Consider the following 54,274-nt stretch of genomic DNA (forward strand, 5'->3'; position numbering starts at 1 on the left):
TCGCCGCTGTCGCCGCAGGGGCCCCCGCTGGGGGTGCGGCCCTGGCGGATCGCCGCCGGGATCTGCCTCGGCGCGGCGATGGGGGTCAAGTGGTCCGGCCTGGCGTTCGCGGTCGCCTTCGCCCTCTTGTCGCTGCTGTGGGACTTCGGCGCGCGCCGCGCCGCCGGCGTGCGGCACCCGTACCTGGGCGCCATGTCCAAGGACGTGCCCCACGGGCTGATCGCCTTCGCCCTCGTGCCGTTCGTCACCTACATGGCAACCTGGACCGGCTGGTTCGCCACCGCGCTCGGCTACGGCCGCAACTGGGACCAGGCCACCTCCTCCGGCCCGTTCTACTTCGTGCTCGACTCGGCGCGCTCCTGGGTGCAGTACCAATGGCAGGTCTTCACCTTCCACAACGGCCTGGAGACCTCCCACCCCTACATGTCGGAGCCGTGGTCCTGGCCGCTGCTGCTGCGCCCGGTCGCCTTCCACTACGAGAGCAGGAAGGGCGCCTGCCCAGGCGCCACGGACTGCTCCGAGGCCGTGCTCGGCGTCGGCACGCCGGTCATCTGGTTCGGCGCGCTGGCCGCGCTGGTGGCGCTGGTCGTCTGGTACGTCGCCACCCGTGACTGGCGGGCGGGCGCGGTGCTGCTGGCCTACGGCGTGGGCTGGCTGCCCTGGTTCTACTTCGCCTTCGCCGCCAACCGCACCATGTTCCTGTTCTACGCGATCCCCATGGTGCCGTTCATGGTGCTGGCCATCACCTTGTGCGCCGGATGGCTGATCGGCCCGGCGGTCAAGACCGCCGACGGCAGGCTCCCGGCGCGGCGGACCTTCGGGGCCGCCATCGTCGGCGCCTACGCCCTGCTGGCATTGATCAACTTCTGGTGGCTGCATCCTGTACTGTCGGCCGAACTGATTCCCTACGCTGAGTGGAAGGCCAGAATGTTGTTCGACACACGATGGATCTAACCCGGTCACAGTCCGCCAAATAGTGGTTTCGTAGGGTAGTCGCTGTGCAAGACCCAATACGCACCGGATTCGGTCATCGTCAGGCCTGGGGTCCATACGGCAAACTTCGTGGCATGAGTGCACCAGACGTCACCGCGCTTCTCGCCGAGTTGGAGCGGTCCGCCCCGGACCTCGCCGACGACGCCAGGACCGCTGTCGAATGGCTGACCGGCGGCGAGCCGCTGGAAACGGTGACCCAGCTCGATGTCTGCGAGTTCCTCTGGTACACGCTGCCGCTCAAGGTCGGCGGCGACCACGAGCGGCTGGCCCACTCGCTCGGCCGCCTGCTGAAGCTCGGCGGCCTCGACCGCTACGCCGCGCTCTGCACGTCGCCGCTCACCACGCGGATCCTGCACGCCTACGCCCACGAGGGCGAGGAGGCGGGCACCGGCGCCTACCAGGAGGCGCTCCAGGCCACGGGCGTCCTCCCGCCTGACGTGCCCGAGCTGCAGTGGAGCATGATCATGGGCCCCGAGGAGCTCGGCGCGCACGTCGCCTGCTCGGCCGCGCTGGAGCTGGCCATCGTCGCCGGCGAGACCGTCGACCGGGTCGCGCTGACCCAGCGCTGGCTCACCGAGCCCCGCACCGACCTCGGCGGCGACAGCTGGCTGCATCGCGTGCACGGCGAGCGGCTCAATCGCTGGGTGCTCGGCCGCGGCCCCGCCAGGCGCGAGCTCGCCCAGCCCTTCGAGGTGCGGCTGTACGCGCCCGTCACCCCGCAACCGCTGCCGGCCCTGCACGGGCTGCTCTCGCTGGCCGAAGGCAGCCTGCCGCTGCGGCTGGCCCCGTCGCCCGAGGCGCTCAGGCTGCGCGAGCTGGCCGAGCATGAGCTCGGCGCGCTCAGCCGCGACGGCTCCCGGCTGGCCCTCACCGACCACGGCCGGTTCCTGCTCAGCTCGCCCGAGGCCATGTGGGAGTCGGTCACCAGGCTGCTGCTGGCCAGGGGCGAGCACGAGTTCGAGGTGTCGGCCCGCGAGGCCGCGCTCATGCTGCTCGCCGACGGCGTGCTGATGTCGCCGGCCCAGCTGCGTGAGCGCGTCGCGGAGGTGGTCGGCGGCGAGGGCTGGCACCCGGCGACGGGCCTGGAGGACGTGTCCGCCCCGATCACGGCGCTGATCGGCCAGCTCACCGCCCTGGAGCTCGCCTTCGGCGACGACCTGGCCATCCGGATGACGCGTCCCGGCCAGTTCGCGGCCCTGGCCGCGCTGCGGGCGCACGCGCTCCGGCCCAGGAAGTACGTCAACTCCACCTGACGGCGCTGACCCCTCAGTCGCGGACGGCGTGCTCGGCGCGCCGATCCGCCCGGGCGACCGGCGCCGGATCGGGCACCGTGGAGCGGGCCGCCCACAGGGCGATGGCGATGTAGAGCACCTGCTCGGGGATCCGCAGCCACAGCGGCGTGGCCGTCCCGCCGTCGAATGGGGCGTCGGAGAGTGCGGCGTGGACGTTGGCCGGGAGCAGCAGCACGAAGAGCACGGCCAGGCTGATCCCGGCGGCTCGCCGGGCGCCGGTCAGGACGAGCCCGGCTGCGCCCAGCAACTCCAGCACGCCGCTCGCGTACACCATGAAGCTCGGGAACGGGACGAACGGCGGCACCATGCGCGCCATGTCGGCGTGGTTGGGCATGAAGGTGACGTCCGCGGGGACGAAGTGCGCGCTGGCGGTGAGCACGAGCATGGCGGCCAGCGCGTGCGCGGCACTGACCCGCCAGGTGGCGAACCGGCGGACGCCCAGCGCCCCCAGCAGCCGGAAGACCAGCAGGCTGACCACGAGTACGCCGATGACGACGAACATGACCCCTCCTCTAGATAGGGAAGCTATCCAATAATTGGATAGTAGCACTATCTATAAGGGGCGCACGCCTCCTTCACCGCTGTCGCATACACCGTCACACCGCGACCCGCCCCAGCCCGAGCGACGCCCAGCTCCGCTCGTCCCCCCACGCCGACGCCAGATCCACATACGGCCGCAGCAGCTGGACCAGCTCCGTGTCGCCCCGGCCGTTGAGCTCCTCCTCCGCGATCTTCCTGGCCACCCCCGCCAGGAAGTCGGCCACCTGGACGCGCGGCTCGTAGAACGAGTCCGCCAGCCGCAGCCCGGCCAGCGGCGCCACCCGCCGGATGTGCGCGATCCGCTCCTCCGTCAACCCGTTGTGCTGGTCATGCATGATCGAAACGGGCCGTGTCCCCTCACCCCAGTGCGCCACAGCCTGGACGATGGCCGGAATCAGCGGGTCGAGCAGCGGAATCGCCCCCCGCCGCGCCGGCAGCCCGCCGAGCGACCCGACGAGCTCCCCGGCGCGTCCCCCCATCCCGGCCAGGCTCGCCACGACGAGATCGAACGCCTCTGGGTCCACCCTGCCGCGCATCACCTCGTTGAACGCCTCCAGGAACGCCGTCCACCGCTCCCGCCCGAACGCAGCGGGACCGATGCGGTAGAGCTCGACGGCCGACGCCTGTCCGCGCGGACCGTCGTACGCGATCTCGAAGATCTTCTGTACGGCGAAGAACGCCTTGTCGGCGAGGTAGACGCGCGCCCGCCCGTAGATCGGCCCCGTCGGCGCGAGCAGCCACACCAGGACCGCGCGGTGCTTGCTGCGCAGGAGATGGTTGGCTTTGTACTCCGTGGCGGGGGAACGGATCCGATCGCGCGTCTCCCTGATGCACTCGGCCGCCGCCTCCTCGCTCAGCAGCACGCCGGCATGCGCGAAGACCTCCGTGTTGCCCCCGATGAGCTTCTCCCCCTCGGAACCGGACTCGTCGCAGGCGATCTCAAGGGTTCCCATCTCACGAAAGCTACGCCCGCCCTCCGCGATGCGCCAACGAGTAAACCCGCGATCTTCTATCCGAGAGCGACCGGCGGCAACATTTCTCACATCGAGCTAAGTGGACCACCTCGTCCGTTTTGTCGGCTAGCTTGGCAGTCATGGCGCCCGTGACCTCGGGATACGCCTCGATGGACGGGATGACGATGAGCGAGATGCGTGCGGCGATGTTCGCCGAATACGGCCCACCCGAGGTGCTCTACGTGAGCACGCTGCCGAGGCCGGTCGCCGGTCCCGGCGAGGTGCTGGTGCGGGTCCATGCCACCAGCGTCAACGGCGGCGAGGTCGCGGGCCGGGCCGGCAAGCTGAAGCTGGTGACGGGCCGGAAGTTCCCGCAGCGGGCGGGTATCGACTTCTCCGGCGAGGTCGCCGCCCTCGGTTCCCCTCACCCCGGGCTCAAGGTGGGCGACCGCGTGTGGGGAGCGTTGCCGCGCGGGGCCTTCGGCAGCGCCGCCGAGTTCGTGGTGGTCCGTCCCCGGCAGGTCGCCCTCGTCCCGTCCGGCCTCGACCTGGTGGAGGCCGCCGCGTTGCCCGCCGGCACGACCGCGATCACCGCGCTGCGCGACAAGGCCCGTCTGAAGGCGGGCGAGCGTCTGCTCGTACGGGGTGCGAGCGGCGGAATCGGCTACGTCGCCGTCCAGCTCGGCCGGGCCTGGGGCGCGCACGTCACCGCGCTGGCCGGGGCCAAGAACCTCGACCTGGTACGGGACCTCGGCGCCGACGAGGCGCTGGACTACGCCACCACCGGCCCTGCCGACCTGCTTCGGGATGGCCCGTTCGATGTCATCTTCGACTCCGCGGGCACCGACATGAGCGCCTACCGCCGCCTGCTGGCGCCGGGCGGGCGGATGGTGTCGATCACGTTCGACACCCGCCGGATGGCCGCGTCGATCGCCTACATCCTGGCGTCCACGGTGTACGGCTCCCGCCGCGTGCGGTTCTTCAGCGGCAACCCCACCCACCGGCTCTTCGCCGACCTGGCCGGCCTGGTGGAGAGCGGGGCGCTGCGCCCGGTCGTGGACACGGTGCGCCCCCTCGACGACATCGCCGGCGCGCACCGCGCACTGGAGGCCGGCGGCGTCCGCGGGAAGCACCTGGTCCAGGTGGTGTGACCGCTCACCCCGCGCCGCGGCTTGTTTCCGATGGCGGCGGGTCATCGCATCACGGAATGGAGGAGCCCGATGATGGCGATCGTCGTCGTGAGCCCCCAGGGGAGGGCCCCGGCGGCGTTTCCCACCATCGCTCCGCCCAGGGCGGACGTGACGAGGATGACGACCCATCGCTGTGGGATCGGCTCCTTCTCCGCTGCGTACTTCGCTTCCGGCTCGGGGCGTTGTCCTAGTAGTCTCTTCATGCGGTTTTCCTTCGTTGAATTCGTGGCTAACCGTGCGAGCGGCCTTTCTGCCTCCAACAGAAGGGCCGCTCATTCACTGAGCAGCCCACGCCGCATGCGCGCGATTTGAGAATCGCACAAGATCAGCATTCCTCGGCGCTCAATGTCCCGCCTTAGGATCATAAAAACCGCCCAGAGGTAGAAATCTCTGTGCGGGTAGAGGATTCATCCACCCCAGAGGTAGCTACTTCCTCTCACGACGCCCGCTCAAATTTGCACTTTCCGCACTCTTCGGTGAAAGCTCTTCCCCATGGAAGAGATCGCAAGGGAGCTGGCCAAGATCCTGATCCCCACGCCCATCCGCAGCTGGGACGAGGGAGAGGAGCAGTTCGCGGAGCGTTTCAAGATGGCGCACGAGCAACGCCGCACTCTGGTCGGCGAGCTGTTACTGGCCGCGCGAGCCTCGGTGCTGGACGACCCGGTTCTGGCCAGGCTGAGCGAATTGGCCACGCAGAAGCAGGACATACAACGCCAAATACGATTAATCATCGCATATGGCAGAGAATTCATCCGCCCCGAACCGTACCGACTGAGAACACTGGCAGCCGCCGCAGGGCTCTCCATTTCCGGTACGCGTACCCTGTATTCCCCCGAAGACCTTGCCGCGATAGCCACGCAAATAGGGCGCACGGATAACAAGGGGAGCATCTTTCCCCAGTCTCCTGGAAAGCCGACGACCACCCGGGCATCGACGTTCGACGGCGAGCAGTGGTGGGTTCCCGGCGGCCAGGGCGCGGCCGATCAGCCGGGTTGACCTCAAGTCGACTTGGGGTTCTACCGTCATCTCCATGACGACGACACAGCCGGCCTCCGCGCCCGACCTCGACCACGACCTCGCAGCGATCAAGCAGGTGGTCGCCACGGTCGAGCACGCGCAGAACCACGAGCTCCCCGACGAGTTCCTTGCCCTCTTCCACGCCGACGCGATCTGGACGACGGGCCACGGCAAGCGTCTCTTCGGCCGCGACGCGATCTCGGCCTTCACCCATCAGGTGCTTCCCGGCGGGATGCAGGGGTCGACGGTCACGTTCGAGATGGAGCACGTGCTGTTCATCCGGCCCGACGTCGCCGCCGTGAAGGTCCGTCAGGTGTACCGGACGTCCGACGGGACGAACGCGGGCTCACCGCTGTTCGTCATGGCGAAGGAGGACGGGCGGTGGCTGCTGACCGCCTGCCAGAACACCTTGGTGGTCGAGCCCTCGGACGGATGACCGCTCGGCGGTGACGACGACGTCGAGCAAGCCGGGGAACACCTCGTCCAGTTCGGCCCCGCGCAGCGTCCATTCGCGCAGCGTCCATTCGCGAGGCGCCGACGTGGTCTCCCGCTGAATCGACGTGTCACCGGCTGTGGGTCGCCTCAGTGACGTCCCATTCGAGCTCACCGCCGACCGCCCGGGGCCGCCAACGGCCGACGGAGCCGCCGTTCTCCATGGCGTCGGCGGTGCTCTTCAGCAGGGCGTAGTACGAGCGGATCCGGACCTCTCCGGGCGTGAAACTCATGGTGCCCTCATGATCGGTCTCCCCGACATCGCGCATCAGCGAGTCGGCCACCAGGTCGTTACCCACTCCGTCAGCGGCGAACGGAATCATTCTCCCGTCCCACCATTCCGCTCGCGGATCGGAGAAAACCTCGTCCTCCCCGTCGATCTGGCAGAGAGATGCCCATTCGTCACGGATCTGCCGGACGCTCAAGTTCGAGTGGCCCAGGAAGCCGAAGGCCCGGGTGTTCTCCGAAGAGTCGGCCCCGTCGTGGCGCAGCAGTGAGGCCCGCAGAGGGTCAGGGAACCGCAGGCCCATGTGCGCCTCCGCCGCGGCGATGGCCTCGGCGTCTCCCGGTTCGCCGAGCGTGCGATACGTCGCGGGTGCGTTGGTCTTCAGCCAGGTCTCGATCCGCCGCCATTGCCGGTTGACCGCTTTCGTCACCTTCGTGCTGATCTTGCGTACGCGCGGACTGGTGCTCTTGGGGTTGCAGTCCTCGTCGGCGTCCGGCGGTTCCTCATTCGTGACGGGTTGAGGAAGGCGATCGCCATTCGGAACGTCCGAGTAAGGCTCTTCGCGGACGACCGTCGCCGTTTCTTTGGAGAAGACCACGGATTCCAGCATCTGAGTGCCGGCAACGAGCAGGACCAGCGCGAACCCGGCCACGCCCCAGCGGATCAGGCGGCGTCGGACGGGCTCCTCAAGCGGCTCTCTCGGCTCACGGGGCTCGAAGAACTTGATGAACCCGGGACGGTCTAGAACGGACGGCCTGGCGGCGAAGCGGCTGAGGTCCTCTGCGGTGGGGGCACCGAGAATGGGCGTGGGAGGCCACTGTTCCACCGGTGCCGGAGTTTCGCTGGGCCGGACCGGACCGGTCGAGTGCCGGCGGGAACGTACGAACACAACAATCGCCGCCGCCACCAAGGCAGCCAAAAGCCCGAGCCATACCCCACGAGACCTGATCAATTGCCGCACGTCCGGCAGAGTACCCTTATTTGATCTCCACAGAGATCCGGATTCAGGGCCACAAGCGCCTGGGCATTTTCTGTCGGCCGCGTGCGCAAGGATCAGTGGTCGTATCTTCTCGGACACCGCCCAGAGCCGGCCCAAAGGAGTGCTCGTGCGTCGCTATCGCTTCGGCCTCCTCGCCGCGTCCGTCGCGGCGGTCTACCTCGTCGCCATCGCCGTGCTCACCGTCGTCACGCTGGTCACCGGCGAGGAGGACCTCCTCTGGCAGGTCGTCACGCACGAGCCCGCGGCCGACGGGCTCACCGCCGTGTGGTGGGTCGTGCTCGCGCTGGTCCTGATCGGCGCGGTGCAGGGCGTGGCCTGCTGGCAGGTGCTGCGCGGCCGCCTGCGCGGCACCCCTGCCGACGGAGGCGGCCAGGTCGCCTGGCTCCGCGGCACGCTGTACGCCACCGTCGTGCTCGCCCTGCTGCCCTCGTCGTCATGGCCGACGGGTCTGCCGGCCGCTCTCGCCCAGATGCTCATCGTCTGGCTGTTCTTCCGGGTGCTGGACGGCGCCATCCCCACCTGGGCGCGGATCCTCATGCTCGTCACCGGGACGATCGAGGCGGTGGCCGAATTCGGTCTCACCCTCTCCCACACCCTCGGGCTCGAAGCCTTCGCGCAGGTTCTCAGCATGGTCAGGCTGGACGGCCTGCTCGAGGTGGCGTGGGTGGTGCCGATCCTGGTGGCCCAGGCAAGAGATCCCCGCTGGACCCGTGCCACCGTGTGGATGGGCATCCTCTCCCTGGTCACGTCGTTACTGCACCCCTCGTCGTATGTGACGTTCGCCTACGGCGAGGTGTCGTACACCGTCGTGGCCCTGTCGCTGCTCCGGGCGCTCAGCGTCTTCGGGCTGGTCTGGGCGGCCCGTTCCGCGCACGAGCTGACCGGGCCGCGCCCGTGGCCGGCCAAGCCGCCACCCGTCAGCGCGCCGTCCCGACGGTGGCCGCTGCCCGCGCTGGCGATCGCCCTCCCGCTGATCCCCGCGGCCGTCAACCTCGCGCACGGCATGCCGTTCTGGATCGGCCCCAGCGGCCCGATCCAGAGCTACCTCCTCGGCATCGCCGGCGACACGGCGGCCCTGTCCTGGCTCGCCCTCGACCTGCTCGTCGGGGTCGGCGCCCCCGCGCTGCTCATCCTGGCCGCCGTCCTACACCGCACCAGGCGCCTCGTCCACGCCACAATCCTGACCCTGACCTTGATCGCCGTGGCCGGCGCGCTCCCCGCCGAGCCTCATCAGGCCTGGGGCTTCGGCCTCCCCCTGTACCCGGACGGCCTGTTCGGCACCGGCCCGCAGGGCGAGCTCGCCTTCGGCCTCTCACCGCTGTGGTACAGCGCCGCCCTGCTCGGCTCCGCCCTCCTCCTGCTCTTCCTGTACGCCGCCCGACCCGCCCGCATTCTGCGCCCCTGATCGCTCAGGCGTCACCTGGTCCCGGCGCGCGGACGTACCGGCGATGAGGATGAGCCCGGCTATGCCGCCGTAGAGGAGAAGCACGAACAGAAGCCCCTGCGAGCCCGAAGGACAGTAAGGGAAGAAGAAGGCGAAGACCGAGAGCGCGTAGTAGGCCGCCGTCATGACCGCTCCCCCGGCCGCCAGCCACGTCAGCAGGCGGCCCTTGCTGTACGACACGCGCCGTACGACCACCGCCGACACCATCAACCCGAAAGGCAGCAGCGTGGCCAGAACGCCGAACCCCAGGCCGAGACCGGCGTGCCCGCCTTCAGTTTCCGGATAGGCGCAGATCCGCACCCCCCAGTCGGCGATCAGCAACCCGCCATGCGGAAGGAGCGACAGCAGCGCGGCACTCGCCCAGCACAGCCTCGTCCGTGTCAAAGCCCTCGTCCTCGGTGGCGCCGGCTCCTCGCGTGTGGACACTGCACCTCCGGGCGGCTGAGGGGGTCACCGGCCGTTGAGAGCCGGCGCGCCCACCGCCGGCCTCACGGGACCTTCGATCGTGCGTGACCGGCGGACGCGACCTGACCGCGATTCATCCTACGGTCACGCTCATGACCGAGAACACCTCCATGATCCCCTTCCATATCGACGTGCCGCAGGCCGAGCTCGACGCTCTCCGGGACCGGCTGGCCCGGACCCGCTGGCCCGCGGAACTGCCCGGGGGCGGGTGGAGCCGGGGCACGCCGGTGGCGTACGCCAGGGAACTGGTCGAATACTGGCTCACGGGCTTCGACTGGCGGGCGCAGGAGCGCAGGCTGAACGAGGTGCCGCAGTTCACGACCGTCATCGACGAGCAGACCATCCATTTCGTCCACATCCGTTCGGATGATCCCGGCGCGCTGCCGTTGCTGCTCCTGCACGGCTGGCCCGGCTCGTTCGTCGAGTTCCTCGACGTGATCGAGCCGTTGACCAAGGAGTTCCATCTGGTGATCCCCTCGCTTCCCGGGTTCGCGTTCTCGTCGCCGCTGGCCACGCCCGGCTGGACGGCCGCGCGGATGGCCGGGGCGTTCGTCGAGCTCATGGCCGTGCTCGGGTATGAGAGGTACGGCGTTCAGGGCGGCGACACCGGCGCGTTCGTCGCCCCGGAGATGGGCCACCTCGCCCCCGAGCACGTCGTCGGCATCCACCTCAACGGCGTCCTGTCGTTCCCGGCGGGGATCGAGGAAGAGGACGCGCGGCTGTCCGAGATCGAGCGCCGGCGCTCGGCGGACCTGGAGGAGGCCACCGCCGGCTACGTCCCCATCCAGTCGCGTTCGCCGCAAACGCTCGCGTTCGGCCTGACCGACTCCCCTGCCGGGCAACTGGCCTGGATCGCCGAGATCTTCCACCGCTGGGCCGGGGCTCCCGTCGACCGTGACCGGTTCCTGACCAACGTCAGCATCTACTGGCTGACGGGCACCGCGGGCTCCTCGGCCCAGATCTACTACGAGCAGATGAACGACCCGATGGCCTGGGTGCCGAAGCCGCGCGGCACCGTACCCACGGGCGTGCTGCTCGCCGGGTCGCATGAGTACGCCATCCGGCCCTACGCGGAGCGCGACCACGCCATCGTGCACTGGTCACAGAAGGACGAAAGCGGTCATTTCTTCGCCATGGAGGAGCCTGAGGTGTTCGCCGAGGACGTGCGGCGGTTCTTCGAGAGCCTCGGATGAGACCTGTCGCGGTCATGTTCTGACCGCGATCGGTGCCAGCATCATCGTGTGTTGGAAACCTCGGCCCGACTGCTCCGCCTGCTCGCCTTGCTCCAGATCCACCGTGACTGGTCGGGGAAGGAGCTGGCCGATCGTCTCGGCGTGAGTCCCAGAACCGTTCGGCGCGATGTCGACAAACTGCGCACTCTGGGCTACCCGATCAACGCGATCGGCGGCGTCGGGGGCGGCTACCAGCTGGGCGCCGGCGCGTCCCTGCCCCCTTTGCTGCTCGATGACGAGGAGGCGGTCGCGGTGGCGGTCGGGCTGCGCACGGCGGCCGGCGGCGCGATCACGGGCATCGGCGAGACCTCCGTGCGGGCGCTGGCCAAGCTGGACCAGGTGCTGCCCGCGCGGCTGCGCCACCAGGTGGACACGCTCAGCTCGGCCATGGTGATCTTGCCGATGCCCGGTTCGACGGCCGATCCGTCGACGCTGATCGCGATCGCCTCCGCGGTGCGTGACCACCAACGGCTGCGCTTCGACTACGTCTCGCATGACGGCTCCGCGAGCGTACGGGATGTGGAACCGTACAGACTGGTCCAGAACGGGCGGCGCTGGTATCTCTTCGCCTGGGACACCGGTGCCTCGGACTGGCGGAGGTTCCGGGCCGACAGGTTGTCGACGCGCGTCCCCACCGGCCCCCGGTTCGTCCCGAGGCCGCTGCCCGCCGGGGACCTGGTGGACCACTTCGCCATGAGGACGCCCGCGAACGGCCACCGCTACCGGGCGGTGCTCACCATGCACGGCTCGGCCGCGGAAGTGGCCGAGGAGGTGCCGCCCACGCTCGGCGTGGTCGAACCCGTCGACGACGGTACCTGCATCCTGCGCATCGGCTCGGACAGCCTCGACCACCTCGCGGTGTGGGTCGCCGCGTTCGGCTTCGAGTTCGACGTCCGCGAACCGCCCGAACTGGTGGACCACCTCCGCACGCTGACCGCCCGCCTGCAGCGGGCCGCGCAGCGGAACGGCTCAGCCCCTGAGCCCGGCTCCTCTTTCCGGCCCACCTGATGATCCCCTCACTGGACCGAAGCGAGAAGAGCGGTCTTCTCGGCCATGAACAAGGCCTTGGCCAGCCGCTCGGGTGATCATGCTTGAGACTCAAGCCCCCCTACGGTCCTCGTTTAGGTTGCCAGCCACGTAAATCTCTACGTACTATGTGGCTAGCCACTTAAACCTGGACCGTGAGGAAGAACCATGAGCATTCCGTACCTGGCCCGACCCGAACAGCAAGAGACGATGAAATGGCTGGCCGGGAGCACCTTCTCCGTGCTGCTGGACGCCGCCGCCACCGGTGGGCAGCTCACCGTCGGCCGGTTCGCCTCCCCCAAGGGCGCGGCGGCGCCCTTCCACATGCACACCAAGGAAGACGAGATCTTCCTGCTGCTCAACGGGACCGCCCTGGTCTGGGTCGGCGACCAGGAGATGGAGCTGTCCGAGAACGGCATCGTCTACCTGCCCCGCAACATCCCGCACAGCTACCGGATCACCTCCGGCCGGGCCGACCTGCTCATGATCGCCACCCCCGCCGGGATCGAGGACATGTTCCGCCAGGCCAGCCATGACCTGTTCACCGACAGACCCGACGGCTCAGTCATCTCCCAGGAGGCGTTGGCCGCCACGGCCGCCGCCCACGGTCAGGTCGTCCTCGGCCCGCCCCGCTGAAGGAAGCGACCATGAAGAGCAACAGAGCCGGCCGGGAACGTACGAACGAACGGAAGACCATGACCTACCGCGTCGGCTACATCGTCGGGAGCCTGTCCCGGGACTCGATCAACAGAAGGCTGGCGCGCGCACTGCACCGGCTGGCGCCGGGCGAGCTCGAACTCACCGAGATCCCGATCGACACGCTGCCCCTGTACAACCGCGACCACGACGCGAACTACCCTCCCGCTGCCCAGGACTTCAAGCATGCGGTCGCGTCCACCGACGCCATCCTGTTCATCACCCCCGAGTACAACCGCTCCATTCCCGGGGCGCTGAAGAACGCCATCGACTGGGCCAGCCGGCCGTACGGGTCCAGCGTCCTCGACGGCAAGCCGACCGCGACGATCGGCACGTCGCCCGGCTCCATCTCCACCGCGGTCGCCCAGCAGCACCTGAAGGGCATCCTCACCTTCGCCAACATGCCGGTGCTGGCCCAGCCGGAGGCCTATATCCAGTTCACCCAAGGCTTGATCGACGAGACGGGCACGGTCACCGTGCCCGCCACCGCCCGGTTCCTGTCCGACTACATGTCAGCGTTCCACGCACACATCCAGCGCCACCACCTCCGGGACTTGCGCCCTGCCTCCGTCGGGTGAAGGGTGATCGCCACTCGACCGAAGCGCACTAAAGTGGACCGCCAAGTGCAGCAAGGCGGGGAGCGAGGCCATGCAACGTGTGCTGACGCCGAAAGGGCAGGCCACCCGGGCGCGCATCATCGAAGGCGCCGCCGAGATCCTCCGGGAGAAGGGGGTCGCCGACGTCACCTTGGACGACATCCGATCGCGAACCGGCACCAGCAAGAGCCAGCTCTTCCACTACTTTCCCGAAGGCAAGGACGCCTTGCTGCTCGCGGTCGCGCGGTACGAGGCGGACCAGATACTGAACGATCAGCTGCCGCGTCTGGGCCGCCTCGACACCTGGGACGCCTGGTACCGCTGGCGGGACACCCTCGTGGAGCGCTACGAGTCGCAGGGCGACCAGTGCCCGCTGTACGGTCCAGGCCGACATGTGGCTCAGCCTCCCCGATCTCACGCATGCGGAGGCCGTACGGTGGGTTGATCGTTCACCGGGAAACGTGGTGACGACAAGATCGTCGGGATGTCGGACACTGGCCGGATGGACGCCGCAGCGGATGAGATGTCCGACCCCGACAACCTTGCCCTGTGGGCGCTGCACTGCTACTGCCCGAATGCGAGACGAACTCCCCATCAGGTGGTGTCCGACGGCAACAACGGACGGGCGTTGTACGCGGCACGTCACGGTGCCTTGAGAGGCGATGTGGACGTCTCCGACGCGCAGCTCTCTCAACTGTTGGAGTTCCGGCTGCTGGAACGCGATGGCGAGATGCTCCGGACCGCTTTCCCCGTACTGGGCGTGCGCGAGATGGTGCCGCTGCGGGCGGCTCTACGGCGGCTGGCGGCTCCTTTGGCGGACGCCGTAGCGAAGCCGACGCAGGACATCGCCGCTGAGCTGCGGCGCCTCGGGATCGGTCACAGCTTGTATGCCATGGTGTTCGGCTACGCGCTGGACCTGCTGTTGTGGCGGCAGTTGCGCGCCGAAGACGCCGTGCCCGACACCGCACTGACTGCCGAGCGTCAATGGTGGAACGGGGCGTTCTGGGCTATCCACCCACCACGCGCCGGCGGTTCCGGCACGAACTTCTACCGCCTGGACGAAGACCTCACCCTGGTGGCCGTCTGGTCGAACGCCACCCTGCGCGACCTCCACGACCTGGCCACCACGCCCCGGCTGGCCGAGTCGCTGCGAGATCGCCACGTGACCGCGATCACCGACGCGCAAGGACGTCGCCGGCAGGTGCGGCTCGACGACGGCCGCCCGGCGATACCGCTCGTCGGGACGGGCGAGGTCCTCGACGAGCTCGCCGCCGCAGTCGCCGCTCCCGTCTCCGCCTTCCTGCTGAGCCGAGCCTGCCAGGAGGCGCACCGGTACGTCTCCACCGATGATCGGGCCGTAGCCACCGTGATCATCTCCCACGAGCTGATCTGGGAGATCACCGAACAGCTCATCGCACGCGGAGCCTGCACTCGCGCGCCCCAAGGCGAAGATCTGACCGGCCTGCTGTTCCTCCTGGCGTCTTAGGTCGATCTGGTTCAGTGATCTTTGAGCCAAGATTCCAGGACATTCAGCTCGCGCGATGGGAAGGCTTGGCCTCCCCACTGCCGGGCGTACTCCTCCTCGCCCATCTCGGACAGCAGCCGTCTCACTGACCGGACCACCGCCCTCACAAGAGGACCCACCTCGCACAGGAGTGTGAAGACCTCCCGCCCCGCCTCATCCGGCTCCGGCCTCATCCTGTCTGTGAACGTAAGAATGCGCAGCCGTACCGCACCGCCCTCATGTGCGAATACCCATCGATACTCGGTGGGCTCGTCATCCCAGGAGAAGCGGAAATCATCCCCCTGAGTGATCCGCACCAGGCCGTACAGGAGATCCCGGAGAGCATCCGTCACATAGGACACGACCATCCTGGCTTCACGATTCTCGTGAACAATGGTGACGACAGCCCATCCATGCTTTGGCACTCCGTAGGAGAACTCGATTCTCGACATGGCGGTCATCGTCTCGCCCCGGGAAGTAAGTCACCCTGCGTTGAAGGCGGTTCCGTACGACCTCCACAAGGGTGCGGACTCTTACGCCTCACGACCTGCCCCCACGAATAGTCAGTCCCGACGAGCTCACTGCTTCAGCTTGAGCCTCTTCCTCGACGTACCCGGGAACACGACGACCAGGTGCTCCTCCCCTGCATCGCCGACCCGCACGTAGACCCGGAGCCGGTAGCGGCCCTTCCCCCTGATCGCCAGGTTCGGCATCGGGGCACCCGCGCCCACGTCTCCGCCCTCGCCCTTCTCCGGCACGGTGAGCCGGCCGCTGCGGCTGACGATCGGCACCTCGGTGACCTGATCCCACCCGGCCGTCCGCCGTGGCGGCGCGGTGCGGAAGGCCTTCACCGTAAGGCACACATCGGAGACGTCTTCGAGATGCCCGACGAGCACCGCGCTGCCGGCCACCCCGACGAGGGCGCGGTCGTCGTAGAGCTTGTCAATCGCCTGCTCCGCCGCCTTGTCGGCCGCTTCGTCCCTGGGGTCGTGGACCAGATAGCCATGATCGCCGTCGACGAACAGGAAGTAGTTGGCCGTGGCCTGGACGACACCCTTCTTGCGGGGCCACGGGTCGCGGCACCTCGCGTTCTGCTCGGCGATGTAGGCGGCGTTCGCCTCCTTCGTCTCCCTGGAGGACCGCAGCAGCTCCGGATGGGTCGCGCCGACGATCTCCGGGCAGACGTAGACGAGATCCCACGGGTCCGCGCCCGAGGCGGGCCGCGCGCTCCCGGCCCGCGTCAGGATCGCCTCCTGCTCGTCGCGGTCCTTTGCCCGGCACAGCGCCCGCCCGTACGCGAGGACCTCCTGGTCCGCCAGGCTGTCCGGGAACATGGGCGCGACTCCGGCCTCTGTGCTCCGCGCCCGGCACAGGAACGCGGCGTCGCGTTCCGCAGGTTTCAGGTCGCCGAAGCTGGGCCGGTCGTAGCAGTCCATCGACCAGCCGGTGTAGGTGAGGTGCGCGGTCCGCTCCGGGGGGATCAGCGCGATGATCGGCAGTACGACCACGGCCGCCACCGCGACGCGGAGCACGCGCCGCCGCGCGGGCGGAAGGTCGACCGGGCGGTTCTCGGTGGGCATTTCCCGGGCAGTCGCCGCGAGGCACACGGTGCTGACGAGCCCCAGCGCGTCCATCATGACCAGCATCGCCAGATTGCCGTCGCTGAAGATCCGCACGAAGAGAAAACTGAACGCGATCGCCAGCACGTAGACGCCCACCGACAACCACCCGGCTGCCTGCGTGCCCCGGCTCCACCGGCCGTCGCGCCGCTGCCCGACGACCGTGATGATGATCGCCGTCACCCCGCTCAGTAGCAGAACCAGTACGAAGATTTCGCCCGATCCAAACTCTGGTAGGTCGAGTTCGTCGAGCAGTTCGTTGGCCGTCCCGGCCAGGTCGACCGCGAATATCACTGCGGCCGCCACACGCAGCATGCGGGACCGCCAGCGGATGACGAGCAGATAGAGGACGTAGATCGCGGTCCACAGCGCGAGCTGGAATGCCGCGTCCACCACGTCGGGAAGCAGCGCGATCGGGTACCACAGCATGGCGTACGCCACCGCCAGGTACAGCAGCCGACGCAGCGCCTTCTCCCGGCGGTCCAGCGGTCCAGGCGCGGGGGCACGCAGGATCAGCCACAGGAGCGCGGCCTTCACCAGGGCGGCCACGAGCAGCGCACCGGTCGTCAGAGTGTCGAACCCGCCGCGCTCGTAGAACCCCGCATAGGCCGGCGGCGACCATTCGACGGCCACCCAGAGCCAGGCGTCGCCGAGCGCCAGGCCCGCGACCGCCGCCGCAAGAATCAGACCTACTAATCCAATTCTTATAATCCGCCAGAAACCATCCGAAAGCACGGGACGCGATCTTAGCGCGGCACCGGCGCACAGGCGTACCCCAACGGAACAAGCGGTCCCACTCCGTTATTGTTTTCGACGCGATGCTTGTTTCAATGATGGTGAGGCGCTGGGGGCCCAGCATTTCGCAGGCGACGTAAACGCTGTCATGCGGAGCCACGGCAGCAAGAGCTCTCGTTTTCAGTAACACACCAGGCCCAAGCTTTTGCTGCGATAACGCCGTGGCCGACGATGTCCAGGGCGAGCGAGGGCGCGCATTGATCGCTCGGTCACTGCTGCCCGATCCTCCGCTGCTTCTGCTGGACGAGCCGTCGACCGGCCGGGACGTCGCGGCCCGCGAGCGGTTCCTCTCGGCTGAGCGCTTCTCCTATCCGATCGAGATCGAGCACCGCGTGGGACGCCGGCACGCCCGAGCAGCGCAACCCCAGGGTCAGGCGGACGTCAGCTCTTGGCGAGTGCTTCGCGGCGGATCCACTGGAGCAAGGTGGGATTGTCGACGGTGGTGATGACGCCCACGGTGGCGCGGACGTAGCGGTCGCCGTCCAGCAGGGCCAGCATGCTCGCGGCCAGGTCCGCGCGGGCGGTGAACCTGCCGTCGGCGTGGCCCTTCACGAGGGTGTAGTCGGTGATCGACGGCAGGTGGTAGAGCCCGCTCGGGCGCACGATCGTCCAGTCCAGATCGCTGGCGCGGACCAGCGTTTCCATCCGCCGCATGTCGTCGTACAACGTCTTACCGAGCACCCGCGTCACGTATGGCAGGAATAGCCGGTTGAACAGGAACCCGCCGTCGGAGTACGGGTGCGGGTCCACCCCGCTTGAGCTGACCACGGCGAGCCGACGCACCCGATGCCGTTTCATCGCGGCGACGATATTGGCCACACCCTGCGAATAGGTGCTGATCGGTTCCTTCCCGGCGGGTACCCCGAGCGTCGACAGCACCGCGTCCCGCTCCGCCACGGCGGCGTCGACGGCCCCCGGATCGAGCACGTCGGCCCCGACCACCACGAGCCGGTCATGGCGCAGTGGAAACGAGTCCGGCCGCCGGGTGACCGCGGCGACCTGATGTCCGGCGGCGAGTGCCTGGTCGGTGAGCAGGCGGCCGGTGGGGCCATTGGCCCCGAAGACTGCGATACGCATGACGACTGTCCTTCTCTGGTTATGTCCGAATTTCCGATTCCTGTCCCCCGAGACGAGACAGCCCGGCCGTTCTGTGACATCCGGGCTGCGGTCGGAGATTCAGGGCAGCCCCGCCTCCCATGTCACAGGCGGCCGGGCTGTCTCGTCTCGGGGGGAGACAGACGCTTACATCAGGAAGGTGATGATCATGCGGGTGTTCGTAGCCGGCGGGGCCGGGGTGTTGGGGCGGCGGCTGGTGCCGCAGTTGGTCGCCCGTGGCCACCAGGTGACGGCGACGACGACCAGCACGGCCAAGCTGGGCCTGCTGGAGCGGCTGCGCACCGAGGGGACGGACCACCTGCTGGCCGCGGCCGAGGCGGTCGGCGTAGTCCACTTCGTCGCGCAGAGCTACGCCGCCTGGAACGGCATCCGTAAGGGCGGATGGGTGAAGACCGAGCAGGACCCGCTGGACCCGGCGAGCACGGGGAAGGGCGGCGGCTACAGCTCGTGGTTGCATCTCGACGACGCGGCGAGCGCTACCGTGCTGGCCGTTGAGCGGCAGGCGCGGGGCGTGTTCAACATCGTCGACGACGAACCGGCCCCGGCCAGGGAGTGGCTGCCCTACCTGGCCACGTGCGCGGGAGCCAAGCGGCCGATGCGAGTCCCCACGTGGCTGGCCCGGCCGCTGGCGGGGGAAACGACGGTGACGATGATGACCGAGGGGCGCGGTTTCTCCAACGCCAAGGCCAAGCGGGAGCTCGGCTGGAAGCTGCGCTACCCCTCTTGGCGCCAGGGCTTCAAGGAGGTGTTGGCGTGAGCAGGGCCGAGGAGTTTCAGGAGCTGCGGCCTCTGCTGTTCTCGATCGCCTACCGGATCCTGGGCAGTGTGAGCGAGGCCGAGGACGCGGTCCAGGAGACCTGGCTGCGCTACGAGGCCACCCCGGCACAACCCGCTTCGGCCAAGGCGTTCCTGTCGGCCGTGGTGAGCCGGATCTCGATCGATGTGCTGCGGTCGGCCCGCGTCCGGCGGGAGGAATACGTCGGGCAGTGGTTCCCGGAGCCGCTGCTCACCGACCCTTATGCGGACCCGGCGCGGTCGGCGGAGCTGGCCGACTCGGTGTCGATGGCGGCCCTGTTGCTGCTTGAGCGGCTGAGCCCGCTGGAGCGGGCGGTTTTCGTGCTGCGCGAGGTGTTCGGGTTCGGCTTCGGTGAGGTCGCCTCGGCGGTGGGGCGCTCGGAGGCGGCGTGCCGCCAGCTCTCGGTACGGGCGCGCCGCCACATGGACGCGGGCCGGCCCCGGTTCGAGGCCGACCGCGAAGAGCGCGAACAGCTCGCCGAACGGTTCTTCGACGCCTTCAGGGAAGGGGAGGTCGACGGGCTGCGGAAGCTGCTCGCCGCCGACGTTCGCCTGATCGGCGACAGCGGCGGCAAGGCCCCGCTCTGGAAGCCCGTCTTCGTCGGCGCCGAGGACGTGGCCGGGGTGCTCGCCACGCTCGTCTCGCTGTTCGTCAGGGCCGGCGCCGTCGTGGAGCCGCGCGAGGTGAACGGCCAGCCGGGCGCGATCTTCCGCGACCGGGACGGCAGGGTCCTCAACACCTTGGCGCTCGACATCCTCGACGGGCAGATCCAGACGATCCGAACGGTGATCAACCCCGACAAGCTCCGGCACCTGGGCCCGGTCGGGGACGCCTGGGCGGTCATCCGCGCAGCGAACCAGGCCCGCCGGCCCACGGATTGACCAGAACGGCGCTCCTGCCGCTCTGTGAGCCATGCCACATGCAGTTCCTGTCAGCAATCGGGGCGCCGTTCCGCTCAACTCACAGAAGCCAGCGAACCGACAGGAGCACCACATGAAGCATCGCATCGTCGTCCTCGGCGCCGGCTATGCCGGGGCCTACGTAGCCGGGAACCTGGCCCGCCGGCTGTCCCCGGCGGACACCGAGATCACCGTGGTCAACGCCGAGCCGGACTTCGTCGAGCGGCTGCGGCTGCACCAGCTCGCGGCCGGCCAGGAGATCGAGGCTCAGAAGCTCGCCGACGTCTTCGCGGGCACGGGGATACGGCTGCGCCTGGCCCGTGTCACCGCCGTCGACCCCGAACGCCAGGCCGTCGCCGTGGCCGACGCCGACGGCGGTGGCGAGCTCGCCTACGACACGCTCGTGTACGCACTCGGCAGCCACGGCGCCGACCGCGGCGTCCCCGGCGTGGCCGAGCACGCCTTCGACATCGCCGCCCGGCCCTCGGCGCTGCGCCTGCGCGAGCGCCTCGACAGCCTGGACAAGCGAGGCGAAGGCGGGAATGTGCTGGTCGTCGGCGACGGGTTGACCGGCATCGAGACCGCCACCGAGATCGCCGAATCCCGGCCCGGCCTGTCGGTGGCGCTGGTCGCCCGCGGCGAGCTGGGCGCCCAGCTCGCCGCCGGAGCCCGCAGCCACCTGCGTCAGGCCTGCGACCGGCTGGGCGTCACCGTCCTGGAGCACACCAGCATCGAAGCCGTCGAAGCGACGCGGGTGCTGTGCGCCGACGGCACCTCCCTGGCGTCCGACGCGACCGTGTGGACGGCCGGGTTCGCGGTCAATCCCATCGCCGCCGCCGGCGGGCTGGAGGTCGCCGAGAACGGTCAGATCATCGTCGATCGCACCATGCGGTCGGTCTCGCACCCGAACGTCTACGCCGCCGGCGACAGCGCCCACGCCATCGGCGACAACGCTCGGCCGCTGCCGATGTCCTGCGCTTCGGCCGGCTTCACCGGCGGGCAGGCGATCCACGCGATCGTGGGACGCCTGACCGGCCGCAAGATCGCGAACACCAAGCTGGTCTACTCCTACAACCACATCAGCCTCGGGCGGCGGGACGGGATCCTGCAGATGGTCGACGACGAAGGGCAAGCGAAGCCGAAGTACATGGGTGGCCGGAAGGTCGCGCGGATCAAGTCCGGCATCCTCAAGACCTCGCTGTGGGCGACCTCGCACCCGACCTTCGGCCTGCCCAAGCGCAAGCTCCGCCTGGCCGCCGCGCCGGATGCCGCCCGCCGAGAAGGCGCTCGCGTAGGTGCCTAGGGTGGTCTGCGTGGACAGCACCGCCGCTGAGCGCTTCGACACCAGCCGGTTCGAGGCCAGCCGGAACCGGCTGGCCTCGCTGGCGTACCGGCTGCTGGGCTCCGCCGCCGACGCCGAAGACGCCGTTCAGGATGCGTTCCTGCACTGGCAAGCCGCCGACCGGCAGCTGATCAAGGTGCCGGAAGCATGGCTGACCAAGGTCGTCACCAACCTGTGCCTCGACCGACTCCGCTCGGCACAGGCCCGGCGCGAACGCACCGTCGGCGCCTGGCTGCCCGAACCGCTCCTCGACGGCGACCCGATGCTCGGCCCGGCCGACACTTTCGAGCAGCGCGAATCGGTCTCCCTGGCCGTGCTGACTCTCATGGAGCGCCTGTCACCCTCCGAGCGGGCCGTCTACCTCCTGCGCGAAGCCTTCTCCTACAGCCACGCCGAGATCGCCGAGATCCTCGACATCACCGAGTCCGCAAGTCAGCAGCACCTCCACCGGGCCAGGCGCCGCATCACCGCCGCGCACCGCCGCGGCGGGGAAGTCGACCCGGCATCCGCCCGCAGGATCGTCGAGGAGTTCCTCGCCGCTGTCTCCTCGGGCCGCACCGAACGGCTGGTGGCGCTGCTCACCGACGACGCCACCGCGATCTCCGACGGCGCCGGCCTGGCGGAAACGCTGCTGCGGTACGACACTCCGCAGCGTATCGCCGCCGTCGCACGGGCCGGCTTCAAACCCACACCCGCGAAACGGCGCTTCGCCGGCGGCACGCCCGCCATCCACTACGCGCTCGTCAACGGCGCCCCCGCCCTCCTGTTCGTGCTCGGCGACGACCGGGTCGTCGGCGCCGTGGCGTTCGACCTCGCCAACGGGAAGATCGCGACCGTGCACGGCATCGCCGCCCCCACCCGTCTCGCCCGACTCAACGAAGCCTGGCGGCAGCACGAACCGGACACACCGCTCATCGCCCAGTGGTGACCCGACACCGACCGCGACCAGGCGCGGTGCGAACCACCGGAGGGTCAGCGACCTTCTTGATCGAGCTTGCCGTGAGCCTCCACCGAAAGGTCCTGCCAGTCGGCCCAGGTCTTCAGCCGCTCGGCGTAGACCTGCTGGAGCAACGGGTAGAAGCCCTGGCCGAACAGCACCCTCAGGGGCGGGCTGTCGGAGTCGACGATCTTGAGGAGTGCCTGGGCCGCGGCGGCCGGGTCGCCGGCGGGCTGCCTTCCCGCGAACTGGGCGATGCGCTGACGGAGGCCGTCGTAGACCGGGTCGGCCTCGGCCATGTGGCCGTTGTCGAGGGGATCCGGGTTCTTGCCGGATCTGGTGGCGAAGCCGCCGGGCTCGACCACGGTCACCTTGATGCCGAAGTCGGCGACCTCTTGGGCGAGGGAGTCGTTCAGGGCTTCCAGGGCCCACTTGGAGACGTGGTACGCGCCGCCGAGCGGCATGGCGATGAGCCCGGCGGCCGAGGAGAGCTGGATGATGTGCCCGGCGCCCTGCTCGCGCAGGTAGGGCAGGGCGGCCTGAATGACCCACACCGCACCGTACAGGTTGGTCTCCAGCTGGTCGCGCAGGTGCTGTTCGGTCAGCTCCTCGATCGCGCCCAGCTGGGCATAGCCTGCGTTGTTCACGATGACGTCCAGACGGCCGAAGTGTTCCTTGGCCCGCTTCACGCTCTCGAAGACGACGGCCTTGTCGGTCACGTCCATCTCCAGCGGGAGCACCGCGTCGCCAAAGGCGGCGACCAGCTCGCCAAGACTTCCGGTGCTCCGGGCGGTGGCGGCCACCTTGTCACCGCGAGACAGCGCCGCCTCGACGAAGTCGCGGCCCAGGCCGCGGGACGAGCCGGTGACGAACCAAACCTTGCTCATGATGTCTTCCGTTTCTTTCCGCGCGGGCACGGTCGCTCGTGGCGTTGTGCCCCGCGCGGATCGTTCGTGCTGTGTTCTGACGAACATGAGGCGCCGGCGGCCCGATCCCTGTGACAACGCGCTCTTGTGACGTACGCCACCGATCGCGGATGTCACACAGCGGCGAGGGCCGGCGTCTTGTGCATGAAGCAGGAGTTGAGAGCCAACAGGCAGGAGCCGGGCCATGAACGAACGCAGCGAGCCGACGACGGGCGCGGCCGAGCCCCTCGCCGGTGGCGACCGGGTGGACTCGGCCACCGAGGCGTTCGTCGCCCACCGCAACCTGCTCTTCACCGTCGCCTACGAGATGCTCGGATCGGCGGCCGACGCCGAAGACGTTCTCCAGGAAACCTGGCTGCGGTGGATGAAGGTCGACATGGGGCAGGTACGCGACCAGCGCGCTTACCTGGTCCGGATCACGACCCGGCGCTCGCTCGACCGGCTGCGCACCATGAGGCGTCGCAAGGAGGCGTACATCGGCTCCTGGCTGCCCGAGCCGCTGCTCACCGCGCCGGACGTGGCCGAGGACGTCGAGCTCGCGGAGAGCGTGTCGATGGCGCTCATGCTCGTCCTGGAGATGCTGTCGCCGACCGAGCGTGCCGTCTTCGTACTGCGCGAAGCCTTCACCGTCAGCTACGACGAGATCGCGTCCGCCGTCGGCAAGAGCCCCGCGGCCGTCCGCCAGATCGCGCACCGCGCCCGCCGGCACGTCGATGCCCGCCGCCCTCGGGAGGTCGTCTCCCCGAGCCAGGCGCGGGCGGCCCTGGAGTCGTTCCAGCGCGCGCTCGAAGCCAGAGACCTGCAGGGCCTCCTTGACGTGCTCGCCCCCGAGATCGTCCTGGTGAGCGACGGCGGCGGCGTCAAGCGGGCCGCGCCGCGGCCGATCACCGGTGCCGACAAGGTGGCCCGCTTCATCGTCGGCGGCCTGGGCAAGGCCGAAGTCGCGCTCACCGGTGAGTCCACCGTGGTCAACGGCAACCCGGCACTCCTCGTCCGCGTGGACGGCGAGATCGACGGCGTCATAGCGATCGACGTAGAGGGCGCCCGCATCACCGGCCTCTACTACGTCCGCAACCCGGCGAAGCTGACTCGCATCGCCGCCGAGAATCCGCTCACCCTGCGGTGAACACCGGCGCCGAGCCGGCCCGCGGCCTCGGCGTCGATCATGCTCCCGAGGCCGCCGACGAACCCGACCAACTCCGCCAGATCCATTACCAGGAGATCATTCATGACGAAGAACGTCGCCGACGAACTCGCCGGCCTGGAACTGCCGGTCGAGCGGGGCTGCCCGTTCGCCCCGCCCCCCGCCTACGAGCGACTGCGCGAGCAGGCGCCGATCAACAAGATCCGCCTGACCAGCGGTGGCGAGGCGTGGTGGGTGTCCGGGCATGAGGAGGCCCGTGCCGTCCTCGCCGACGGCCGCTTCTCCTCCGACAAGCGCAAGGACGGCTTCCCGCTCTACACCCTCGACGCGGCGACCCTGCGGCAGTTCCGCAGCCAGCCGCCGTTGATGCTCGGCATGGACGGCGCGGAACACGCCGCGGCCCGCCGCCCGGTGATCAGCGAGTTCACCGTGAAACGACTGGCCGCGCTGCGCCCGCGGATCCAGGACATCGTCGACCACTTCATCGACGACATGCTCGCCGCCGACCAGCGCCCGGTCGACCTGGTGCAGGCGCTGTCCCTGGCGGTGCCCTCACTGGTGATCTGCGAACTGCTCGGCGTCCCGTACGCCGACCACGACTTCTTCCAAAGCCGGACCACCATGATGGTGAGCCGGAACTCGATGGAAGACCGCCTGCGAGCCCTCGCCGAGCTGCGCGCCTTCATCGACGACCTGATCACCCGTAAGGAGTCCGAGCCCGGCGACGACCTGTTCGGCCGGCAGATCGCCCGGCAGCGCCAGGAGGGCACCCTCGACCACGAGGGCCTGGTGAGCCTGGCCTTCCTGCTGCTGACCGCCGGCCACGAGACCACCGCCAACATGATCTCGCTCGGCGTGGTCGGGCTGCTCTCCCATCCGGAGCAACTGGCCCTGATCACGGCCGACCCGAGCCGGACGCCCATGGCCGTGGAGGAGCTGCTGCGCTACTTCACCATCGCCGACGGGGTCACCTCCCGGGTGGCCACCGAAGACGTGGAGATCGGCGGAGCGAGCATCAAGGCCCGCGAGGGCGTCATCGTCTCGATGCTGTCGGCCAACTGGGACCCGGCGGTGTTCAAGGATCCGGCCGACCTGGACATCGAGCGCGGGGCCCGCCACCACGTCGCCTTCGGGTTCGGCCCGCACCAGTGCCTCGGCCAGAACCTGGCCCGGATGGAACTGCAGATCGTCTTCGACACGCTGTTCCGCCGCATCCCCACCCTGCGGCTCGCCACACCGCCCGAGGACCTGCCGTTCAAGAGCGACGCCGTCATCTACGGCGTTCACGAACTCCCGGTCACCTGGTGAGTAGGGCTCCTGTCCATCCTGCCGGAGTAAGCCTTTCGCGCCGGTCGGAGGCCAACTCACCGAACCGGGCCCCTACAGGCGCCGACGATCGCCTCCTGTTCCCCCGGCTCCAGGTCTCCTTCACCGGTTCCCTCGCGTCAGGCGGTCAGGCCGGCGCTGGTGAGCCAGATGTGTTCGCAGGTCGAAGATGCCTTTTGCAGCTTCTCGCGGGACTCTTGCGAGGCGTGGTAGAAGGTCCGCTCGATCATCCAGCACAGGGCGCGTGCCATCGCTGACGCCTGGTCTGGTTCGGTGCCGGCCTGAACGCCGGCTCGTTCCAGGACAGCGGTGATGGCCTTGGTGAACAAGTCAGCTGTACGGCTCCACAGCTCGCCGATCTCCGGCACGGTCAACGACAGGTCGATCGCCGTGCGCATGACCAGGCCGTGCTCGTTCCACAGCTCGACCGTGCGCTGCATGGCCGCTGTGATGGCCTGGCGCGGCTCGTCGGTCTCCGCGGTGGCGCGGGACCGCTCCCACAGGTGCTCAACGGTCCGGGCCACGAGTGCCGTGACCACTTCCTGCTTGGAGCCGAAGTAGAAGTACAGGGCGCCGCGGGTGATGCCGGCGCCCTGGGCGATGTCGGCGACGGTCATGGCGTCATAGCCCTTCTGCGCCAGCAGGGCTTCGCAGGTGTCCAGGATGGCCCGCTCCCGGACGTCGCCCTTGCGTTCGGTGGTGCGTCGGCTGCGCGCGGGGTGGTGGCCGGGCATCAGAGCTGAGCGCCCTCGGCGAAGTCGGTCGTACGGGAGAGCGTCTCCCATGCGCGAATGTCCTCGTCCACGGCCGTGCGCGCGGCGGTGACCAGTCGCAGCGCGTCCGAACCCAGGACGAGATGGGCCGGCGGCCGGTCGACCGACGCGATGTGCACGACGGCGTCCCCGGCCTTGGCCGGATTGCCCAGCTGGTTCCCGCTGGCCTTCTGCCGCTTTTCACGAATGGGGACGAACAGCTCGTCGTAGTCGTCGATGGACCGCGTGGCGCGTGTCATGGACCGTCCGGCCCAGTCGGTGCGGAAGGAGCCGGGCTCGATCGCCGTCACGTGGATCCCGAACTGCGCGACCTCCTTGCCCAGTGCCTCAAGGATGCCTTCCAGGGCGAACTTGCTGCCGCAATAGGCGGACATGCCGGGCACGGCCATGAGCCCGCCCATGGAGGTGACGGCCATCAGGTGCCCGCGGCGGCGCCGGCGCATGTGGGGCAGTGCCGCCTGCAGGGTGGCCACGGCCCCGAAGACGTTGACCTCGAACTGCCGCCGCACCTCGGCCAGCGGGGTCTCCTCGAAGGTGCCCTCCAGGCCGTAACCGGCGTTGGCGACGACGACATCCAGAGGGCCGACGCTCTGCTCCACCTCGGCGACCACCCTTGAGACGGCGTCGTCGTCGGTCACATCCAGGATGCGGCCGTGAGCGTACCCGGGTTCGAGCCCTTCGAAGGCCCGCAGGTCCTCCTCCGAGCGGACCGTTCCGACGACGGTGTGCCCGGCGGCCAGGGCGGCCTGGGCGAAGGCACGCCCAAGGCCCGTACTGACGCCGGTGATGAGCCACTTCTGCTTCCGCATTACTCCTCCAGAGAGGACTCGACATGGGCAGGGATCGCCCCCTTAGCCCAAAGTCTACACTACGTCGATTTTTACCGACATCACGTAGATCCCGCCCAAGGACCGGCTGAAGGCTCCTCTCACTACTTGTCGGCGGGCCAGGCTGCCAGCGCGGTATCGGCGATCGCTTCCAGCTCGGTGCGGGTCGCGCCGTCGCATGCCTGCTGGGACATGCCCTGCAGGACGGTGGCGAAGAACCGGCCCAACACCGCAGCCTGGGTGTCGGCGGCAAGCCGGCCGGCGTCGATGTCGGCCTGGATCTTGGCCTGGACGTCCCGGACGGCTGAGCGTCGCCGCACGGGCGGCCACGCTCGCGGACGCGAGAGGGGAGATCGACGGGCTGGCAGGGATGACCGCACGCAAGGGGTCGAGCCTCGTGCTGCACGAGGCCCGGCACCTGTACGAGGTGCTGTCCGGATAACGTCCTTATGCCAGGGCGCAGGTGATGAGTTCAAGGTCGGCACCTCGAAGGCAAGGTGCCCTACCAGGTGCCTGGGGCCTGGAATTAACCACTTGGCGATAAAGTCGGTGCTCGCCGCCAGCGTGGACGTCCGCATCGTCGAACACAGCCACCACCGATCGAGTGAGGCCATCTGTGACGCAGCCGACAATCCAGGATTACCTCTGGTGGGAGGAATTCCGAAGCAGCCTCGACATCTCGGGGTTCTGCTTCACCCTTGTTGCGGGCCTGCAGCCCGCGGAGGTACTGGAACGCCTCGCGGTCAAATCAGATGCGCCCCTGCAGGCAGAGGGCTACATCGAGGTGGGCCCTGCGGAGGGCGGCTCGGTCATCGTCGAGCCCGCAGGTTACATGGGAATCATGCGTGACGCGGTTCGCCTGCTGTCGACGGCCACGGTGCTGGCCAGCGTTCACAACAACGTCGAACAGCATGCCAGATTCATCTACGCCGCCGATGGGAAGGTGATCACCGGTCTCGACCCGATGTTCCCCGATGAGCCGCGCTGGGGCACCGAACCGGATCGGCTCCTGCCGCATCTGGAAGACCTCGGCCTGGTCGATGAGTTCGATAAGGATGAGGAATCGCAAGAAGCCGGCGAGCGGTTCGTCGAGGCGGCGCTGGCGCTGGCCGAACGTTGTACTGGCATCCGGCTGACACCCGAGCAGGTACGCGGCCCGCTGCCATACGCAGCCTCCGTCGCGCATCTGTATGAGGTGCGGGACGGGCAGCCTCCCGCGCTGGCCTACTGATGGCTAGCACCTATCTGCGGCCCCACGGTGTTGCGCTCGCGCGGCGTTCGTTGACTTTTCGCTGACTCCCCCTCCCATTCCGCTCCCCAGATCGGACACCGAGGAGGTGGCCGAGGGGCGGCGCATGAACGGTTCAGGCCGCATTGCCTCCGGCAGTGTGAAGTTGCAGCCACGCGTTGAGTGATGCCGGCCTCGCAGCGCATCAACCGAACGGCTGATTTTGGCGTCAGCCGCATCCATGTCCGATCATGGCCGCTCAGTCGATTCGCCTGCTGACCAGGTGAAAGATGCTTGAGGCATGGCAGTCATCGAAGTCACCGACCTCACCAAGAGGTACGCGGATCTGACGGTTCTGGACGGAGTGTCGTTCTCGGTGGAGGACGGCGAGATCTTCGGCATCCTGGGCCCCAACGGCACCGGCAAGACCACGACCGTGGAGTGTGTGGAAGGGCTGCGGCGGCCGGACGCCGGGCGGATCCGGGTGCTCGGGCTCGACCCGGTCAAGGACGGCCGGGCGCTGCGCGAGCAGATCGGGGTGCAGCTCCAGCACACGCAACTGCCGGAGAACCTCAAGGTCTGGGAGGCACTCGACCTGTACGCCTCCTTCTACGCCAAGCCTCGTGACTGGCGGGAGCTGCTGGAGCAGTGGGGGCTGGCCGATAAGCGGAATGCCCGCTTCGGCAAGCTGTCGGGCGGTCAGAAACAGCGGTTGTTCATCGCGCTGGCGCTGGTCGGCAATCCCCGGGTGGCGTTCCTCGACGAGCTGACCACGGGACTCGACCCGCAGGCCCGCCGGACGACTTGGGAGCTGATCAAGCAGGTCCGGGCGAGCGGCGTGACCGTGGTGCTGGTGAGCCACTTCATGGACGAGGTGGAGGAGTTGTGCGACCGGGTCGCCGTCTTCGACAGAGGCTCCGTCATCGCGCTCGACAGCCCGGCCGGGCTGATCGAGGGGATCGACGCCGAGCACCACATGCGGTTCACGGTGATGACGGAGAACGGCGCCGACCCGGCCGGCCTGTTCGACGGCGTGCCCGGCGTCTCCGGCGTGAGCAGGACGGGCAACCGGGTGGTGGTCACCGGCCGGGGAGATTTCGCCACCGCCGTGACCGCCCGGCTCGCCCGCCACCACGTGCTGGTCAGCGACCTGCGCATCGACAAGCGCACGCTCGACGACGCCTTCCTCGCACTCACCGGCCGCTCGTTCACCTCTGACAACTGATGGAGAACCCCTCATGACCGCTCTCGCCAAACTCACCTCCGTCGAAATCAAGCTGTTGGTCAGGGAGCCGGGGGCGATGTTCGCGCTCCTCATCCCGCTGTTCATCCTGGTGGTCTTCGGCAGCTCGATCGAGCCGGGAGACACCGTGCTCGTGCCGATGTCGCTGGCCATCGCCGTAGGGCTGGTGGGGCTCTACCTGATGCCCACTACCCTGGCGACCTATCGCGAAAGGGGCATCCTGCGCAGGCTTTCCACCACCCCGGTACGTCCCGGCAGCATGCTGGTGGTGCAGTTGATCCTGCAGCTCGTCCTCGTGGTGGCCGCCTGCGGGCTGCTCCTGACGGTCGCCGGCACCGTGCTGGGCGCCCGTCTGCCCGGCGCGGCACTGCCGGCCGTGGTGACCTTCCTGCTCGGCACGGCGGCGATGTTCGCGGTCGGCCTGCTCATCGCGGCCCTGGCCCCCAACGGGCGGGCCGCCAACGGGATCGGCGTCCTGCTGTACTTCCCGATGGCCTTCCTCGCCGGCCTGATGCAGCCCGTTGACCAGATGCCCACTATCTTGGCGTCAATCGGCCGATACACCCCTCTGGGGGCATTCAGGCAAGCGTTGCAGGACGTCTGGGCGGGTAGTTCGCCCAGCCTCCTCCTGTGGGGGGTTCTGGCCGCGTACGCGGTGATCATGAGTGTCGCCGCCGCCAGACTTTTCCGATGGGAGTGAAAAGGTGACCTCGGTGAACGGGCATCTGGACCTGTGGGAGAGGCGTCTCGCGCGTCAGATGGCCGCCGCGCCGTACGTCCTGCTGGTCTTCTCCGCCGGGCTCGTCTGGGTCACCGGGGAGCAGGCGTGGAGCCACCGCTTCACCACGCTCGGCCTGACTCTGCTGGCCGCGGCCTGGATCTGGGTGATGTCGCGGGGCGACAGGAAGGGTCTCTACGTCGCCGGGTTGGTGATTCTCATCGCGGTGCTCAGCACGCGGGGGATGTGGTTCGCGAGCTTCTTCGGCTTCACCGGGTTCTTCCATTCGTCGCAGTACCTGCGGGGGAAGGCCCGACTCGCCGGGATCACCGCCACGGCGGCGATCAGCGTCATGGCCTACAACGGCAAGCCGCCCGAGCTCACCCCGTACGGGATCCTCACCTTTCTGTTCTTCACGGTCGCCATCGTGCTGGCGGTCAGCCTGTTCAGTTTCGTCGGCGAGATCACGGCCGAGCGCAGCGCCGAGCGGAGCCGGATGGTGATCCAGCTTGAGGAAGCGATGCGGGAGAACGCGGGCCTGCACGCCCAGTTGCTGGTCCAGGCGCGGGAGGCGGGCGTGCTCGACGAACGCCAGCGCATGGCGGCCGAGATCCACGACACCCTCGCCCAGGGGCTGACCGGCATCATCACCCAGCTCCAGGCGGCGGAGCAGGCCGAAGACTGGCGGCGCAACGTGGGCAACGCCGTCCGGCTGGCCCGCGAGAGCCTCGCCGAGGCCCGGCGCTCGGTGCACGCGGTCGGCCCCGGCCAACTGGAAGCCGCGCCCCTGCCCGAGGCGCTGGAGGCCGTCGTCGCCCAATGGTCGGAGCTCAACGCGACCCGTGCTGATTTCACCACAACTGGTACGGTCCGTCCCATGCATCCGGAGGTCGAGGAGACGTTGCTCCGCACAGCTCAGGAAGCCCTGGCCAACGCCGCCAAGCACGCCGGCGCCCGCCGGGTCGGACTGACCCTGTCGTACATGGACGACATGGTCACCCTGGACGTGTGTGACGACGGCGCCGGATTCGACCCCGAACGCGTCACCGACGGCGGCGGCTTCGGCCTGACGTCGATGCGCAAGCGCGTGAGCCGCCTGGCCGGCACCCTGGAGATCGAGTCGGAGCCCGGAGGCGGCACCGCGATCTCCGCGAGCGTGCCCGCGATCGCGCGGGAGACCGTACATGGCTGAGACGCCCATCCGGTTGCTGATAGCCGACGATCACCCCATCGTGCGCGACGGCATCCGCGGCATGTTCGCCGGCGACCCGGACTTCGACGTGCTCGGCGAGGCCGCCGACGGCGCGCAGGCCGTCGAACTCGCGCGGGCGCTGAACCCCGACGTGATCCTCATGGACCTGCGCATGCCCGTCATGGACGGCGTCGCCGCCATCACGGAGCTCGCCAGGCTGGGCCTCCCCGCCCGGGTCCTGGTCCTCACCACGTACGACACCGACAAGGACGTCCTGCCCGCCATCGAGGCAGGTGCCACCGGCTACCTCCTGAAGGACACCGGACGCGAAGATCTCGTACGGTCGGTCCGCACGGCGGCACGGGGCGAGGCCGTGCTCTCCCCATCGGTCGCCACCCGCCTCCTCGGCCAGGTACGCGCTCCCGCCGATTCGCTGAGCGCGCGCGAACTGGAGGTACTCCGCCTCATCGCGCAGGGCTCCACCAACCGCGAGGCGGCCCGCAGCCTGTTCATCAGCGAGGCCACGGTCAAGAGCCACGTGCTGCACATCTACGCGAAACTCGGCGTGAACGACCGAGCGGCGGCCGTCGCCGTGGCCTTCCGGCGCGGCCTGCTCACCCTGGAGAACGACTGACCCGGCGCGTCGCGGGGAACGGCGTCACAAGGACGAATGGTCACCCAGTGCCACAGGGGGTGTAGAGCATGACCCAGTGGTCCCTTTCGGGGTCGTGCAACATCTCGATGTCGAAGTCCAGCCACCCCCGGGTCGGGTGATGCACGCGTTTCGCCGCCGACCGTAGTGCTCCGACCTCGCCTTGCTCCCAGTAGCCACGGAAGGCGGCGCTGGTCGCCGACAGCTCCTCGAACAGGGACCGCAGGTACCCATCATCCGGATATCGGCCCAGGGCCGAGCGGAGTTCGGCCGTGGCCACCCGGGCAAGCTGGTCGGCCCCTTCATCGCCGAGGACCTCGCACAGCGCGGTAGCGGTGAAGCATTGATGGACGATGTTGCGTCCGTACCGCCCACTGCCCGAGAGCGGCCCAAGGAGGTACGCGGCGGCGGCGTTGCGTGCCAACAGGTCCAGGCGCCCGTCGTGAACGGTGACCGGCATGGTGTCCTCAAGGCTGCGCAGCAGTCGCAGGAGTCCTGGCCGGATCTCGGTGCCGGGCGCGTGGATCTCGGGGGGCAGCTCACCAGCGAGCCGATACAGGTGATCTCGCTCGGCGCCCGAGAGCTCGAACGCTCGCGCCAGCGCCGCAAGGATTTCGCGCGACGGACGCGGCGCCCGGCCCTGCTCAAGGCGGGTGTAGTAGTCAACGGAGATCCCGGCGATCTCGGACAGTTCCTGGCGCCGCAGTCCCGGAACCCTCCGGTGTGACGTCCGCCCGTTGCCCGGCCGGTCCGGGGGCGGCATCGCAGCTCGCCGACGACGCAGAAACCCGCCGAAGTCCACCCGATCATTTTTCGGCACAGTGCCATTGTGCCGTCTGCCGTCGGCTGCGGAGCTCACGTGCCTGGTCCTGCCGGTACCAGGCTCGACGAGGTCTTCCTCACCTACGTCAGGTCCCGCAGAGTCGTCGAGGACCACGAGGCACAGCGCCGCCCGGACCGACCACCTGGCGGTCCTCGCGCCCGCACCCCACATGGAGTCAGCACATGAGCGCAGCCACCCGGACCATCGTCATGACCGGCGCCACCCGAGGCATCGGTCTCGAAGCAGCGCAGGACGTACTCCGCCGCAGCCCCGAGACCCATCTGGTGATCCTCGCGCGAGGAACCTCCGGCGCCAGAGCACTGCCTCGCCTGCGAGAGGTCTCCCCGCACGTTTCGCTGATCGACACGGATCTTGCGAGCAAGGCGAGCGTCGAAGCAGCCGCTGCACAGGTGGAGGACCTGCTCGAGGCGGGAGATCTCCCCCCGCTGCGAAGCATCGTCTGCAACGCCGGCGTCCACCTCTCCAACGCCCTCACCACGAGCGTCGACGGATACGAGTTGACCTTCGCGGTCAACGTCATCGCGACCCACCTGCTGCTCAGGCGGCTACACCTCCACCTCCAGTGTCCGGCGCGCGTCGTCGTCACGGTCAGTGACGCCCACTTCGGCGACCTCCGGCACACGGGTGGCACGATGCCGGCGCCTCACTGGGCAGGTCCGGAAACCGTCTCCAGACCGGGCGCGTTCGACCGCCCCGCACGCATCAGGGCGGGCCGCCGTGCGTACACCACGAGCAAGCTGGGCGGCATCCATCTGGTCCACGAGTGGGCCCGTCGCCTGCCCGACGGCATCGACATCGTCTCCTACAACCCGAGCCTGGTGTCGGGCACCGGACTCGCGCGGGACGCCGGACGGAGGCTTCAGTTCGCGATGACATGGATCGTCCCGCTGTTCCTGGCCACACCTCTCGTCGACACCCCGCGGGTCGCAGGCCGCAAGCTCGCTGACACCATCCTTGGCCTCACACCCGCTCCCACCGGCGCCTACATCCACCGCACCCGGGCCACAAGGTCGTCCGCCGAGTCCTACGACGCCGGACGTGAGAAGATCCTTTGGGACTGGCTGGAACAGGTGTAGCGCGCAGCCGAGTCCGCGGTCCGGTGACTGTGTACGCCCCCCGGCGGGCCCGGCTGAAGGCTCCTCTCACTGCTTGTCGGCCGGCCAGGCTGCCAGCGCGGTATCGGCGACCGCTTCCAGCTCGGTGCGGGTCGCGCCGTCGCATGCCTGCTGGGACATGCCCTGCAGGACGGTGGCGAAGAACCGGCCCAACGCCGCAGCCTGGGTGTCGGCGGCAAGCCGACCGGCGTCGATGTCGGCCTGGATCTTGGCCTGGACGTCCCGGACGGTCTGGTTGCGGTGGCCGCGCAGCCGCTCGGCGATGCCGGCGGTCTTGGCGCTGACGTTGGTCGCGGCGGTGATCACCAGGCAGCCGGGCGGATGAGAAGGATCGGTGTACTCGGCGGCGGCCTCGTACAACATCCGGGCGACCGCCTGGCGGGCGGTGGATTCCTTGGCGAGCGCGCGGTTGGAGAAGTCGCCGTACGTGCGTCCGTAGGTCTGCACGACCTCCTCGAACAGCGACTCCTTGTCGCCGAAGGCCGCGTACAGGCTGGGGGCGCCGATGCCGGTGACCTGGGTGAGCTTGGGAAAGGAGGTCATCTCGTAGCCGTGCTCCCAGAACTGGCGCAAGATCACCTGCAGCACGGCCTCCCGGTCGAACTCGCGGGGACGTCCTCGTCGGTGGGTGGCCATGCCCTCATTCTATGACGGTCTTTACAGAATCTGCTACGGTCCCTTTCTGTAAAGACCTTTAGAGAAGCGGAGACGGCGATGACCGCACACCCCACAACCCCCGAGCCCACTGCGTCCTCCACGCCCGAAGGCCCTAAATCCACCGGGCTGGCCGGCAAGACGGCGCTGGTGACCGGGGCCACCCGGGGCATCGGCCGGGCGATCGCGCAGCGGCTCGGTCGCGACGGCGCCAACGTGGTGGTCAACTACCGAGCGGCCCGGCAGGGGGCCGCCGACCAGGCGGACCAGATTGTCGACGAGATCGCCCGCACGGGTGGCCGCGCGGTCGCGGCTCCGGGCGACGTGGGCCGGGCCGCCGATGTGGCGGGCCTGTTCGACGCGGCCGAGCGCGAGTTCGGAGGCGTCGACATCCTGGTCAACAACGCCGCGATGTTCGCGGGGGCGCCGATCGAGTATCTGCCCGAGGAGGTGTTCGACGCCCTGGTCACCACCAACCTCAAGAGCGTCTACCTCACCGGGCAGCAGGCGGCCTCCCGGCTGCGCGAGCAAGGCCGCGTCATCAACGTCTCCGCCGGCATTCCCAACGGCGCGGTGGCCTTCATGGGCGCGTACGGTGCCACCAAGGCCGGCGTGGAGATGCTGACCCGGTCATTGGCACACCAGCTCGGCCCACGGAAGATCACCGTCAACGCCATCGCTCCCGGCCCCACCGACACCGAGATGCTCGCCGAGGAAGCGCGTGCGATGGTCGAGCAGATCATCGGCTCCACACCGCTGGGCCGCCTCGGCCTGCCGACCGACCTGGCCGATGTGGTCGCCCTGCTGGCCTCCGACGACGCCCGCTGGATCACCGGCCAGGTCATCGGCGTCAACGGCGGCTTCGAGTGAGCCTGAGAACGGGCGACCAATCCGCGGGCCGGGGGCGGAAACGGGGAGCTGAGGCGGAGACCCCGGCACAGGCTCGGGCAGGAAGGAGCCCCTGGACGACGTTCTCGGTCCTGGCGCTGATCGAGTTCATGACCGTGCTCGACACCTCGGTCGTCAACGTCGCCCTGCCGTCGATCCAGCACGACCTGGGATTCTCCACCGGCGGGCTGGCCTGGGTGGTCGACGGCTACCTGCTCGGGCTGGCCGGGTTCCTCCTGCTGGCCGGCCGGGCCGCCGACCTGGTGGGCCGACGCCGGCTGTTCATCACCGGAACGGTGCTGTTCACGGTGGCGTCGCTGGGCTGCGCGATGGCCGCCAGCGACTGGCAACTGGTCACCGCGCGGCTGGCCCAGGGACTGGGCAGTGCCCTGGTGATTCCCTCGGCGCTGGCGCTGATCACCGACCTGTTCCCCGAAGGCCCCCACCGCGCCCGGGCGTTCGGCATCTTCACCGGCATGGGCGGCGTCGCCGCGGCGGCCGGGGTGCTGCTCGGCGGCCTGCTGACCTCGGTCGGCTGGCCCTGGATATTCCTGGTCAACGTCCCTGTCGGCGTGGCCGTGGTCGCCGTCGGGCTGCGTACACTCCCGGCTACCCGGCCCCAGGCGAGCGGGGGCCTGGATCTGATCGGCGCCCTCACCGGCACCGCCGGTGTCACTGCGCTGACCTACGCCGTCACCCAGGGCCCCGCTCAGGGCTGGACCTCCGGCCCGATGCTGGTCGTCCTGCCCCTGGCGGTGATACTGCTGGCCGCCTTCGGCATACGCCAGCGCACCGCCCGCGCCCCCCTGCTGCCCACCGAACTGCTGCGCCGGCGGGATCTGGTACTGAGCAACGCCATCATCGCCCTGGTGGGAGCGGTGATGATCGGCACGTTCTTCCTGATCACCCTGTACCTGCAGCAGGTACGCGGCTACACCCCCCTGATGACCGGGGTGATCTACCTGCCGATCCCGCTGGCGATGCTGGCGGGCACCCAGCTTGCCCCCAGACTCCTCCGCCGGGGGCCCCGCAACGCGCTGCTGGTCGGCCTGGCGATCCAGGCGGCCGGGCTGGCCTGGTGGGCCACCGCGGTCGGCTCGGACGACCAGTTGGTCACCGAGTTCCTCGCTCCTACCGCGCTGTGGTCGCTCGGCGCCGGCATCGCCCTCGTCAGCGCCTTCGCGGCCTGCACCGCAGGGGTCACCGGCCCGATCGCCGGAGCAGCCTCCGGCATGGCCACTACCAACCAGTACGTAGGCGGCGCCATCGGCCTGGCAGCGCTGGTCGCCATCGCCACCACCGGCCAGACCGCCGCACAGGTCTCCGGCTACTCCCCGGCCCTGGCCACCGCTGCAGGTGCCGCCCTCGCCGCCGCCCTCCTGACCCGACTCATCCGCCCCCCGATGACACACCCGCGAGAATGACATGCGCAGCACCAGCGGAATCCTGCTCATGCGACCCCTTCTGCCCTGCTGCGAGTCTCCGGTGAGATCCGGCCCGCCCGGTGTCTCGCCGATGGCGCCACATCCACCAGCCTGACAACCACCCAGGCCTTCCCGACCACCTGCTCCGCAGCGACCAAACCAGGACGAACCCGATTCGGAAACCCTTGAAACGGCGAGATCCCGCCTGATCGCGATGATCAGACGGGATCCCATCAACTTCAGTCCAGCCAGTTCACGTACGACCCCTTGTGGGGTCTTCATACCGCGCAGGCCTGCGGCGCCGCGCGCATCATGCGCCAGATCGATGAGGCGAGAGCGCGGCTTCAGACCCCCGGTGATGTCCATGAATAGGTCCGACCTGGGACGGTCGACCGCGCACCTACACCGACCAACAACCCTCCCCTTTCGCCCACCCTGCACGCGAGCTCGGCTACGGACTCGCACCCGACGCTGCGCGGGGATCACGTCGTGGCCTGGATGCCGGACCTCAAACCCCGGTGTCCGGTGACGGAGGCGGGGTTCAAGCACAAGAAGTTCGCCATCCACGGGTGGCGAGCCGACCGGGAAGGAGGTGACACCAAGACCCGCAAGTCCCGGCGCACGCTGGAACTCCCCAAGCTGGCCGCTGAGCGCTCCGGCAGCACCACACCCGCCAGACCGCCCACAAGCTCCGGGCCGGCGAGCCTGGCAACGCCATGATCGTTTCCTGGCCGAGCTTCCGGGGGTTCAGCGTGCTGCGTCGGGCATGCGGACCGTTATGTACGGATGTGGTTGCTCCAGCCACTCGCTGGTCAACCTTGCTCCTGTGGTCTGGTCGATGACCGCGAGCATGGCGGCTCGCCAGTCGTAGTCCTCGTCGCGTTCCTCGAACTCGACAAAGAAGTCCGTCATCGCCTGCAGTTGCGGCCATTGGCCGATGCCGGCATGGTCTTCCGGGCGCCCGGGGCCGAACGCGTCGATCGTCAGGATGAGCTCGCCTCCGGTCGCGAAACTCAGCCGGTTGTGGGCGTTGACGTTCCACCAGGCGCTGTAGACCCGGGCTTCCTGACTGAGTCGCCGGAGCACGGCCGGGGTTGATCCGAGGTAGTCGCCCTCCACGAGCATGGCGGCGGATCCGCACCAATCGGCGAACACGGGATTGTCGGTGTCGTAGGGGAGTATGACGGCTCTGGGCAGCGCCGGCTCATGGAGCCGGTGTGGCGCAGAGCCGCTGAGCCGGGCGGCGAGCTGGTTCAGAAGGAGCGCTTGTCCGCTGTCTGGGACCACTACGGTCCAGCACATGGCCACGTCGAGCCATGGCTGGCTGAAGCGGAGTTGCCGGTAGTGCTCGCGCAGGTCGGCAGTCGGGGGCTGTCCGGTGTTCACGCATTACTCCTTCGGCTTCCCGTAGGACGGCTGCCAACGCACCGACTTCAGCGGCAACGACCTGTGCCGCCGCCTTGGGCAACACCACGCGCGCCAGCTCGTCCGACGACATCTCGGTCCGCGCTGATCCCGCCTCTCGGCCGAAGTCTGCCTCACGCATGCGTTCGGTTGGTCCAGGAAGACGCGACGTCCTCGGGAACACGATCCTGGGGCGGCGCGCTCAGGATCGCCCGGGACCAATGATCACCATGGCCATCGCCGCCGGCACGAGCGCGGCGATGGCCGACAAACGCGGCTGCTCGTCGACTCATGCTCCCAGGGTGGTCTGGGCGGCCGGTTGGTGGCGGGGCGCGGCAAGGTCGTGGGCGGAGCGGGCCAGCCAGATCATGATCAGGACGCTCGAGACCACGCCGAGAGCCTCGACGGCGCTTCCCTCGTCCGGAAGCGGCAATGCCGCCAGTACCACAAAGATCGGCGTCACCAGGGCGGCGATACCGTACGCGACGGTCGTCTTCCCCCAGCGGTCGTCGTACCCTTGAGCCCGCAGGACCAGCACCGTCCAGGCCAGGCCGGCCAGGCCGCAGATCGGCTCCGCCCCGTCCAGGACGGGCCAGCCGACGAGGTCGAGTACGCCGATGACGGTGAAACCGCCGTACCCCAGCACCCCCGCACCCCGCGTGTACGGCCGGTCCCCGCCCAACACCCGCATGAACAACAACACGACCACCCACATCGCCGCAGAATCGATCACCGTCGCATCCGCCCAGGTCAACGACGCGGTGGCGTGGAGCAACCACATCGTAGCCGTCGCGGCGTAGAGCGCCACGCGCAACCGCACGGTGTTCCGGTCCTGCTGAGGCGGCGGCCCCGCCAACGGCCCGCGCAGGATCTGCCAGATCCCCCATGCCCAGGACAGCCCGGCCAGGAGCAGAAGGAGCAGGTTCTGCCCTGTCGCCGTGACACCTTCGGTCACGGTCGCGAACAGCGTCAGCATCCACAACGGGCCGAGGTCGCCAGAGATCAGGGCGACGACGGTGGCGACCGTCAGCGCGGCGCCGTACAAACCGGTGACCAGCAGGGCGGGCAGGGCTGAACGGTGACGACGTAACACGGGACGCTTCCTGAGGGTTCGGAGGGGATGGCAGCGAACGCCTCACCCTACAATCGATCATGAGGAGTGGCGCCAGGCGGAGGGTGCGCGTCCGCGGGCGCATTTGAGCGCCATGCCGCTCTCGCGTCCAGGTCGGCCATCTCTCTACGCTGACCTCGTGACGTGGCGTTCTGTGTCATGGCCAGCGTTTTGATCGCCATCCTGCGCTTCCGTGTCAGCGGGCCCGCTGACTTTCGCCGACTCCGCCTGGCCTCTCAGCGACCGGTATGACCATCGGAGAACGCCGCCCTCTTACGGCAACGACTGCGGCCCCAGCCCGAAGTTGTCGGTCCCGTACATCATGATCGGCGGTCAAAGATCCCATACGTCCCCCAAGGAGTGTCATGGTCGTCAACGATGGAATCGGATGGTCCGGCATCGGCTGGGAGGGCTGGACGAACCTCAGCCTGATCCGCACCCGGCTCGACGCGGGCGCCGATCCCAACACGGGCGTGTACTTCCATGAACGGCCGCTGCACGCGGCCGCCGAACGCGGTTCACCCGAGGTGGTCGCGGAGCTGTCCCGGCGCGTCGACGACGTCGATGCTGAACACGAGGGCCGTACCGCCCTCTGGGAAGCCGTCTTCAACAACCGCCCCGACAACGCCCGCAGCCTGGTCGCCGCCGGAGCCGACCCGTGGCGGCCGATGATGGACGGCTGGTCCCCCGGACGACTCAGCCTGGCCACCCCCACCCCTGATCTGTTCACTCTTCCTGCCGGCGAGGCTGACCTGTCCGCCGCCGAGACCGCCGCCGTGGCCGAGGCCAGGCATCTGATCACCGCGCTGGGCCGCTTGGAGCATGACGGCTTCAGCGTCGCCTGTGTGGCCGGCATCGCCGCCGCCGAGGCGGCCCGGCGACTGGAGGCCATACCGGCCGATGACGACGACATCGAAGAGGTCATGGATGATCCCTTCTCGGACCTCGATGGCAGTCTGGCCATCATCGGCATCACGGACGTGCCCGGCGGATGCGTCGTTTTCCAGCCGTGGGGATACAACGCGTCCACCCCCGGCGTCATGGAGCGCTTGTCGGTCAGCACTGTCTGCTACGGAATGTACGCCAACCCCAAGAGCGGCAATCAGGGAGCCGTCGCCCGCGACGGCGTCATCGAGGAATGGGACACCCACCCCGGCGGGGGCGGGGTCTCGGCCGACGAACCCGCGGAGGCCATCCTCGCCGCTTACCTCTACCACCGCCAAGCCGTGGCCTACTGCTTCGCCGGTGCAAGCCTGCGACCGACCGACGCCAGATCGATCACAGATCAACCTGACGTGTGGCTCACGCTGCCCGACAGAGACTGGTGGAGCTAATCAGCGGCATGACGAAAGGCCCGGCTCCATGTTCTGGAACCGGGCCTTCCCACCTGCTGGGGCGTTCACGAACAGGGCTGGCCTGGGGCGCAAGAGGGGTTACCCGGTGGTGCGGTCGGATGACCGCGAGGCAGGCGGCTCTCCAGTCGTAGTCGTCGAGGTCGTCTTCGTCCTCGTCCTCGTCGAGGCCCTCGGACAAGGGCTCGGCGAAGAAGTCCGTCACCGCCTGCAGCTCGGGCCATCAGGCCAGACCGACATGGTGTTCCTGCCGCCCGGGGAGTGCGTCGATCGCCAGGAGGTGCTCGCCTGATCTCTCCCCCACCAGCGGCCTGACACCACTCGGACCTTCCCAGACACCCGCTCCACGGTCCCCAAACCAGGACGAACCAGATTCGGAAACCCCTGAAACGACAAGATCCCGCCTGATCGCCCTGATCAGACGGGATCCCGTCAACTTCAGTCCGGCCGTCTCAAGAACGGCCCTGGGTGGGGTGTTCACGAATAGGGCTGGCCTGGGGTGTAAGGATGGCCGAGAAGATCGCTTCCCGAAGGGGGAATGATCGTTTCCCGGGCCATTTTGGGCATCGCCTCGATGGCCCTCTACAGCTCCAGAAGCTGGGGGCGGGCGTCAGGGCGACCGTAGGAAAGAATGCGGCGCAGCCCACGCCGAAGCTGTTCGACGGACTGCTCGTCTGTATCGAGAATCGCCTCAATCTCGGGCTCGTCTAGCCCGAGCGCCTCCAGTGCGTCGAGGTCGAAGACAACGCGCAGCACGTTGGCTTGCAGAGTCAGTTCCTGGACGGCCCCGTAGGCGGTGCCCTGGTCCGCGGTGACAACGCAGTAGGTGTCCATGCTCAAGGCGATGTCTTGGTCATCCGGCTCATAGGTGCAGCACTGGAAGGTGAGCACCATGCCGTCGCCCTTCTCGGTTTCGCTGACACCGGCGGAGATGCACTCATCCTCGGGGTGTTCCCAGGCTCCGGCGATCTGAGCGGTGAATCTGATCGTCATGGTGGGAGGGTAGCTGCGCACGGGAGAGCGCCGAGTGTGGCTGAGCAGTGATGATGACGCCCTACCAAAGATCGCTTCCCAGGCTTCGCCTGATCGTTTCCCAGCCAGGTTTCCAGGCATTCAGCGTGCGGCGTCGGACAAGCTGACCGTCATGTACGGATGCGCCTGTTCCAGCCAGTCGCCGGTCAACCTTGCTCCTGTGGTCTGGTCAATGACCGCGAGCCAGGCGGCGATCCAGTCGTAGTCTTCGTCACGTTCTTCGAAGTCGACGAAGAAGTCCGTCATCGCCTGCAACTCAGGCCATTGGTCGATGCCGGGATAGTCTTCCGGATCCCCAGGGAAGATCGCGTCGACCGCCAAGATGAGCTCGCCACCGGCCGCGAAGCTCAGCCGATTGTGGAGGTTGACGTTCCACCAAGCGCTGTAGACCCGAGCTCCCTGGCTGAGCCGCTGAAGCACCGAGGGGACTGATCCGAGGTAGTCCATCTCCCAGAGCATGGCGGCGGAACCGCACCAATCAACGAACACGGGATAGGCGTCCCCGCTGACAGGCCCGGCCGCCTGGAATGATGCCGGCTCATGAAGCTGGTACGGTGCGCCCCCGCCGAGCCTGGCGGCGATCTCGTCGAGGTTGAATGCATGTCCGCTATCCGGCACCACCACCGTCCAGCACGTCGCCTCATCCAGCCATGGGTGGCTTGAACGGAGTTGGCGGTAGTGCTCGCGCAAGCCGGTGGTCGGCGGTTCACCAGGATTCATGCATGGCTCCTTCGCTCCGTCGGACGGATCTTCGAGATCCTTACAGGCTGAACGGATCTTGCAGACTTTGGGGTCAGCGATGCCATTGCCGCCTACAGTTTGGAGTTGCCGCCATGCGTTAAGTGATGGTGGTGTCTGGGATTGCCGTGAGGGAGGCCATGGTGACGTCACTGCTGGCAAAGCTAGAGCGGGCCGAGGAGTCTGCACGGCAGCAATGCGCTGAGCTGTCCGGGCAGATGGAGGAGCTGCAGGAGCGGCTGGCCGTGGCGGAGCGTCGCCTGGAACGGTTGTCCATCGCGCGTGAGGAGTTGACCGCGCTGGAGGCGGCCGACGGGCCTGCTGAAGTGGAGGCCAGGAAGGTCGCTGGCACCCATCCTCAGGGGGCGGGCGACACCACGCCGGGAACTGCTCGGCACGCGGAGGTTCCCCAGGAGCGTCCGGTACTGCGGGGGCTGCGCAAGGACGCGGTGGTGCTGCTGGCCAGTTCCGACAAGCCGTTGCGGGCGCGGGATGTGGTGCGGGCGCTGGGACAGCAGGATGTCCGCGGTCAGGTGGAGGGGATGCGCGCGCGGCTCAAGCGGCTGGTGGACGATGGCTGGCTGGCCGAGCGGGAGCAGGGCCTGTTCACGATCGGGGCCGGGGTGAACGGGTTCGCCGGTGAAGGGAGCGCCGCCACGAGCTGAGTACGGCTTGCCGGTCTGGTGACTGGGTCAAAAGTGGTGCCGCCGAGTTACAGCTCGACGGCACCGGGTTGCGTGAGCGCCCAACAGGTCCTAACTCTTTGAAGGCTCGCGCCTTCCGAGCGTAACGCGATAGGTGATCGCTTGGAGGCTGTCGAGCCAAATGACGGCCGCTCCTGCCCGGGTGTCCGGGTTGTCGGGGCGGCGGAGAGAAGGCTCGACCATGCCGTCGAGGTCATCACAGCGTCTTACTCCGGGCTCGGCGTCGTCATCGGGGCGTCGGGGTCCCCTGCGGCCACAGTCGGACCGCGAGCGCGGTCTCCAGCAGGGCGATGGTGGCCACGTCCGGCCAGGACCTGCCGGCCAGCAGGTCGGCGATGGACTGGCGGTTGACGCCGGAGGAGGCGGCCAGAGCACGCAGGCTCAGGCGACGTTCGGCCAGGACGCCGGCCAGACCGGCGGCGATCTGCTGGACGACGGCCGCGGCGGGATGGCAGGCCAGGTCCGCGTGGGGCCAGGCCTGCGGGTCCTCGGCCAACTCCCGGGGGGCGGCCGATCGCGCGCGTCCTCCGACCATGACAAATCACTTCTTTCGGTGGATGTTGTCGCTCTGCGTAACGGCTGCTTGTCCTGCCACTATGGATGGGGTGTGACCCTCGATCCCGTGACCTCGGCGAAGATCACCGGCTACCGGCCGCAGCATGCTCCGCCGGAGTGGGACCGCATCTGCGGGCATGTGCGCATGTTGGTCGCCGCCAGCGCCGACCGCTCCCCCTACCGCATCGAGCGGCTGCTCACCGCTACCACCCGCTTGGCCGTGTGGTGTCACCGCTCCGGCCTGCCGGATGACCCGGAAGTGTGGCTGCGGCACGAGACGATCGACGCGTTCGTCCTGACCGGCTGCACCGACCTGGCCCCGAGTTCGGCGCAGACCTACCGCAGCTGGCTGCGGCACATGCGCGCCACGCTGGCCTGGCTGGAACGCGGCGAACAGACGCCGCCGCCGATGACAGCCCCAAGACGGTCAGCCCGCCGTACTCGCCGGCCCAGCTCGGCCGCCTGCGCGGCTGGGCCGAACGCCTGCCCGGCCAGGCCAGAGGCGACGCGCTGGCGCTGATGGCGCTCGCCTTCGGCTGCGGGCTGACCTCTGGGGAGGTGGCCGCCGTCCGCCCCGTGCATCTGCGCCGCCTGACCTGCGGCGCGGTCGTGGTTGCCGTCCCCGGCACGCAGCGGTTGATCGTCTGCCGCGCAGCCTGGGAGGACGTCCTGGCCCGCGCCACCAACCAGCCGGGCGACCGGTTCGTGTTCCGGCCCGGGCGCGCCGCCCGGCACGCCAAGAACCTGTTCAGCTCCTGGACGGCCCGCCACCGGCCGACCGGCGGTCTGCCCGCCCTGTCGGTGCGTCGGCTGCGCTCTTCCTGGATCATCGAGCTGCTGAGCGCGCGAATCGATCTGGGCGTAGTGGCTGCCGCAGCCGGGATGAGCGCCTCCGCGCTGGCCCGCTACACCCATTTCGTCCCCGCCTTGGACGAACCTACCGCGGTCGCGCTGCTGCGCGGCCGCGCCAGGTGAGTACGGCGAAGCCACGCGCCTGGCCGCCGCGCACCACCCGAGCCCGAGCCGCCCGGCCCCGGCCTCCCGCCAAGCAGACAGCACAGATCCCCGACGCCGTCATCAGCCACTACGCCCGGCTGCTGGACGACGCCGGCATCATGCCGCTGATCGATGCCGAACTCGGCCTGCGCCCCGGACCGGCGGGAGTGCCGATCCGGGCAGTGCTCGCCTGCCTCATGGTGTCGATCCACCACACCGGCAAAGCCACTCTGGCCGAAGCCTGGCGGCTGGCCGCCTTCTGCCTGTCTCCGAACGCCCGTGAGCATCTGGGACTGGACGCCGACCCGCCATCCGCCGACGATGCGCACGCCTGCCTGGCCGACAACCGGCGTTTCTACCGCGCCTTCGACCGGCTCACCAGCCTGCTGGACCCGGCCCGGCACGATCGCCGCACCCGCCTGCACCAGCACGAGGCCGACCTGCTCGCCACTGCCTGGGAAGACACCGATCCCGACCACGCCCGCAAGCGGGACCTGCTGCAAAAGGTCGTCACCGCACTCGTGCTCACCCCGGTCCGCTGGGGCAAAGGCCGCGGCTACCTGGCAGAGTTTGGCGGCGACGTCGGCATCGACACCACCGCCGCCCCGGTCTTCGCCCGCCCACCCCGCACGCGCCGCTCCACTGGAGAACTGTTCGCCTCCACCGAGATCACCGCAGGCTGGCACCACTCGGCCGGCAACGGCCCGCCCGAGTACGGCTACAGCGCCACTCTCACCGTCGCCGCCCGCACCCGCTCGGTTCTCGGCTCCTTCCCGCAACTGGCGCTCGGCCTGGTCCTCGACACCCCGCACAAACGCATCGGCGCCAACGCCATCACCACTCTGCGCCCACTGGCCAAGCTCGGCCTGCCCGCCGCTTTCGCGGTCGTCGACCGCGCCTACACCGACCAGCAACCCGCCCACTTCGCCCAACCCGCACGCCAACTCGGCTATCGGCTCGCACTCGACTACAAAGTGGACCAGCGAGGAGTGCAGGGCAGCGCCCACGGCGCCCTGCTCATCGACGGCTCCCTGGCCTGCCCGCTGATGCCCGACCGGCTCGCCCACGCCACCACCGGCCTGGACGACGCCGCCATCCGCACCCCGACGGAAGAACTCACCGCGCTGATCACCGCGCGAGAGCCGTACTTGCTGCGACTCAAACAGAGCGCGAACGCAGACGGCAACATCCGCTTCCAATGCCCAGCAGCAGGCACTTCCCCGTCGGTCACCTGCCCCCGCTTCGACCACCTCCACCGGCGCGGGCCCAGCCGGCCCACCGTGGTCGACCTGACTGACGCCCGGCAACGAGCCGCCCACCCCGCGGCCAAACCCCGCGTCTTGCCCCCGGCCTCCGACCACAAGAGCGGCGAACTGCCGAAGATCTGCCACCAGCACACCATCACCCTGCACGCCGGCGACCTCGGCCACCTCGACAAGTTCCGCCAGGATCTGCCCTACCTCAGCCCTTCGTGGCGGGGGACGTACTCCGCTGCCAGGGCGATGACGGAGGGGCTGAACGGCCGTCTCAAAGGCCACGACCTCGACCTGAGCGATCCGAAGAACCGGCTCGCCCACGGCCGCGTCGCCCAGACCATCCTGCTCGCGCTGCTCGTCGCCGTCGCTAACGACCACTTCCTCGACGCCTGGCGCCACACCCACCAGCCCCCAGACGAGCCCGACACATCCGCCGAGGCCTCCGAGATCCCAGCAGAGCACCTCGACCGCTCGCCACTCACGGGCCGGAGCCGGCCACCACCCATTCCATAACGCGCAATTCAGATCACCTTGTCGCAGCACCCAGCCCGGAGTCGGCCTCGCCATGCCCAGCGACGCAAACCCAGTCCTCCACCAGCGACCAGACACCACCCGGGCCTTCCCGAACACCCGCTCCGCAGCTTCCAAACCAGGACGAACCCGATTCGGAAACCCCTGAAACGACAAGATCCCGCCTGATCGCGATGATCAGACGGGATCCCGTCAACTTCAGTCCAGCCGTTTCAAGAACGGCCCCTTGTGGAGATGAGGGGATTCGAACCCCTGACCCCTTCGATGCGAACGAAGTGCGCTACCGGACTGCGCTACATCCCCAAGGACTCGACCAGGTTAGCAAACTTTCAGGGGTCCCCGCGCCACACTTACCCGTCGCCCACCGCTCGCCTGGGCGGTTCGGCGTACTGGTCGAAGAGGACGTCCCCCTGCCGGGCCGCGAATTCGATGATCTCCGCCTCCGCCTGCGCCGCCATCTCCACCGCGCGCCGCTGTGCGCGCACGCGCCGCGCCCGCTCGCGCGCCTGTACGGCCCGCTGCCGCCGTTCGCGGTCCACCTGTACGGCGATCCGCAGGAACACCATGTAGCCGAGCATGATGCCGCAGGCCGGCGCGACGGCCCACCAGGGGATCACCCGCACGGCGGCCGTCACCACGGTGGCCACCACGAGCAGGCCGGTGAAGAAGAGCAGCCGGCGGCGGCGGGCGACGATGATGGCTCGCCGTCTGGCCCGGAACTGGCGCGGGTCGACGCGCTCGTACTCCGCCGGTGCGGTCTCGAACTCCTGCGTGCCGTCCGCCTCGGCGAGGTCGGGGAGCTGGTGCTCGCCGGTGTAGTGTTCCTCGAGTTCGGCCAGTTCGGCGAGGTTTGTCTTGTCCCTGCGCAGCCACATCGGGATCAGGACACACAGCCACATGACGACGATGGCGAGGTAGAGGAAGGCGCCGCTCATGGGCACCTCCGGGCAGCACGAAAGCGCCTCTGTGCTTCTGGCGCCTTCAATGTGCTCACGTCACGCACCGTAAGACCGTGTGTCACTAGTTGACGAGCATTCGATGCGGTGTGTCGCGAGATCGTCAAACCTCTTCTACTGGAGACCCGCCGTGAGCTGCTGCCTCACGAGCGCGACGCCACTGCACGAGCAGCCCGCCAGGAACGTCCTCAACGGTCAACGCATAACAGATGTGGTCGCGCCAGGCTCCATCGATGTGGAGTTGACGACGCCGAATGCCTTCTTCCCTGAATCCGAGTTTCTCAACCACCCTACGGCTGGCCTGGTTCTCGGGTCGGATGTTCGCCTCCAGCCGGTGCAATCCCGTGGTGAAGAAACAATGGTCGACCGCCAGGGCGAGGGCGGTGGGGGTGATGCCCCGACCCGCGAGCGCGCCGTCGATCCAGTAGCCGACCTGTGCGGAGCGGGCCGAGCCCCAGACCATCGCGCCGATGGTCAGCTGTCCCGCGAAGCGACCACCGTACGTGACCACCCAGGGCAGGGCGAGGCCCTGCCTGGCCTCGCGGCGCAGCGTGCCGACCATGGAGATGTACGGTCCGAGTCCGGTTTTGAACAAGGGCGTTTCGGGGTTGCTGGGCTCCCAGGGGCGTAGCCAGTCGGCGTTGCGCACCCGGGTGTCGCGCCATGCGCGCACATCCCCCAGCCGGAGCGGCCGGAGGCCGACCGGACCTTCGCTCAGCGTCGCAGGCCAGCCGCGTAGTCGATCCACATCTCTCATCATCCCCCTATCACGCCCGATGCCGCCACGGGTCGATTCCGGTCACTTCGTGCACTCGGGAATCAGTGGGGATCAACGGGGGTGGTCGCCGCCGCGAATCTGGTCGACGGCGTGCTGGAGGATCGGGGCGAGCACGGCGACGCCGTCGCGTACGCCGCCGCTGGATCCGGGCAGGTTGACGATCAGGGTGGCACCCGCCTGACCGGCGAGGCCGCGGGAGAGGATCGAGGCGGGGACCTTGTCGCGGTTGGCCGAGCGGATGGTCTCCGCGATGCCGGGAATTTCCCGGGTGATGACTCGGGCGGTCATCTCGGGCGTCAGGTCGGTGGGGGTCAGCCCGGTGCCGCCCGTGGTCACGATCACGTCGTAGCCTCCGGCGACCCCGTCGCGCAGCGCGCCTTCCACGGGCTCGCCGTCGGGCACCACGACGGGGCCGTCGACCGTACAGCCCGCCTCGCCGAGCAGCGTCACCAGCAGCTGTCCGGATTTATCCTCGTAAATCCCGGCGGATGCCCGGTTCGACGCCGTGACCACCAGCGCCCGGATCATGGCCGCGTCCAGAGGCCGGTCTTGCCGCCGGTCTTCTCCTCGACCCGCACATCGCTGATCACCGCGGCCGGGTCGACGGCCTTGACCATGTCGATCAGCGCCAGCGCCGCGACCGTGACGGCCGTCAGCGCCTCCATCTCCACACCCGTCCGGTCGGCGGTCTTGACTCGGCAGGTGATGCCCACGCCCCAGTCCTCGACGTCCAGCGTCACCTTCACCCCGTGCAGGGCGATGGGATGGCAGAGCGGGATGAGGTCAGGTGTCCGCTTCGCCCCCATGATGCCGGCGATCCGCGCCACCCCCAGGGCGTCGCCCTTGGGCACCTCGCCGGAGCGCAGCAGCTCGACGACCTCGCCGGTCAGCAGCACCCGCCCGGTGGCGGTGGCGGTGCGCGCGCTGACGTCCTTGGCCGATACGTCGACCATCCGCGCGGCCCCGGTCTCGTCCAGATGGGTGAACTCACTCACAGCCTGATCACCTGTACTTTCTCGCCGGCCGGCACGTCGGTGACGTCCTCGGGCACCACGATCAGGGCGTTCGCCGAGGCCAGGGCGGCGAGCTGGTGGGAGCCCTGCCCGCGCAGGGGCGTCACCTCGCCGCCGTCGTCGAGCTGCCCGCGCAGGAACGACCGCCTGCCCGCGGGCGAGCGCAACGCTCCGGCGACCCGGGCGGTGACCGTCTCGGCCTGCCTGGTGGGCAGCCCACGCATCCTGCCGAGCGCAGGCCGTACAAAGAGCATGAAAGAGACGAACGACGAGACCGGATTGCCGGGCAGCGCGAAGACCGGCACCTGGTCGTCGCCCACGACGCCGAAGCCCTGAGGCATGCCGGGCTGCATGGCGACCTTCTCGAAGCGTACGGTGCCGAGAGGCGCGAGGGCCTCCTTGACCGGCTCGTAGGCGCCCATGGAGACGCCGCCGCTGGTGATGACGGCGTCGGCCCTGAGGAGCTGGGCGTCGAGCTGCTCCAGGAAGGCGGCCGGGTCGTCGCCCACGGTCGGCGCGCGGAAGGCGTCGGCGCCCGCTTCGAGGGCGGCGGCGGTCAGCGTGAAGCTGTTGGAGTCCCAGATCTGCCCGTGGCCGAGCGGAAGTCCGGGCTCGACCAGCTCGGCGCCGGTGGCGAGCACGACGACGCGCGGCCGGGGACGAGCCAGGACGCGGCGGCGGCCCACCCCGGCGATGATGCCGAGCTGCGCGGGACGGATCACCGTGCCGGCCTCCAGCACGACCGCGCCGGACGGCACGTCCTCGCCCGCGTGCCGGATGGCGTTGCCGGCCTCGACCACGCGGTCGATCCGGACCGAGGCCGTGCCGCCGTCGGTCCACTCCACCGGCACCACCGCGTCAGCGCCCGCGGGCAGTGGGCCACCGGTCATGATCCGCATCGTGTGACCGGGGCCGATGGCACGTAGCTCGCCGGAGCCCGCGGCCACGTCGTCGATCACCGGAAGGGTGATCGGCACCTGCGTGATGTCGACCGACCGTACGGCATAGCCGTCCATGGCGGAGTTGTTGAACGGCGGCAGCGGCACCGGGGAGGTGATCTGCTCGGCCAGTGTCGCGCCGAGAGCCTGCTCCAGCTCCAGCTCAAGCGGCGCGAGCGGGCGCACCGTGGCCAGGATGTCGGCCAGGTGCGCGTCAACTGATTTCATCGAGGAACTCTCGCAACCAGGGCAGGAAGTCGGGCGCGAGGTCCGGCCGGTCCGCCGCGAACTTCACCACCGTGCGCAGATAGTCGAGCTTGTCGCCGGTGTCGTAGCGACGGCCGCGGAACAGCACACCGTGCACCTGCCCGCCCTCCGCCGCGCTCTGCCCGGCCAGCGTGCGCAGCGCGTCGGTGAGCTGGATCTCGCCGCCACGGCCCGGCGGGGTGTTCTCCAGCACCTCGAACACCGCAGGGTCGATGACATAACGGCCGATGATCGCCCAGTTGGAGGGCGCCTCGTCCACCGGCGGCTTCTCCACCAGGTCGGTCACCCGCACCACGTCGTCCTCGCCGGTCGCCTCGATCGTGGCCACGCCGTACAGGGAGACCTGCTCCTTGGGGACCTCCATCAGGGCGATCACGCTGCCGCCGTACATGTTGCGCACCTCGATCATGCGCTGCAGGAGCGGGTCGCGCCGGTCGATGAGGTCGTCGCCGAGCAGGCACGCGAACGGATGGTCGCCGACGTGGTGCTTGGCACAGAGGACCGCGTGGCCGAGCCCCTTGGGCTCGCCCTGCCGTACGTAGTGCAGGGTCGCCAGGGCGGCCGGCTCGCGGACCTGGGAGAGCCGGTGCTCGTCGCCCTTCGCCTCGAGCACTTCCTCCAGCTCGAACGCGCGGTCGAAGTGATCCTCGATCGACCGCTTGTTCTTGCCCGTCACCATCAGCAGGTCGAGCAGCCCGGCGGAGGCGGCCTCCTCGACGACATACTGGATGGCGGGCTTGTCGACGATGGGCAGCATCTCTTTGGGTGTCGCCTTGGTCGCCGGAAGGAACCGGGTGCCCAGACCCGCGGCGGGCACGACGGCTTTCGTCACAGGGTCGAAGTCAGCCATGAGTAGACCCTAGTGGAGGTACCTGTGGACAAGCTGAACCTGCGCCGTGAGCTGATTTCGGCGCGCGCCTCACTCACACCCCAGCAACTGCGCTCGAACGCCACCAATATCCGTGAAACGCTCCTCGACCAGCCATGGGCGCAGATGGCCGGGCTCGTCGCCTGCTACTGGTCCATCGGCACCGAGCCGGAGACGCACGGGCTGGTGTTCGCCCTGTGGAAGCACGGGGCCACCGTGATGCTGCCGGTCCTGCGGGAGGACAATGATCTCGACTGGGCGGTGTACGACGGTCCCGACACGCTCGCGCCCGGCCGGTCCGGCCTGATGGAGCCGGTGGACACGCGGCGTGGGATCGACGCGATCCGCACGGCGGCGCTGGTGATCGTCCCCGCGCTGGCCGTGGACAGAGTGACCGGGGTACGCCTCGGCCGGGGCGGCGGCTCCTACGACCGCGCGCTGAGCCGGGTGGGGCCGAACGTGCCCACGGTCGCGCTGCTGCACGACGGCGAGCTCAGGGACGACGTGCCGGCCGAGCCGCATGACAGGCCGATCCGCTTTGCGGTCACACCATCGGGACTCATTAGTCTTAAGTGACCACACACACATAGAGGGGGCCAGATGACGCTTGATGTCTGGCTCCTTCTTGGTGCCGCGATCGTCATCGCGGCCATCGTCTCGGTACGGGTGGCGCATCGCAGCGGTCTGCCGAGTCTGCTGTTGTTCCTGGGACTCGGTCTCGTCCTGGGCGATTCCGTGGCCGGCATCCCGTTCAGCGATCCGGGGATCGCGAAGGAGATCGGCTTCCTCGCGCTGGCGATCATCCTGGCCGAGGGCGGCCTGACCACGAACTGGACCCACGTACGTGGATCGGTCCCCATTGCGCTGATCTTGGCCACCTTCGGCGTCGCGGTCAGCATCGCGGCGGTGGCACTGCCGGTGCACTTCCTGCTGGGCGTCGACGTCACCACCGCGCTGATCCTGGGGGCCGTGCTGGCCCCCACCGACGCGGCCGCGGTGTTCTCCGTGCTGCGCAGGCTGCCGCTGCCGCCCAAGCTGGCGGGCATCCTGGAGGCCGAGTCCGGGTTCAACGACGCGCCCACGGTGATCGCCGTGGTGCTGCTGAGCAGCGCCTCCCACGCGGTGCCGAGCGTCGGCGTCTTCCTGCTGGAGACGACGGTCGAGCTGCTGATCGGCGCCGCCGTCGGCCTCGCCGTGGGCCCCGCCGGAGCGTACGCGCTGCGCCGCCTCGCCCTGCCGGCCTCCGGCCTCTATCCGATCGCCGTGCTCGCGCTGACCATGGTCTCCTACGCCGGGGCCGTGCTGCTGCACGGTTCGGGGTTCCTGGCGATCTACCTGACCGCCCTGATCCTGGGCAATTCGCGACTGCCGCACCGGGCGGCGACCCGAGGGTTCGCGGAGGGCTCGGCGTGGCTGGCGCAGATCGGGCTGTTCGTGATGCTCGGCATGCTGGCCAGCCCGAAGGAGATGCCGTCGTCGATCCTGCCCGGCCTGATCACCGGGACGATCCTCGTGCTGGTGGCGCGGCCGCTGACGGTCCTGGCCAGCTCACTGGTCGCCCAGCTGGCGCGGCTGGGCACGGTGAGCCTGCGCGAGCAGGCGTTCCTGTCCTGGGCGGGGTTGCGCGGCGCCATCCCGGTCGTGCTGGCGACCATCCCATGGGCGGCCGGGGTCGACGGCTCGAAGGACATCTTCAACCAGGTCTTCGTGATCGTCATCGTGTTCACGCTGCTCCAGGGGCCGACGCTGCCCCTGGTGGCCCGGCTGCTCAGGGTGACCGCCCCCGGCGAGGCGCACGATCTGGAGGTGGAGGCCGCGCCGCTCGAAGAGCTGAACGCCGACCTGCTGCAGGTCAGGGTTCCTCCCGGCTCCCAGCTGCACGGCGTGGAGATCTTCGAGCTGCGGCTGCCGCCCGGGGCCCAGGTGACGCTGATCGTCCGCGAACGAAAGTCGTTCGTGCCGTCGCACAACACGAGGATCAGGTCGGACGACCAGCTCCTGATCGTGACCACGGTGGCCTACCGCGACCAGGTCGAACACCGTCTGCGCGCCGTCAGCCGCCGCGGGAAACTGGCCGGATGGTACGGCGAGCGGGGACTGGAATAGGAGTTTGGACGCATCAGTTACCATTAGCAGTCGCATCACTCGAGTGCCAAAAGCCTTTAGGAGGAGCGCGTGCCGACCTACCAGTACGCCTGCAACGACTGCGGTGAGCAGCTCGAGGTCGTCCAGAAGTTCAGCGACGACACGTTGACCGTATGTCCGAGCTGCGAGGGAAACCTGCGCAAGGTGTTCTCTGCCGTCGGCATCGTGTTCAAGGGGTCGGGCTTTTACCGCACCGACAACCGCTCGTCGTCGACCTCTTCGGCTCCCTCCAGCAAGCCCGCCGAGACCGGCTCATCGTCGTCCAGCGACAGCAAGCCCGCCGAGAGCAGCAAGCCTGCCGCCTCGACGCCGGCTCCCGCCGCCGCCGCCAACTAGCGAGGCCGGTCCCCCAGCGCCCCGAGCAGCTCCGGAGCGATCCTGTCGAGGAGCTGCTCGAGCTGTGGATCAGGCCCCCAGTCGGCCACCAGCCGGCTGAGCGCCTCGCGCGAGCTGCGCAGCAGCCGCAGCGCGGCCTCCTGGCCGCGCGTGGTGAGCCGTAGGTGGTC

Annotated in this window: 62 protein-coding genes and 1 tRNA gene (1 of these 63 cut by a window edge); 36 read left to right on the forward strand and 27 right to left on the reverse strand. The window is 68.9% G+C overall.

Annotation, left to right across the window (positions count from 1 at the left end):
* Both ACTMTF_RS35585 and ACTMTF_RS35590 read left to right on the forward strand, forming a co-directional pair.
* Positions 1-954, forward strand: a 954-nt coding sequence (locus tag ACTMTF_RS35585) for a dolichyl-phosphate-mannose--protein mannosyltransferase (RefSeq protein ID WP_441114590.1), incomplete at its 5' end; no start/stop codon positions are given.
* 113 nt (positions 955-1,067) lie between these two features.
* Positions 1,068-2,246 (forward strand): hypothetical protein, encoded by a 1,179-nt coding sequence (locus tag ACTMTF_RS35590; protein ID WP_441114591.1) that lies wholly within the window; start codon positions 1,068-1,070, stop codon positions 2,244-2,246.
* A 13-nt stretch (positions 2,247-2,259) separates the two neighbouring features.
* On the opposite strand, the gene ACTMTF_RS35595 is transcribed toward ACTMTF_RS35590, so the two are convergent.
* Both ACTMTF_RS35595 and ACTMTF_RS35600 read right to left on the reverse strand, forming a co-directional pair.
* Positions 2,260-2,787: a DoxX family protein gene (locus ACTMTF_RS35595; RefSeq protein ID WP_441114592.1), complete on the reverse strand. Its 528-nt coding sequence runs from the start codon at positions 2,785-2,787 to the stop codon at positions 2,260-2,262.
* Positions 2,788-2,881: 94 nt separating this feature from the next.
* Entirely contained in the window at positions 2,882-3,778 is an 897-nt protein-coding gene (locus ACTMTF_RS35600) for a hypothetical protein (RefSeq protein ID WP_441114593.1), read from the reverse strand.
* 194 nt (positions 3,779-3,972) lie between these two features.
* On the opposite strand from ACTMTF_RS35600, the gene ACTMTF_RS35605 reads away from it, so the two are divergent.
* Positions 3,973-4,929, forward strand: coding sequence for an NAD(P)-dependent alcohol dehydrogenase (locus ACTMTF_RS35605; protein WP_441114743.1), 957 nt, complete (start codon positions 3,973-3,975; stop codon positions 4,927-4,929).
* A 41-nt stretch (positions 4,930-4,970) separates the two neighbouring features.
* Here the strand turns inward: ACTMTF_RS35605 and ACTMTF_RS35610 are convergent, their stop codons facing one another.
* A complete protein-coding gene (locus ACTMTF_RS35610) occupies positions 4,971-5,171 on the reverse strand; it encodes a hypothetical protein (protein ID WP_441114594.1) in 201 nt (66 codons plus the stop codon).
* 289 nt (positions 5,172-5,460) lie between these two features.
* On the opposite strand from ACTMTF_RS35610, the gene ACTMTF_RS35615 reads away from it, so the two are divergent.
* On the forward strand, positions 5,461-5,964 hold the full coding sequence (locus tag ACTMTF_RS35615) for a hypothetical protein (RefSeq protein ID WP_441114595.1): 504 nt from the start codon (positions 5,461-5,463) through the stop codon (positions 5,962-5,964).
* Positions 5,965-5,998: 34 nt separating this feature from the next.
* Complete coding sequence (locus tag ACTMTF_RS35620; RefSeq protein WP_441114596.1) at positions 5,999-6,421, forward strand: SgcJ/EcaC family oxidoreductase; 423 nt, start codon at positions 5,999-6,001, stop codon at positions 6,419-6,421.
* Between the two features lie 127 nt (positions 6,422-6,548).
* On the opposite strand, the gene ACTMTF_RS35625 is transcribed toward ACTMTF_RS35620, so the two are convergent.
* On the reverse strand, positions 6,549-7,664 hold the full coding sequence (locus ACTMTF_RS35625) for an SMI1/KNR4 family protein (protein WP_441114597.1): 1,116 nt from the start codon (positions 7,662-7,664) through the stop codon (positions 6,549-6,551).
* A gap of 145 nt (positions 7,665-7,809) precedes the next feature.
* Here ACTMTF_RS35625 and ACTMTF_RS35630 point away from each other — a divergent pair, with 145 nt between their 5' ends.
* On the forward strand, positions 7,810-9,108 hold the full coding sequence (locus tag ACTMTF_RS35630) for a hypothetical protein (RefSeq protein WP_441114598.1): 1,299 nt from the start codon (positions 7,810-7,812) through the stop codon (positions 9,106-9,108).
* On the opposite strand, the gene ACTMTF_RS35635 is transcribed toward ACTMTF_RS35630, so the two are convergent.
* Positions 9,016-9,531 carry a hypothetical protein gene (locus ACTMTF_RS35635; protein ID WP_441114599.1) on the reverse strand — a complete coding sequence of 172 codons (516 nt, stop codon included), beginning with the start codon at positions 9,529-9,531 and terminating at the stop codon, positions 9,016-9,018. The two genes, ACTMTF_RS35630 and ACTMTF_RS35635, sit on opposite strands and share 93 nt — an antisense overlap.
* 173 nt (positions 9,532-9,704) lie before the next feature.
* On the opposite strand from ACTMTF_RS35635, the gene ACTMTF_RS35640 reads away from it, so the two are divergent.
* The 6 genes from ACTMTF_RS35640 to ACTMTF_RS35665 all read left to right on the forward strand — a co-directional run bounded on the left by ACTMTF_RS35640 (position 9,705) and on the right by ACTMTF_RS35665 (position 14,648).
* Complete coding sequence (locus ACTMTF_RS35640) at positions 9,705-10,805, forward strand: epoxide hydrolase family protein (RefSeq protein ID WP_441114600.1); 1,101 nt, start codon at positions 9,705-9,707, stop codon at positions 10,803-10,805.
* 48 nt (positions 10,806-10,853) lie between these two features.
* On the forward strand, positions 10,854-11,852 hold the full coding sequence (locus ACTMTF_RS35645) for a helix-turn-helix transcriptional regulator (protein WP_441114601.1): 999 nt from the start codon (positions 10,854-10,856) through the stop codon (positions 11,850-11,852).
* A 186-nt stretch (positions 11,853-12,038) separates the two neighbouring features.
* Positions 12,039-12,506: a cupin domain-containing protein gene (locus ACTMTF_RS35650; protein WP_441114602.1), complete on the forward strand. Its 468-nt coding sequence runs from the start codon at positions 12,039-12,041 to the stop codon at positions 12,504-12,506.
* Positions 12,507-12,517: 11 nt separating this feature from the next.
* On the forward strand, positions 12,518-13,144 hold the full coding sequence (locus ACTMTF_RS35655; RefSeq protein WP_441114603.1) for an NADPH-dependent FMN reductase: 627 nt from the start codon (positions 12,518-12,520) through the stop codon (positions 13,142-13,144).
* A 70-nt stretch (positions 13,145-13,214) separates the two neighbouring features.
* Entirely contained in the window at positions 13,215-13,607 is a 393-nt protein-coding gene (locus ACTMTF_RS35660) for a TetR/AcrR family transcriptional regulator (protein ID WP_441114604.1), read from the forward strand.
* 39 nt (positions 13,608-13,646) lie between these two features.
* Positions 13,647-14,648 (forward strand): hypothetical protein, encoded by a 1,002-nt coding sequence (locus tag ACTMTF_RS35665; RefSeq protein ID WP_441114605.1) that lies wholly within the window; start codon positions 13,647-13,649, stop codon positions 14,646-14,648.
* Between the two features lie 11 nt (positions 14,649-14,659).
* Here the strand turns inward: ACTMTF_RS35665 and ACTMTF_RS35670 are convergent, their stop codons facing one another.
* The 3 genes from ACTMTF_RS35670 to ACTMTF_RS35680 form a co-directional block, all read right to left on the reverse strand.
* The gene (locus tag ACTMTF_RS35670) at positions 14,660-15,118 is read right to left on the reverse strand and encodes a hypothetical protein (protein WP_441114606.1); all 459 of its coding nucleotides are present in this window, start codon (positions 15,116-15,118) and stop codon (positions 14,660-14,662) included.
* A 126-nt stretch (positions 15,119-15,244) separates the two neighbouring features.
* Entirely contained in the window at positions 15,245-17,020 is a 1,776-nt protein-coding gene (locus ACTMTF_RS35675) for a hypothetical protein (RefSeq protein WP_441114607.1), read from the reverse strand.
* A gap of 441 nt (positions 17,021-17,461) precedes the next feature.
* Positions 17,462-18,157 (reverse strand): NAD(P)-dependent oxidoreductase, encoded by a 696-nt coding sequence (locus ACTMTF_RS35680; RefSeq protein WP_441114608.1) that lies wholly within the window; start codon positions 18,155-18,157, stop codon positions 17,462-17,464.
* A gap of 187 nt (positions 18,158-18,344) precedes the next feature.
* On the opposite strand from ACTMTF_RS35680, the gene ACTMTF_RS35685 reads away from it, so the two are divergent.
* The 4 genes from ACTMTF_RS35685 to ACTMTF_RS35700 all read left to right on the forward strand — a co-directional run bounded on the left by ACTMTF_RS35685 (position 18,345) and on the right by ACTMTF_RS35700 (position 22,161).
* The gene (locus ACTMTF_RS35685; protein ID WP_441114609.1) at positions 18,345-18,953 is read left to right on the forward strand and encodes an NAD-dependent epimerase/dehydratase family protein; all 609 of its coding nucleotides are present in this window, start codon (positions 18,345-18,347) and stop codon (positions 18,951-18,953) included.
* Entirely contained in the window at positions 18,950-19,873 is a 924-nt protein-coding gene (locus ACTMTF_RS35690) for an RNA polymerase sigma-70 factor (protein ID WP_441114610.1), read from the forward strand. Before ACTMTF_RS35685 ends, ACTMTF_RS35690 begins: the two co-directional genes overlap by 4 nt.
* 112 nt (positions 19,874-19,985) lie before the next feature.
* Positions 19,986-21,194, forward strand: a complete 1,209-nt coding sequence (locus ACTMTF_RS35695) for an NAD(P)/FAD-dependent oxidoreductase (RefSeq protein WP_441114611.1) — start codon at positions 19,986-19,988, stop codon at positions 21,192-21,194.
* Between the two features lie 10 nt (positions 21,195-21,204).
* Entirely contained in the window at positions 21,205-22,161 is a 957-nt protein-coding gene (locus tag ACTMTF_RS35700; protein ID WP_441114612.1) for a sigma-70 family RNA polymerase sigma factor, read from the forward strand.
* A 44-nt stretch (positions 22,162-22,205) separates the two neighbouring features.
* Here the strand turns inward: ACTMTF_RS35700 and ACTMTF_RS35705 are convergent, their stop codons facing one another.
* Complete coding sequence (locus ACTMTF_RS35705; RefSeq protein WP_441114613.1) at positions 22,206-23,057, reverse strand: SDR family NAD(P)-dependent oxidoreductase; 852 nt, start codon at positions 23,055-23,057, stop codon at positions 22,206-22,208.
* 223 nt (positions 23,058-23,280) lie between these two features.
* On the opposite strand from ACTMTF_RS35705, the gene ACTMTF_RS35710 reads away from it, so the two are divergent.
* Both ACTMTF_RS35710 and ACTMTF_RS35715 read left to right on the forward strand, forming a co-directional pair.
* Complete coding sequence (locus ACTMTF_RS35710; protein ID WP_441114614.1) at positions 23,281-24,222, forward strand: RNA polymerase sigma-70 factor; 942 nt, start codon at positions 23,281-23,283, stop codon at positions 24,220-24,222.
* A 102-nt stretch (positions 24,223-24,324) separates the two neighbouring features.
* Positions 24,325-25,548, forward strand: a complete 1,224-nt coding sequence (locus ACTMTF_RS35715) for a cytochrome P450 (protein ID WP_441114615.1) — start codon at positions 24,325-24,327, stop codon at positions 25,546-25,548.
* Between the two features lie 137 nt (positions 25,549-25,685).
* On the opposite strand, the gene ACTMTF_RS35720 is transcribed toward ACTMTF_RS35715, so the two are convergent.
* The 3 genes from ACTMTF_RS35720 to ACTMTF_RS35730 form a co-directional block, all read right to left on the reverse strand.
* On the reverse strand, positions 25,686-26,300 hold the full coding sequence (locus ACTMTF_RS35720; protein WP_441114616.1) for a TetR/AcrR family transcriptional regulator: 615 nt from the start codon (positions 26,298-26,300) through the stop codon (positions 25,686-25,688).
* Positions 26,300-27,148 (reverse strand): oxidoreductase, encoded by an 849-nt coding sequence (locus tag ACTMTF_RS35725; RefSeq protein ID WP_441114617.1) that lies wholly within the window; start codon positions 27,146-27,148, stop codon positions 26,300-26,302. Before ACTMTF_RS35725 ends, ACTMTF_RS35720 begins: the two co-directional genes overlap by 1 nt.
* A 122-nt stretch (positions 27,149-27,270) precedes the next feature.
* Positions 27,271-27,486 (reverse strand): hypothetical protein, encoded by a 216-nt coding sequence (locus ACTMTF_RS35730; protein ID WP_441114618.1) that lies wholly within the window; start codon positions 27,484-27,486, stop codon positions 27,271-27,273.
* A gap of 296 nt (positions 27,487-27,782) precedes the next feature.
* Between ACTMTF_RS35730 and ACTMTF_RS35735 the strand changes: the two genes are divergently transcribed.
* The 5 genes from ACTMTF_RS35735 to ACTMTF_RS35755 all read left to right on the forward strand — a co-directional run bounded on the left by ACTMTF_RS35735 (position 27,783) and on the right by ACTMTF_RS35755 (position 32,181).
* On the forward strand, positions 27,783-28,397 hold the full coding sequence (locus ACTMTF_RS35735) for a DUF6461 domain-containing protein (RefSeq protein WP_441114619.1): 615 nt from the start codon (positions 27,783-27,785) through the stop codon (positions 28,395-28,397).
* 298 nt (positions 28,398-28,695) lie between these two features.
* The gene (locus tag ACTMTF_RS35740) at positions 28,696-29,619 is read left to right on the forward strand and encodes an ABC transporter ATP-binding protein (protein ID WP_441114620.1); all 924 of its coding nucleotides are present in this window, start codon (positions 28,696-28,698) and stop codon (positions 29,617-29,619) included.
* A gap of 13 nt (positions 29,620-29,632) precedes the next feature.
* Positions 29,633-30,337 carry an ABC transporter permease gene (locus ACTMTF_RS35745; protein ID WP_397012150.1) on the forward strand — a complete coding sequence of 235 codons (705 nt, stop codon included), beginning with the start codon at positions 29,633-29,635 and terminating at the stop codon, positions 30,335-30,337.
* A gap of 13 nt (positions 30,338-30,350) precedes the next feature.
* The gene (locus tag ACTMTF_RS35750) at positions 30,351-31,547 is read left to right on the forward strand and encodes a sensor histidine kinase (RefSeq protein ID WP_441114621.1); all 1,197 of its coding nucleotides are present in this window, start codon (positions 30,351-30,353) and stop codon (positions 31,545-31,547) included.
* Positions 31,540-32,181, forward strand: a complete 642-nt coding sequence (locus ACTMTF_RS35755; RefSeq protein ID WP_397012154.1) for a response regulator — start codon at positions 31,540-31,542, stop codon at positions 32,179-32,181. Before ACTMTF_RS35750 ends, ACTMTF_RS35755 begins: the two co-directional genes overlap by 8 nt.
* A gap of 40 nt (positions 32,182-32,221) precedes the next feature.
* Here the strand turns inward: ACTMTF_RS35755 and ACTMTF_RS35760 are convergent, their stop codons facing one another.
* Positions 32,222-33,001, reverse strand: a complete 780-nt coding sequence (locus tag ACTMTF_RS35760) for a helix-turn-helix transcriptional regulator (protein WP_441114622.1) — start codon at positions 32,999-33,001, stop codon at positions 32,222-32,224.
* A 203-nt stretch (positions 33,002-33,204) separates the two neighbouring features.
* On the opposite strand from ACTMTF_RS35760, the gene ACTMTF_RS35765 reads away from it, so the two are divergent.
* A complete protein-coding gene (locus tag ACTMTF_RS35765) occupies positions 33,205-34,119 on the forward strand; it encodes an SDR family NAD(P)-dependent oxidoreductase (protein ID WP_441114623.1) in 915 nt (304 codons plus the stop codon).
* A gap of 66 nt (positions 34,120-34,185) precedes the next feature.
* On the opposite strand, the gene ACTMTF_RS35770 is transcribed toward ACTMTF_RS35765, so the two are convergent.
* Complete coding sequence (locus tag ACTMTF_RS35770; protein WP_441114624.1) at positions 34,186-34,794, reverse strand: TetR/AcrR family transcriptional regulator; 609 nt, start codon at positions 34,792-34,794, stop codon at positions 34,186-34,188.
* 78 nt (positions 34,795-34,872) lie between these two features.
* On the opposite strand from ACTMTF_RS35770, the gene ACTMTF_RS35775 reads away from it, so the two are divergent.
* From ACTMTF_RS35775 to ACTMTF_RS35785, 3 genes are all read left to right on the forward strand, one after another.
* On the forward strand, positions 34,873-35,682 hold the full coding sequence (locus ACTMTF_RS35775; RefSeq protein WP_441114625.1) for an SDR family oxidoreductase: 810 nt from the start codon (positions 34,873-34,875) through the stop codon (positions 35,680-35,682).
* Complete coding sequence (locus ACTMTF_RS35780; RefSeq protein WP_441114626.1) at positions 35,679-37,124, forward strand: MFS transporter; 1,446 nt, start codon at positions 35,679-35,681, stop codon at positions 37,122-37,124. The genes ACTMTF_RS35775 and ACTMTF_RS35780 overlap by 4 nt, the downstream gene beginning before the upstream one ends.
* Before the next feature lie 489 nt (positions 37,125-37,613).
* Positions 37,614-37,844 (forward strand): hypothetical protein, encoded by a 231-nt coding sequence (locus ACTMTF_RS35785; protein ID WP_441114627.1) that lies wholly within the window; start codon positions 37,614-37,616, stop codon positions 37,842-37,844.
* A 27-nt stretch (positions 37,845-37,871) separates the two neighbouring features.
* Here ACTMTF_RS35785 and ACTMTF_RS35790 read toward each other — a convergent pair whose 3' ends face one another.
* Together ACTMTF_RS35790 and ACTMTF_RS35795 are read right to left on the reverse strand one after the other, a co-directional pair.
* On the reverse strand, positions 37,872-38,510 hold the full coding sequence (locus ACTMTF_RS35790) for a DUF6461 domain-containing protein (protein ID WP_441114628.1): 639 nt from the start codon (positions 38,508-38,510) through the stop codon (positions 37,872-37,874).
* A 307-nt stretch (positions 38,511-38,817) separates the two neighbouring features.
* Positions 38,818-39,621: a hypothetical protein gene (locus ACTMTF_RS35795; protein ID WP_441114629.1), complete on the reverse strand. Its 804-nt coding sequence runs from the start codon at positions 39,619-39,621 to the stop codon at positions 38,818-38,820.
* Positions 39,622-40,004: 383 nt separating this feature from the next.
* Here ACTMTF_RS35795 and ACTMTF_RS35800 point away from each other — a divergent pair, with 383 nt between their 5' ends.
* Together ACTMTF_RS35800 and ACTMTF_RS35805 are read left to right on the forward strand one after the other, a co-directional pair.
* Positions 40,005-40,973: an ankyrin repeat domain-containing protein gene (locus ACTMTF_RS35800; RefSeq protein ID WP_441114630.1), complete on the forward strand. Its 969-nt coding sequence runs from the start codon at positions 40,005-40,007 to the stop codon at positions 40,971-40,973.
* 106 nt (positions 40,974-41,079) lie between these two features.
* The gene (locus ACTMTF_RS35805; RefSeq protein ID WP_441114631.1) at positions 41,080-41,283 is read left to right on the forward strand and encodes a hypothetical protein; all 204 of its coding nucleotides are present in this window, start codon (positions 41,080-41,082) and stop codon (positions 41,281-41,283) included.
* 290 nt (positions 41,284-41,573) lie between these two features.
* On the opposite strand, the gene ACTMTF_RS35810 is transcribed toward ACTMTF_RS35805, so the two are convergent.
* Complete coding sequence (locus tag ACTMTF_RS35810) at positions 41,574-41,984, reverse strand: Imm10 family immunity protein (protein WP_441114632.1); 411 nt, start codon at positions 41,982-41,984, stop codon at positions 41,574-41,576.
* 120 nt (positions 41,985-42,104) lie between these two features.
* On the reverse strand, positions 42,105-42,743 hold the full coding sequence (locus tag ACTMTF_RS35815; RefSeq protein WP_441114633.1) for a DUF6461 domain-containing protein: 639 nt from the start codon (positions 42,741-42,743) through the stop codon (positions 42,105-42,107).
* A 158-nt stretch (positions 42,744-42,901) separates the two neighbouring features.
* On the opposite strand from ACTMTF_RS35815, the gene ACTMTF_RS35820 reads away from it, so the two are divergent.
* The gene (locus tag ACTMTF_RS35820; protein WP_441114634.1) at positions 42,902-43,426 is read left to right on the forward strand and encodes a hypothetical protein; all 525 of its coding nucleotides are present in this window, start codon (positions 42,902-42,904) and stop codon (positions 43,424-43,426) included.
* A gap of 265 nt (positions 43,427-43,691) precedes the next feature.
* On the opposite strand, the gene ACTMTF_RS35825 is transcribed toward ACTMTF_RS35820, so the two are convergent.
* Positions 43,692-44,000 (reverse strand): helix-turn-helix domain-containing protein, encoded by a 309-nt coding sequence (locus ACTMTF_RS35825; RefSeq protein ID WP_441114635.1) that lies wholly within the window; start codon positions 43,998-44,000, stop codon positions 43,692-43,694.
* Positions 44,001-44,072: 72 nt separating this feature from the next.
* On the opposite strand from ACTMTF_RS35825, the gene ACTMTF_RS35830 reads away from it, so the two are divergent.
* The 3 genes from ACTMTF_RS35830 to ACTMTF_RS35840 are packed head-to-tail and all read left to right on the forward strand — an operon-like array spanning position 44,073 to position 46,785.
* The gene (locus ACTMTF_RS35830) at positions 44,073-44,540 is read left to right on the forward strand and encodes a hypothetical protein (protein WP_441114636.1); all 468 of its coding nucleotides are present in this window, start codon (positions 44,073-44,075) and stop codon (positions 44,538-44,540) included.
* Complete coding sequence (locus ACTMTF_RS35835; protein WP_441114637.1) at positions 44,540-44,995, forward strand: hypothetical protein; 456 nt, start codon at positions 44,540-44,542, stop codon at positions 44,993-44,995. Before ACTMTF_RS35830 ends, ACTMTF_RS35835 begins: the two co-directional genes overlap by 1 nt.
* Positions 44,992-46,785, forward strand: a complete 1,794-nt coding sequence (locus ACTMTF_RS35840) for a hypothetical protein (RefSeq protein WP_441114638.1) — start codon at positions 44,992-44,994, stop codon at positions 46,783-46,785. Before ACTMTF_RS35835 ends, ACTMTF_RS35840 begins: the two co-directional genes overlap by 4 nt.
* Positions 46,786-47,032: 247 nt before the next feature.
* On the opposite strand, the gene ACTMTF_RS35845 is transcribed toward ACTMTF_RS35840, so the two are convergent.
* From ACTMTF_RS35845 to galU, 7 genes are all read right to left on the reverse strand, one after another.
* Positions 47,033-47,106, reverse strand: a tRNA-Ala gene (locus ACTMTF_RS35845).
* Positions 47,107-47,153: 47 nt separating this feature from the next.
* Complete coding sequence (gene sepX / locus ACTMTF_RS35850; protein ID WP_441114639.1) at positions 47,154-47,738, reverse strand: divisome protein SepX/GlpR; 585 nt, start codon at positions 47,736-47,738, stop codon at positions 47,154-47,156.
* Between the two features lie 124 nt (positions 47,739-47,862).
* A complete protein-coding gene (locus ACTMTF_RS35855) occupies positions 47,863-48,516 on the reverse strand; it encodes a GNAT family N-acetyltransferase (RefSeq protein ID WP_397012250.1) in 654 nt (217 codons plus the stop codon).
* A gap of 72 nt (positions 48,517-48,588) precedes the next feature.
* Positions 48,589-49,065 carry a molybdenum cofactor biosynthesis protein B gene (locus ACTMTF_RS35860; protein WP_397012161.1) on the reverse strand — a complete coding sequence of 159 codons (477 nt, stop codon included), beginning with the start codon at positions 49,063-49,065 and terminating at the stop codon, positions 48,589-48,591.
* On the reverse strand, positions 49,062-49,532 hold the full coding sequence (gene moaC / locus ACTMTF_RS35865) for a cyclic pyranopterin monophosphate synthase MoaC (RefSeq protein WP_397012163.1): 471 nt from the start codon (positions 49,530-49,532) through the stop codon (positions 49,062-49,064). Before moaC ends, ACTMTF_RS35860 begins: the two co-directional genes overlap by 4 nt.
* Positions 49,529-50,716 (reverse strand): molybdotransferase-like divisome protein Glp, encoded by a 1,188-nt coding sequence (gene glp / locus ACTMTF_RS35870; RefSeq protein ID WP_441114640.1) that lies wholly within the window; start codon positions 50,714-50,716, stop codon positions 49,529-49,531. The genes moaC and glp overlap by 4 nt, the downstream gene beginning before the upstream one ends.
* Positions 50,703-51,605 (reverse strand): UTP--glucose-1-phosphate uridylyltransferase GalU, encoded by a 903-nt coding sequence (gene galU / locus ACTMTF_RS35875; RefSeq protein ID WP_397012167.1) that lies wholly within the window; start codon positions 51,603-51,605, stop codon positions 50,703-50,705. Before galU ends, glp begins: the two co-directional genes overlap by 14 nt.
* 24 nt (positions 51,606-51,629) lie before the next feature.
* Here galU and ACTMTF_RS35880 point away from each other — a divergent pair, with 24 nt between their 5' ends.
* From ACTMTF_RS35880 to ACTMTF_RS35890, 3 genes are all read left to right on the forward strand, one after another.
* Entirely contained in the window at positions 51,630-52,199 is a 570-nt protein-coding gene (locus ACTMTF_RS35880; protein WP_441114641.1) for a 5-formyltetrahydrofolate cyclo-ligase, read from the forward strand.
* A gap of 24 nt (positions 52,200-52,223) precedes the next feature.
* Positions 52,224-53,729, forward strand: a complete 1,506-nt coding sequence (locus tag ACTMTF_RS35885; protein ID WP_441114642.1) for a potassium/proton antiporter — start codon at positions 52,224-52,226, stop codon at positions 53,727-53,729.
* Between the two features lie 69 nt (positions 53,730-53,798).
* Positions 53,799-54,104: an FmdB family zinc ribbon protein gene (locus tag ACTMTF_RS35890; RefSeq protein WP_397012173.1), complete on the forward strand. Its 306-nt coding sequence runs from the start codon at positions 53,799-53,801 to the stop codon at positions 54,102-54,104.
* Here ACTMTF_RS35890 and ACTMTF_RS35895 read toward each other — a convergent pair.
* Positions 54,101-54,274, reverse strand: partial view of an MFS transporter gene (locus ACTMTF_RS35895; RefSeq protein ID WP_441114643.1) — the final stretch only. Its footprint extends 1,794 nt past the window's final position; 174 of the gene's 1,968 nt are visible here — the last part of the coding sequence; its start codon lies beyond the right edge, outside the window; its stop codon occupies positions 54,101-54,103. The two genes, ACTMTF_RS35890 and ACTMTF_RS35895, sit on opposite strands and share 4 nt — an antisense overlap.

The organism is Nonomuraea sp. ZG12, assembly GCF_052068115.1.
Taxonomy (GTDB): Bacteria; Actinomycetota; Actinomycetes; order Streptosporangiales; family Streptosporangiaceae; genus Nonomuraea.

Excerpts from the sequence above, each read along its gene's own strand:
- ACTMTF_RS35590 (WP_441114591.1), top strand. The coding sequence starts at position 1,068 with ATGAGTGCACCAGACGTCACCGCGCTTCTCGCCGAGTTGGAGCGGTCC.
- ACTMTF_RS35595 (WP_441114592.1), bottom strand. The coding sequence starts at position 2,787 with ATGTTCGTCGTCATCGGCGTACTCGTGGTCAGCCTGCTGGTCTTCCGG.
- ACTMTF_RS35600 (WP_441114593.1), bottom strand. The coding sequence starts at position 3,778 with ATGGGAACCCTTGAGATCGCCTGCGACGAGTCCGGTTCCGAGGGGGAG.
- ACTMTF_RS35605 (WP_441114743.1), top strand. The coding sequence starts at position 3,973 with ATGCGTGCGGCGATGTTCGCCGAATACGGCCCACCCGAGGTGCTCTAC.
- ACTMTF_RS35610 (WP_441114594.1), bottom strand. The coding sequence starts at position 5,171 with ATGAAGAGACTACTAGGACAACGCCCCGAGCCGGAAGCGAAGTACGCA.
- ACTMTF_RS35615 (WP_441114595.1), top strand. The coding sequence starts at position 5,461 with ATGGAAGAGATCGCAAGGGAGCTGGCCAAGATCCTGATCCCCACGCCC.
- ACTMTF_RS35620 (WP_441114596.1), top strand. The coding sequence starts at position 5,999 with ATGACGACGACACAGCCGGCCTCCGCGCCCGACCTCGACCACGACCTC.
- ACTMTF_RS35640 (WP_441114600.1), top strand. The coding sequence starts at position 9,705 with ATGACCGAGAACACCTCCATGATCCCCTTCCATATCGACGTGCCGCAG.
- ACTMTF_RS35650 (WP_441114602.1), top strand. The coding sequence starts at position 12,039 with ATGAGCATTCCGTACCTGGCCCGACCCGAACAGCAAGAGACGATGAAA.
- ACTMTF_RS35655 (WP_441114603.1), top strand. The coding sequence starts at position 12,518 with ATGAAGAGCAACAGAGCCGGCCGGGAACGTACGAACGAACGGAAGACC.
- ACTMTF_RS35660 (WP_441114604.1), top strand. The coding sequence starts at position 13,215 with ATGCAACGTGTGCTGACGCCGAAAGGGCAGGCCACCCGGGCGCGCATC.
- ACTMTF_RS35665 (WP_441114605.1), top strand. The coding sequence starts at position 13,647 with ATGTCGGACACTGGCCGGATGGACGCCGCAGCGGATGAGATGTCCGAC.
- ACTMTF_RS35670 (WP_441114606.1), bottom strand. The coding sequence starts at position 15,118 with ATGTCGAGAATCGAGTTCTCCTACGGAGTGCCAAAGCATGGATGGGCT.
- ACTMTF_RS35680 (WP_441114608.1), bottom strand. The coding sequence starts at position 18,157 with ATGCGTATCGCAGTCTTCGGGGCCAATGGCCCCACCGGCCGCCTGCTC.
- ACTMTF_RS35685 (WP_441114609.1), top strand. The coding sequence starts at position 18,345 with ATGCGGGTGTTCGTAGCCGGCGGGGCCGGGGTGTTGGGGCGGCGGCTG.
- ACTMTF_RS35695 (WP_441114611.1), top strand. The coding sequence starts at position 19,986 with ATGAAGCATCGCATCGTCGTCCTCGGCGCCGGCTATGCCGGGGCCTAC.
- ACTMTF_RS35705 (WP_441114613.1), bottom strand. The coding sequence starts at position 23,057 with ATGAGCAAGGTTTGGTTCGTCACCGGCTCGTCCCGCGGCCTGGGCCGC.
- ACTMTF_RS35710 (WP_441114614.1), top strand. The coding sequence starts at position 23,281 with ATGAACGAACGCAGCGAGCCGACGACGGGCGCGGCCGAGCCCCTCGCC.
- ACTMTF_RS35715 (WP_441114615.1), top strand. The coding sequence starts at position 24,325 with ATGACGAAGAACGTCGCCGACGAACTCGCCGGCCTGGAACTGCCGGTC.
- ACTMTF_RS35720 (WP_441114616.1), bottom strand. The coding sequence starts at position 26,300 with ATGCCCGGCCACCACCCCGCGCGCAGCCGACGCACCACCGAACGCAAG.
- ACTMTF_RS35725 (WP_441114617.1), bottom strand. The coding sequence starts at position 27,148 with ATGCGGAAGCAGAAGTGGCTCATCACCGGCGTCAGTACGGGCCTTGGG.
- ACTMTF_RS35740 (WP_441114620.1), top strand. The coding sequence starts at position 28,696 with ATGGCAGTCATCGAAGTCACCGACCTCACCAAGAGGTACGCGGATCTG.
- ACTMTF_RS35745 (WP_397012150.1), top strand. The coding sequence starts at position 29,633 with ATGACCGCTCTCGCCAAACTCACCTCCGTCGAAATCAAGCTGTTGGTC.
- ACTMTF_RS35755 (WP_397012154.1), top strand. The coding sequence starts at position 31,540 with ATGGCTGAGACGCCCATCCGGTTGCTGATAGCCGACGATCACCCCATC.
- ACTMTF_RS35765 (WP_441114623.1), top strand. The coding sequence starts at position 33,205 with ATGAGCGCAGCCACCCGGACCATCGTCATGACCGGCGCCACCCGAGGC.
- ACTMTF_RS35770 (WP_441114624.1), bottom strand. The coding sequence starts at position 34,794 with ATGGCCACCCACCGACGAGGACGTCCCCGCGAGTTCGACCGGGAGGCC.
- ACTMTF_RS35775 (WP_441114625.1), top strand. The coding sequence starts at position 34,873 with ATGACCGCACACCCCACAACCCCCGAGCCCACTGCGTCCTCCACGCCC.
- ACTMTF_RS35800 (WP_441114630.1), top strand. The coding sequence starts at position 40,005 with ATGGTCGTCAACGATGGAATCGGATGGTCCGGCATCGGCTGGGAGGGC.
- ACTMTF_RS35810 (WP_441114632.1), bottom strand. The coding sequence starts at position 41,984 with ATGACGATCAGATTCACCGCTCAGATCGCCGGAGCCTGGGAACACCCC.
- ACTMTF_RS35815 (WP_441114633.1), bottom strand. The coding sequence starts at position 42,743 with ATGAATCCTGGTGAACCGCCGACCACCGGCTTGCGCGAGCACTACCGC.
- ACTMTF_RS35820 (WP_441114634.1), top strand. The coding sequence starts at position 42,902 with ATGGTGACGTCACTGCTGGCAAAGCTAGAGCGGGCCGAGGAGTCTGCA.
- ACTMTF_RS35825 (WP_441114635.1), bottom strand. The coding sequence starts at position 44,000 with ATGGTCGGAGGACGCGCGCGATCGGCCGCCCCCCGGGAGTTGGCCGAG.
- ACTMTF_RS35835 (WP_441114637.1), top strand. The coding sequence starts at position 44,540 with ATGGCGCTCGCCTTCGGCTGCGGGCTGACCTCTGGGGAGGTGGCCGCC.
- sepX (WP_441114639.1), bottom strand. The coding sequence starts at position 47,738 with ATGAGCGGCGCCTTCCTCTACCTCGCCATCGTCGTCATGTGGCTGTGT.
- ACTMTF_RS35855 (WP_397012250.1), bottom strand. The coding sequence starts at position 48,516 with ATGAGAGATGTGGATCGACTACGCGGCTGGCCTGCGACGCTGAGCGAA.
- ACTMTF_RS35860 (WP_397012161.1), bottom strand. The coding sequence starts at position 49,065 with ATGATCCGGGCGCTGGTGGTCACGGCGTCGAACCGGGCATCCGCCGGG.
- glp (WP_441114640.1), bottom strand. The coding sequence starts at position 50,716 with ATGAAATCAGTTGACGCGCACCTGGCCGACATCCTGGCCACGGTGCGC.
- galU (WP_397012167.1), bottom strand. The coding sequence starts at position 51,605 with ATGGCTGACTTCGACCCTGTGACGAAAGCCGTCGTGCCCGCCGCGGGT.
- ACTMTF_RS35885 (WP_441114642.1), top strand. The coding sequence starts at position 52,224 with ATGACGCTTGATGTCTGGCTCCTTCTTGGTGCCGCGATCGTCATCGCG.